General features: G+C 64.8%; 54 protein-coding genes and 2 tRNA genes (2 of these 56 only partly in view). 34 read left to right on the plus strand and 22 right to left on the minus strand.

Annotation, left to right across the window (positions count from 1 at the left end; all coding sequences use genetic code 11):
* Positions 1-344: the 5' portion of an outer membrane protein assembly factor BamE gene (locus GR167_RS03660; RefSeq protein WP_370741240.1), read on the minus strand. It extends 112 nt beyond the left edge of the window; the window shows 344 of its 456 coding nt (coding positions 1-344); the start codon lies at positions 342-344; its stop codon lies off the left edge, out of view.
* Between the two features lie 88 nt (positions 345-432).
* On the opposite strand from GR167_RS03660, the gene GR167_RS03665 reads away from it, so the two are divergent.
* The 11 genes from GR167_RS03665 to GR167_RS03715 all read left to right on the plus strand — a co-directional run bounded on the left by GR167_RS03665 (position 433) and on the right by GR167_RS03715 (position 9001).
* The gene (locus GR167_RS03665) at positions 433-981 is read left to right on the plus strand and encodes a YceD family protein (RefSeq protein ID WP_160972087.1); all 549 of its coding nucleotides are present in this window, start codon (positions 433-435) and stop codon (positions 979-981) included.
* A 146-nt stretch (positions 982-1127) separates the two neighbouring features.
* Positions 1128-1334, plus strand: coding sequence for a 50S ribosomal protein L32 (gene rpmF / locus GR167_RS03670; RefSeq protein WP_058263232.1), 207 nt, complete (start codon positions 1128-1130; stop codon positions 1332-1334).
* A 27-nt stretch (positions 1335-1361) separates the two neighbouring features.
* On the plus strand, positions 1362-2468 hold the full coding sequence (plsX, locus tag GR167_RS03675; RefSeq protein ID WP_160972088.1) for a phosphate acyltransferase PlsX: 1107 nt from the start codon (positions 1362-1364) through the stop codon (positions 2466-2468).
* On the plus strand, positions 2465-3439 hold the full coding sequence (locus GR167_RS03680; protein WP_160972089.1) for a beta-ketoacyl-ACP synthase III: 975 nt from the start codon (positions 2465-2467) through the stop codon (positions 3437-3439). The genes plsX and GR167_RS03680 overlap by 4 nt, the downstream gene beginning before the upstream one ends.
* 98 nt (positions 3440-3537) lie before the next feature.
* Positions 3538-3846, plus strand: a complete 309-nt coding sequence (ihfA, locus tag GR167_RS03685) for an integration host factor subunit alpha (RefSeq protein ID WP_160972090.1) — start codon at positions 3538-3540, stop codon at positions 3844-3846.
* A 6-nt stretch (positions 3847-3852) separates the two neighbouring features.
* On the plus strand, positions 3853-4638 hold the full coding sequence (locus GR167_RS03690) for a MerR family transcriptional regulator (protein ID WP_160972091.1): 786 nt from the start codon (positions 3853-3855) through the stop codon (positions 4636-4638).
* A 58-nt stretch (positions 4639-4696) separates the two neighbouring features.
* A tRNA-Pro gene (locus GR167_RS03695) sits at positions 4697-4773 on the plus strand.
* 230 nt (positions 4774-5003) lie between these two features.
* The gene (locus tag GR167_RS03700) at positions 5004-5810 is read left to right on the plus strand and encodes a crotonase/enoyl-CoA hydratase family protein (RefSeq protein ID WP_160972092.1); all 807 of its coding nucleotides are present in this window, start codon (positions 5004-5006) and stop codon (positions 5808-5810) included.
* 217 nt (positions 5811-6027) lie between these two features.
* Complete coding sequence (locus GR167_RS03705) at positions 6028-7104, plus strand: 2'-deoxycytidine 5'-triphosphate deaminase (RefSeq protein ID WP_160972633.1); 1077 nt, start codon at positions 6028-6030, stop codon at positions 7102-7104.
* A gap of 18 nt (positions 7105-7122) precedes the next feature.
* Positions 7123-7749, plus strand: coding sequence for a M23 family metallopeptidase (locus tag GR167_RS03710; RefSeq protein WP_160972093.1), 627 nt, complete (start codon positions 7123-7125; stop codon positions 7747-7749).
* 79 nt (positions 7750-7828) lie between these two features.
* Positions 7829-9001 (plus strand): MFS transporter, encoded by a 1173-nt coding sequence (locus GR167_RS03715; RefSeq protein ID WP_160972094.1) that lies wholly within the window; start codon positions 7829-7831, stop codon positions 8999-9001.
* On the opposite strand, the gene GR167_RS03720 is transcribed toward GR167_RS03715, so the two are convergent.
* The 10 genes from GR167_RS03720 to GR167_RS03765 all read right to left on the minus strand — a co-directional run bounded on the left by GR167_RS03720 (position 8952) and on the right by GR167_RS03765 (position 20335).
* Positions 8952-9131 carry a hypothetical protein gene (locus GR167_RS03720; protein ID WP_160972095.1) on the minus strand — a complete coding sequence of 60 codons (180 nt, stop codon included), beginning with the start codon at positions 9129-9131 and terminating at the stop codon, positions 8952-8954. The two genes, GR167_RS03715 and GR167_RS03720, sit on opposite strands and share 50 nt — an antisense overlap.
* 89 nt (positions 9132-9220) lie before the next feature.
* Positions 9221-9916, minus strand: a complete 696-nt coding sequence (gene scpB, locus GR167_RS03725; RefSeq protein WP_370741241.1) for an SMC-Scp complex subunit ScpB — start codon at positions 9914-9916, stop codon at positions 9221-9223.
* The gene (locus GR167_RS03730) at positions 9900-10712 is read right to left on the minus strand and encodes a segregation and condensation protein A (RefSeq protein ID WP_160972096.1); all 813 of its coding nucleotides are present in this window, start codon (positions 10710-10712) and stop codon (positions 9900-9902) included. Before GR167_RS03730 ends, scpB begins: the two co-directional genes overlap by 17 nt.
* Positions 10705-11733, minus strand: coding sequence for a beta-N-acetylhexosaminidase (gene nagZ, locus GR167_RS03735; protein ID WP_160972097.1), 1029 nt, complete (start codon positions 11731-11733; stop codon positions 10705-10707). The genes GR167_RS03730 and nagZ overlap by 8 nt, the downstream gene beginning before the upstream one ends.
* Positions 11709-12620, minus strand: a complete 912-nt coding sequence (locus GR167_RS03740; protein WP_160972098.1) for an SPOR domain-containing protein — start codon at positions 12618-12620, stop codon at positions 11709-11711. Before GR167_RS03740 ends, nagZ begins: the two co-directional genes overlap by 25 nt.
* Positions 12621-12688: 68 nt before the next feature.
* Entirely contained in the window at positions 12689-14434 is a 1746-nt protein-coding gene (argS, locus tag GR167_RS03745) for an arginine--tRNA ligase (RefSeq protein WP_160972099.1), read from the minus strand.
* 151 nt (positions 14435-14585) lie between these two features.
* On the minus strand, positions 14586-16652 hold the full coding sequence (locus GR167_RS03750) for a TonB-dependent receptor domain-containing protein (RefSeq protein WP_160972100.1): 2067 nt from the start codon (positions 16650-16652) through the stop codon (positions 14586-14588).
* A 91-nt stretch (positions 16653-16743) separates the two neighbouring features.
* Complete coding sequence (locus GR167_RS03755; protein ID WP_160972101.1) at positions 16744-17142, minus strand: hypothetical protein; 399 nt, start codon at positions 17140-17142, stop codon at positions 16744-16746.
* A 166-nt stretch (positions 17143-17308) separates the two neighbouring features.
* On the minus strand, positions 17309-19144 hold the full coding sequence (locus GR167_RS03760; protein ID WP_160972102.1) for a cation:proton antiporter: 1836 nt from the start codon (positions 19142-19144) through the stop codon (positions 17309-17311).
* Between the two features lie 3 nt (positions 19145-19147).
* Complete coding sequence (locus tag GR167_RS03765; protein WP_160972103.1) at positions 19148-20335, minus strand: deoxyguanosinetriphosphate triphosphohydrolase; 1188 nt, start codon at positions 20333-20335, stop codon at positions 19148-19150.
* Between the two features lie 80 nt (positions 20336-20415).
* Between GR167_RS03765 and GR167_RS03770 the strand changes: the two genes are divergently transcribed.
* On the plus strand, positions 20416-20739 hold the full coding sequence (locus GR167_RS03770; RefSeq protein WP_160972104.1) for a HesB/IscA family protein: 324 nt from the start codon (positions 20416-20418) through the stop codon (positions 20737-20739).
* A gap of 176 nt (positions 20740-20915) precedes the next feature.
* On the plus strand, positions 20916-21722 hold the full coding sequence (gene xth, locus GR167_RS03775; RefSeq protein WP_160972105.1) for an exodeoxyribonuclease III: 807 nt from the start codon (positions 20916-20918) through the stop codon (positions 21720-21722).
* A 19-nt stretch (positions 21723-21741) separates the two neighbouring features.
* On the opposite strand, the gene GR167_RS03780 is transcribed toward xth, so the two are convergent.
* Positions 21742-22563, minus strand: coding sequence for an AraC family transcriptional regulator (locus GR167_RS03780; protein ID WP_160972106.1), 822 nt, complete (start codon positions 22561-22563; stop codon positions 21742-21744).
* Positions 22564-22655: 92 nt separating this feature from the next.
* Here GR167_RS03780 and GR167_RS03785 point away from each other — a divergent pair, with 92 nt between their 5' ends.
* Positions 22656-24032 carry an SLC13 family permease gene (locus tag GR167_RS03785; protein ID WP_160972107.1) on the plus strand — a complete coding sequence of 459 codons (1377 nt, stop codon included), beginning with the start codon at positions 22656-22658 and terminating at the stop codon, positions 24030-24032.
* A gap of 41 nt (positions 24033-24073) precedes the next feature.
* Here GR167_RS03785 and GR167_RS03790 read toward each other — a convergent pair whose 3' ends face one another.
* Entirely contained in the window at positions 24074-25243 is a 1170-nt protein-coding gene (locus tag GR167_RS03790; RefSeq protein WP_160972108.1) for an FAD-dependent monooxygenase, read from the minus strand.
* Between the two features lie 74 nt (positions 25244-25317).
* A complete protein-coding gene (dksA, locus tag GR167_RS03795; RefSeq protein ID WP_160972109.1) occupies positions 25318-25740 on the minus strand; it encodes an RNA polymerase-binding protein DksA in 423 nt (140 codons plus the stop codon).
* Positions 25741-25920: 180 nt separating this feature from the next.
* Here dksA and GR167_RS03800 point away from each other — a divergent pair, with 180 nt between their 5' ends.
* The 5 genes from GR167_RS03800 (at position 25921) to GR167_RS03815 (ending at position 30479) form a co-directional block, all read left to right on the plus strand.
* Positions 25921-26760 carry an AAA family ATPase gene (locus GR167_RS03800; RefSeq protein WP_160972110.1) on the plus strand — a complete coding sequence of 280 codons (840 nt, stop codon included), beginning with the start codon at positions 25921-25923 and terminating at the stop codon, positions 26758-26760.
* Between the two features lie 231 nt (positions 26761-26991).
* Positions 26992-28368 carry a DUF2927 domain-containing protein gene (locus GR167_RS03805; protein WP_160972635.1) on the plus strand — a complete coding sequence of 459 codons (1377 nt, stop codon included), beginning with the start codon at positions 26992-26994 and terminating at the stop codon, positions 28366-28368.
* Positions 28365-28532 carry a hypothetical protein gene (locus GR167_RS20100; RefSeq protein WP_212769822.1) on the plus strand — a complete coding sequence of 56 codons (168 nt, stop codon included), beginning with the start codon at positions 28365-28367 and terminating at the stop codon, positions 28530-28532. The genes GR167_RS03805 and GR167_RS20100 overlap by 4 nt, the downstream gene beginning before the upstream one ends.
* A 3-nt stretch (positions 28533-28535) precedes the next feature.
* Positions 28536-29720, plus strand: a complete 1185-nt coding sequence (locus GR167_RS03810; protein WP_160972111.1) for a vWA domain-containing protein — start codon at positions 28536-28538, stop codon at positions 29718-29720.
* A 75-nt stretch (positions 29721-29795) separates the two neighbouring features.
* Positions 29796-30479 carry a M48 family metallopeptidase gene (locus GR167_RS03815; protein ID WP_160972112.1) on the plus strand — a complete coding sequence of 228 codons (684 nt, stop codon included), beginning with the start codon at positions 29796-29798 and terminating at the stop codon, positions 30477-30479.
* Between the two features lie 233 nt (positions 30480-30712).
* Here GR167_RS03815 and GR167_RS03820 read toward each other — a convergent pair whose 3' ends face one another.
* Genes GR167_RS03820 through GR167_RS03830 form a run of 3 tightly spaced genes read right to left on the minus strand, consistent with a single transcriptional unit; the run spans position 30713 to position 33131 of the window.
* Positions 30713-31255 carry an RSP_2648 family PIN domain-containing protein gene (locus GR167_RS03820; RefSeq protein ID WP_160972113.1) on the minus strand — a complete coding sequence of 181 codons (543 nt, stop codon included), beginning with the start codon at positions 31253-31255 and terminating at the stop codon, positions 30713-30715.
* Positions 31252-32448, minus strand: a complete 1197-nt coding sequence (locus GR167_RS03825) for an RSP_2647 family RNA methyltransferase (RefSeq protein ID WP_160972114.1) — start codon at positions 32446-32448, stop codon at positions 31252-31254. Before GR167_RS03825 ends, GR167_RS03820 begins: the two co-directional genes overlap by 4 nt.
* A 38-nt stretch (positions 32449-32486) precedes the next feature.
* Positions 32487-33131 carry a DUF6778 family protein gene (locus GR167_RS03830; protein WP_160972115.1) on the minus strand — a complete coding sequence of 215 codons (645 nt, stop codon included), beginning with the start codon at positions 33129-33131 and terminating at the stop codon, positions 32487-32489.
* A 283-nt stretch (positions 33132-33414) separates the two neighbouring features.
* Between GR167_RS03830 and edd the strand changes: the two genes are divergently transcribed.
* From edd to GR167_RS03865, 7 genes are all read left to right on the plus strand, one after another.
* The gene (gene edd, locus GR167_RS03835) at positions 33415-35223 is read left to right on the plus strand and encodes a phosphogluconate dehydratase (protein ID WP_160972116.1); all 1809 of its coding nucleotides are present in this window, start codon (positions 33415-33417) and stop codon (positions 35221-35223) included.
* A gap of 10 nt (positions 35224-35233) precedes the next feature.
* The gene (locus GR167_RS03840; protein ID WP_160972117.1) at positions 35234-35872 is read left to right on the plus strand and encodes a bifunctional 4-hydroxy-2-oxoglutarate aldolase/2-dehydro-3-deoxy-phosphogluconate aldolase; all 639 of its coding nucleotides are present in this window, start codon (positions 35234-35236) and stop codon (positions 35870-35872) included.
* 90 nt (positions 35873-35962) lie between these two features.
* Positions 35963-36688, plus strand: coding sequence for an ABC transporter ATP-binding protein (locus GR167_RS03845; RefSeq protein WP_212769823.1), 726 nt, complete (start codon positions 35963-35965; stop codon positions 36686-36688).
* Entirely contained in the window at positions 36682-39048 is a 2367-nt protein-coding gene (locus tag GR167_RS03850; RefSeq protein ID WP_160972118.1) for an ABC transporter permease, read from the plus strand. Before GR167_RS03845 ends, GR167_RS03850 begins: the two co-directional genes overlap by 7 nt.
* Before the next feature lie 4 nt (positions 39049-39052).
* On the plus strand, positions 39053-40285 hold the full coding sequence (locus tag GR167_RS03855; protein ID WP_160972119.1) for an efflux RND transporter periplasmic adaptor subunit: 1233 nt from the start codon (positions 39053-39055) through the stop codon (positions 40283-40285).
* 27 nt (positions 40286-40312) lie between these two features.
* Positions 40313-40855, plus strand: coding sequence for a flavin reductase family protein (locus GR167_RS03860; protein ID WP_160972120.1), 543 nt, complete (start codon positions 40313-40315; stop codon positions 40853-40855).
* Between the two features lie 105 nt (positions 40856-40960).
* Positions 40961-41959, plus strand: a complete 999-nt coding sequence (locus GR167_RS03865) for an LLM class flavin-dependent oxidoreductase (RefSeq protein ID WP_160972121.1) — start codon at positions 40961-40963, stop codon at positions 41957-41959.
* 34 nt (positions 41960-41993) lie between these two features.
* Here GR167_RS03865 and GR167_RS03870 read toward each other — a convergent pair whose 3' ends face one another.
* Together GR167_RS03870 and GR167_RS03875 are read right to left on the minus strand one after the other, a co-directional pair.
* Positions 41994-42311 (minus strand): excinuclease ABC subunit A, encoded by a 318-nt coding sequence (locus tag GR167_RS03870; RefSeq protein WP_306419546.1) that lies wholly within the window; start codon positions 42309-42311, stop codon positions 41994-41996.
* Positions 42311-42526 carry a hypothetical protein gene (locus GR167_RS03875; RefSeq protein WP_160972123.1) on the minus strand — a complete coding sequence of 72 codons (216 nt, stop codon included), beginning with the start codon at positions 42524-42526 and terminating at the stop codon, positions 42311-42313. Before GR167_RS03875 ends, GR167_RS03870 begins: the two co-directional genes overlap by 1 nt.
* A gap of 204 nt (positions 42527-42730) precedes the next feature.
* Here GR167_RS03875 and GR167_RS03880 point away from each other — a divergent pair, with 204 nt between their 5' ends.
* A complete protein-coding gene (locus tag GR167_RS03880; protein ID WP_160972124.1) occupies positions 42731-43471 on the plus strand; it encodes a VIT1/CCC1 transporter family protein in 741 nt (246 codons plus the stop codon).
* Between the two features lie 190 nt (positions 43472-43661).
* Positions 43662-44261 (plus strand): GNAT family N-acetyltransferase, encoded by a 600-nt coding sequence (locus GR167_RS03885; RefSeq protein ID WP_160972125.1) that lies wholly within the window; start codon positions 43662-43664, stop codon positions 44259-44261.
* A gap of 60 nt (positions 44262-44321) precedes the next feature.
* Here the strand turns inward: GR167_RS03885 and GR167_RS03890 are convergent, their stop codons facing one another.
* From GR167_RS03890 to GR167_RS03900, 3 genes are read right to left on the minus strand one after another with little or no spacing between them, the layout of a single operon-like run.
* Positions 44322-45140, minus strand: coding sequence for a metal ABC transporter permease (locus GR167_RS03890; protein ID WP_160972126.1), 819 nt, complete (start codon positions 45138-45140; stop codon positions 44322-44324).
* Positions 45137-45895 carry an ATP-binding cassette domain-containing protein gene (locus tag GR167_RS03895; RefSeq protein ID WP_160972127.1) on the minus strand — a complete coding sequence of 253 codons (759 nt, stop codon included), beginning with the start codon at positions 45893-45895 and terminating at the stop codon, positions 45137-45139. Before GR167_RS03895 ends, GR167_RS03890 begins: the two co-directional genes overlap by 4 nt.
* Positions 45892-46380, minus strand: coding sequence for a transcriptional repressor (locus GR167_RS03900; protein ID WP_160972128.1), 489 nt, complete (start codon positions 46378-46380; stop codon positions 45892-45894). Before GR167_RS03900 ends, GR167_RS03895 begins: the two co-directional genes overlap by 4 nt.
* Before the next feature lie 99 nt (positions 46381-46479).
* Between GR167_RS03900 and GR167_RS03905 the strand changes: the two genes are divergently transcribed.
* The 6 genes from GR167_RS03905 to GR167_RS03930 all read left to right on the plus strand — a co-directional run.
* The gene (locus tag GR167_RS03905; protein WP_160972129.1) at positions 46480-47511 is read left to right on the plus strand and encodes a zinc ABC transporter substrate-binding protein; all 1032 of its coding nucleotides are present in this window, start codon (positions 46480-46482) and stop codon (positions 47509-47511) included.
* Between the two features lie 251 nt (positions 47512-47762).
* Positions 47763-49550, plus strand: a complete 1788-nt coding sequence (locus tag GR167_RS03910; protein WP_235915833.1) for an autotransporter assembly complex protein TamA — start codon at positions 47763-47765, stop codon at positions 49548-49550.
* A complete protein-coding gene (locus GR167_RS03915) occupies positions 49550-52801 on the plus strand; it encodes a translocation/assembly module TamB domain-containing protein (protein ID WP_160972131.1) in 3252 nt (1083 codons plus the stop codon). The genes GR167_RS03910 and GR167_RS03915 overlap by 1 nt, the downstream gene beginning before the upstream one ends.
* Before the next feature lie 315 nt (positions 52802-53116).
* A tRNA-Phe gene (locus GR167_RS03920) sits at positions 53117-53191 on the plus strand.
* A gap of 250 nt (positions 53192-53441) precedes the next feature.
* Positions 53442-54725 (plus strand): DNA cytosine methyltransferase, encoded by a 1284-nt coding sequence (locus GR167_RS03925; protein WP_160972132.1) that lies wholly within the window; start codon positions 53442-53444, stop codon positions 54723-54725.
* Positions 54722-56587: the 5' portion of an ATP-binding protein gene (locus GR167_RS03930; protein WP_160972133.1), read on the plus strand. 300 nt of this gene lie beyond the right edge of the window; 1866 of the gene's 2166 nt are visible here — the first part of the coding sequence; it begins with the start codon at positions 54722-54724; its stop codon lies beyond the right edge, outside the window. Before GR167_RS03925 ends, GR167_RS03930 begins: the two co-directional genes overlap by 4 nt.

Here is a 56587-nt window from a genome sequence, read left to right on the forward strand (position 1 = left end):
CGGCCGTCCTCCAGGGTGAAGCGTTCGACATTGCTGACCACGCCGCGCTTGTCGAAGCTGACCGCCACCACCTGGCGATCAATCACTTCGGGGCGCTGCGCGCCGAAATGGCGCACCCGGCTTTGCACGTAATAATAGCCGCTGTCGTTCAGCACCCCGGTCGCGCCCGGCGCGCCGATGGATTCGGCGACGCTGTCGCGGGTGTCGACGCCGACGACGATCCCGGCCAGATCTTCGTCAGTGGGGACATATCCGTGGTTGCGATACATCGCGGTGCATCCGGCCATCGCCAACATCACCAGTCCGGCGGCGGCGGTTCTGATCGTCTTTCGCATGCGTGACATTGCTGTCCTCTTGCCTTGGCCCTCTGCGCCTCTTATCCCGCTTACAGAAGGAATGCTTCCGGTTCAAGCAGAGGAAACCCGCCCGATCATGACAAGCCTGCCCAGCCACCCCCTGCGCGTCGCCGACCTGCCCACCACCCGCCCGACCCGGTTCGAACTGGTGCCGGACGAGGCCGCGCTTGCCGCCATCGCCCGGGAACTGGGGCTGGTCGAGCTGCGCAAGCTGCGTTTCAAGGGCGAGATTCGCGCCGAGGGGCGCGAGGATTGGCTGCTGAGTGCCGATCTGGGCGCGACGGTGGTGCAATCCTGCGTGGTCACTCTGGCCCCGGTGACCACGAGGATCGACGAAAAGATCACCCGGCGCTTTGTCGCGCAACTGCCCGAGGACGCGAGCGACGAAGACGAGGTGGAAATGCCCGAGGACGACACGCTGGAACCTTTGGGCAACGTGATCGACCCGGCCGCCATGATGATCGAATCCCTGTCGCTGGCGCTGCCGCTCTACCCGCGCGCCGAGGGCGCGGAACTGTCCGAGGCCCAGTTCACCGAACCGGGCAAAAAGGCGATGACCGACGAGGAAACCAAACCCTTTGCCGGGCTTGCCGCGCTGCGCGACAAGCTGGAAAAGAAAGACTGAAAAAAACACTTGCGCCTAAGCGGATTCGCAGTATTTTCCGGCGCTCATTCGAATTTTGGGTTGGACATGTCGGCACGGACCGAATATGAGCCACGAACCCACGTGAAACCGGGCCGCCTGCGCCCATAGGAAATTGAGGTTGTGACATGGCTGTCCAGCAGAACAAAGTATCCAAGTCGCGCCGTAACAACCGCCGCGCACATGACGCGCTGGTCGCGGCAAACCCCAACGAATGCCCGAACTGCGGCGAGCTGAAGCGCCCGCACCACGTTTGCGCATCCTGCGGCCACTACGCCGATCGTGAAGTCGTCGCCCTGGTTGACGAAATCGACCTGGACGAAGACGCGGCGTAACGCAAAACTCGGGGACCGGCGTCCGCAATGACCGCTTTGCAGGATCAATCCACGGCGGGTGCAGGGCGCACCATCATCTCCGTTGACGCCATGGGTGGCGACCGAGGACCGGCGGCAGTTGTCGCCGGTATTTCTCGTTCGGCCAAGAAGAACCCCGATATCGGCTTCATCCTGCACGGCCCCAAGGCCGAGCTGGAAAAGCTGGTCGCGCGCAAGAAGGCGCTTACCGGTCGGGTCGAGATTCGCGACGCCGAAGGCGTGGTCACGATGGAGGACAAACCGTCCCACGTGATGCGCCACGGCAAGGACACCTCGATGTGGTCGGCGCTGGAAGCGGTGCGTTCGGGCGACGCGGATGTCTGCGTGTCCTGCGGCAACACCGGCGCGCTGATGGCGCTGTCGATGGTGCGGCTGCGCAAGCTGCCCGGCGTCAACCGTCCTGCCATCGCAGTGCTGTGGCCGTCGCGCAATCCCCAAGGGTTCAACGTGATGCTGGATGTCGGCGCCGATGTGCGCGCCGATGAACGTGACCTGCTGCAATACGCGCTGATGGGGGCATCCTATGCCCGCAACGGCCTGGGGCTGGACAGGCCCCGCATCGGGCTGCTGAATGTCGGCACCGAGGAACACAAGGGCCGGGCCGAACTGAAGCTGGCCCATGACCTGATCAAGTCCAATGCCGACAATGCCGGATTCGATTTCGTCGGCTTCGTCGAGGGCGGCGATATTCCCGGCGACACCTGCGACGTGATCGTCACCGACGGTTTCACCGGCAATGTCGCGCTGAAGACCGGCGAAGGCACCGCCAGCCTGATCGGCGACCTGCTGAAGGAAGCCTTCCAGTATTCGCCCCTGTCGCGGCTGGCCTCGGTACTGGCCGTCACCTCGATGCAGCGCCTGAAGAAGCGGATCGACCCGCGCCGGGTCAATGGCGGGGTGTTCCTGGGACTGAACGGAACGGTGGTCAAATCGCACGGATCGGCCGATGCGACCGGTGTCGCGGCGGCAGTGAAGCTGGCCTTCCAGCTATCGCAATCGGGCTTTTCCCACAAACTGGCGGCACGGGTTGCATCTGCCCAGGAGCAGGTTCAAGATGGGTCCGCTGAGCAGTCCGAGAACGGTGAGAAAGAATGACAATACGCGCTGTTGTAAAAGGCGTTGGCCACTATCTGCCGGAACGTATCGTTCCCAACAGCGAGTTTGAAGAAACCCTCGACACCTCCGACGAATGGATCCGCACCCGTTCCGGGATCGAGCGGCGCCATTTCGCCGCCGAGGGGGAAACCACCTCGGATCTGGCGGTCAAGGCGGCGCGTGCGGCGCTGGACAATGCCGGGCTCGACCCCGACGACATCGACACGGTTCTGGTCGCCACCTCGACCCCGGACCTGACCTTCCCGTCCGTCGGCACCATGGTGCAGGAAAAGCTGGGCATGACCCGGGGCTTCGGCTTCGACGTGCAGGCGGTCTGCGCCGGATTCATCTTCGCGCTGACCAATGCCAATGCGCTGATCCTCGCCGGTCAGGCCAAGCGGGTGCTGGTGATCGGCGCGGAAACCTTCAGCCGGATCATGGACTGGACCGACCGGTCGACCTGCGTTCTGTTCGGCGACGGCGCCGGCGCGCTGGTACTGGAAGCCGAGGAGGCAGAAGGCACCAGTGACGATCGCGGCATCCTGGCCTCGGACCTGAATTCCGACGGACGCTTCCGCGACATGCTCTATGTCGATGGCGGCGTGTCCACTACCGGCACCTCGGGCAAGCTGCGGATGCAGGGCAACCCGCTGTTCCGCCAGGCGGTGGAAAAGCTGACCGCCACCGCCGAAGCGGCGCTGGAAAAGGCCGGGCTGAACGACGACGACGTCGACTGGATCGTGCCGCACCAGGCCAATATCCGCATCATCCAGGGCACCGCCAAGAAGATGGGCCTGTCGATGGACAACGTCATCGTGACCGTCCAGGACCACGGCAACACCTCGGCCGCATCGATTCCCCTGGCGATGTCGGTGGGCGTCGAACAGGGCAAGATCAAGAAGGGCGACCTGCTGGTTGCCGAAGCAATCGGCGGCGGGCTGGCCTGGGGCGCGGTGGTTCTGCGCTGGTAAGGTAAAAAGGGCCGTTTCAGCCCCTTCTTGCAAGCCATTGATATTGACTCGGAAAATACCTTACCTCATGTTTGACCAAACAATGGGGGGCTCCTGTGATGACTGGAAAGACTCTAACCCGGATGGATCTGAGCGAAGCGATCTTCCGCGAAGTCGGATTGTCGCGCAACGATTCCGCCCAACTGGTTGAAAGCGTGCTGAACCACATGTCCGACGCCCTGGTCGAGGGTGAGCAGGTCAAGATTTCGTCCTTCGGCACCTTCTCGGTCCGCGAAAAGGCCGCCCGCGTGGGCCGCAACCCCAAGACCGGGGAAGAGGTGCCGATCAACCCCCGCCGCGTCCTGACCTTCCGCCCGTCGCACCTGATGAAGGAACGGGTCGCCGCAGGAAACGCCAAAAAGGGATAAGCTCGGATGGCGAAATCGCCCGACGCTTTCCGCACCATCAGCGAAGTTGCCGAATGGCTGGACCGTCCGGCCCATGTGCTGCGCTTCTGGGAAAGCAAGTTCACTCAGATCAAACCGGTCAAGCGGGCCGGTGGCCGGCGCTATTACCGACCGCAGGACATGCTGCTGCTGGGTGGCATCAAGAAACTGCTGCATGACGACGGCATGACCATCAAGGGCGTCCAGAAACTGCTGCGCGAAAATGGCGTGCAGCATGTCGCCGCGCTGTCGCAGCCGCTGGACGGCGGCGAAACGATCGAGGCCGCCCCTGCCCCGCAGCCGGAAACGGCACCGATGGCGACGCCGGAAGCGGAGCCCACCGACAACCTCGTCGCCTTCAAGCGGCCGGACCCTGAACCTGCCCCGGCCAAGGCTCCGGCAAAGCCGAAACCCGCCGCCGAGCCGGAACAGGCCTCGCTGTTCGAATTCCCCCCTGCCGCGGAACCCGCCGCGGCGGAGCCGGTTGAGGATGCCAACGCAGAGGCCCCCGAAGCGGAAACCGCGCCGGAAGCGGCAGCGGAACCTGCACCCGAACCGGAAGCCGCGCCCGAGGAACAGGTTTCGGCCGAATCCGAGGAACAGCCCGCCGCAGAACAAGCGCCCGAAACGCCCGCCGCCGAGGCCCCTGCCCCCGGCATCCTGTCGCGCATCATGACCCGCCAGGCCAAGCTGCCCGGCGCCGATCTGGCCCCGATTCTGCAGCGGGTCCGGTCCCATGCCGATGCGCTTGGAAAAGCATCCCGCGACCGGTGAAGAAAATCGCGATTGCCCCTTGCCCCCGCCCTGAAAATCGCTATGAAGACCAAACCGTCGGGCTATAGCGCAGCCTGGTAGCGCGTCCGTCTGGGGGACGGAAGGTCGCAGGTTCGAGTCCTGCTAGCCCGACCAATTCTCCCCTCTATCACCCTTCATGAAAATCGCCTGCCAGCCCATCCCACGCCGGGAAGGGAACCCGTTCGTCCCGGTTCGTGCAGCCGCGTTCGCGACGCAACGTTTCTTGGCAAATCCGTCCATGCGGTCAATTTTCGCCTCTCCCCCCGCTTGATTCCACCCGCACTGTCGCGGATGGTCGGGCAACGGCGCCGCCCCGGCAGCGCCCCGAATGCACGGAGGAGAGCATGAGTAAAACCGTCGAAGATTTCGCCCTGGAAAACCTGGTGGTGACCATGGATGCCGATGGCATCACCACGGTCACGCTGAACCGCGCGGCCAAGCGCAACGCGCTGAACGCCGAAACCGTCGAGGAACTGATCGAGGTCTTTTCCAGCCTGCCCCGCATGGGCGCCCGCGCCGTGGTGCTGCGCGCCGAGGGCACCCATTTCTGCGCCGGGCTGGACCTGGTGGAACACCATCAGGAAGACCGCCGACCGGAAGAATTCATGCATCTGTGCCTGCGCTGGCACGAGGCCTTCAACAAGATGGAATATGGCGGGGTTCCGATCATCGCCGCGCTGAAGGGCGCCGTCGTAGGCGGCGGTCTGGAACTGGCGTCGTCCGCCCATATCCGGATCGCGGATCAAAGCACCTATTTCGCCCTGCCCGAAGGCCAGCGGGGCCTGTTCACCGGCGGCGGCGCGACGATCCGGGTGGCCGATCTGGTCGGCAAGGCGCGGATGATCGACATGATGCTGACCGGACGCATCTATGCCAAGGAAGAAGCGGTGCAGGTGGGGCTGGCGCAATACCTGGTCGAGGACAGCGAGGCCAAGGCCTATGAACTCGCCCGCGCGGCGGCGCAGAACCCGCCGCTGTCCAACTTCGCGATCTGCTCTGCCATCAGCCATATGCAGAACATGTCGGCGCTCGACGCGGCCTATGCCGAATCCGTGGTGGCGGGCATCGTGAACACCCAACCCGCCTCGCGCGGACGGCTGGAGGCGTTTGCCAACAAGACCGCGGCGCGGGTCAAGCCGGGCCAAGAGTAAGACCGAGGGGGCGAAATCTGACGCAGATTTCGCCCCGTTTTCCGTGCCGGAAAACGGCCCCGGCACCACGATCGCGACCGAATAACGAAATTCCGCAGGAATTTCGGGGCGTTTTCAGCGCCTGAAAACGTCTGGCGCGCAAGTTTCTGAGCTTTCCCTATTCCGCTCCCCGCCCCGGCTTTGCTAAGACAGGTCAATTGCAAAGGGGATGATCTTCATGACCGGCGTTTTGCCCAGCCAGGAATTGCAGCGGATGATCGCGGAGGGCCAGATCGCGGCCAGCCCCGATATCATTCCCGAACAGATCCAGCCCGCCAGCCTCGATCTGCGCCTCGGCACCCGCGCCTGGCGCGTGCGCGCCTCGTTCCTCGCCGGGCACGGCCGCACCGTGCAGGAACGGCTGGAAGAATTCGAAATGCACCAGATCGACCTCACCCAGGGGGCGGTTCTGGAAAAGGGCTGCGTCTATGTCGTGCCGCTGATGGAGCTCCTGGACCTGCCCGAGGGTATCCAGGCGGTGGCGAACGCCAAAAGCTCCACCGGGCGGCTGGACCTGCTGACCCGCACCATCACCGACGGGGGCGAGGAATTCGACCGCATCCAGCCCGGCTACAAAGGCCCGCTTTACGCCGAGATCTGCCCGCGCTCCTTCTCCGTTCTGGTGCGCCCCGGTATGCGGCTGAACCAGATCCGCTTCCGCGCCGGTCAGGCGGTGCTGAGCGATGACGAGTTGCGCGCCCTGCACGCTGAAACCCCGCTGGTCGACGGCGAGGCGGTGATCGATGAGGGCCTCGGCTTCTCGGTCGATCTGAAACCCGCCGAGGGCACGCTGGTCGGCTATCGTGCGAAACCCCATACCGGGGTGATCGACCTGGACCGGATCGGCGAATACGACCCGGCGGAATACTGGGAAGAGGTGCGGACGCAAAACGGCCAGATCATCCTCGACCCCGGCGCCTTCTACATCCTGGTCAGCCGCGAAGCGGTGCATATCCCGCCCGAATACGCCGCCGAAATGGCACCCTACCTGGCGATGGTGGGCGAATTCCGCGTCCATTACGCGGGCTTCTTCGACCCCGGTTTCGGCCATGCGGCGGCGGGCGGCGCAGGATCGCGCGGCGTGCTGGAGGTACGCTGCCACGAAGCACCCTTCGTGCTGGAACATGGGCAAGTGGTGGGCCGCCTGGTCTATGAAAAGATGGCCGAGGTTCCGCAGCAGCTCTACGGGTCCGGCATCGCCTCGAATTACCAGGGTCAGGGGCTGAAACTGTCGAAACATTTCCGCGCCCCCTGAGCGGAAACGGGAGAGGCCATGAAGTATCACAGCGCCGCGACGATTGCCTGCCTCTCCCTACTGGCCCTGTCGGGCTGCTCCACGCCCCCCGACGGCTCTTCGGCCCCCTACAGCGCCTATACGACGGCGCGGATCGACGTGATCATGCCGCCCAACGCGCCCCCCGTGGGGCAGCAGTTCCGCCGCATCCCGGACAGCCGCGATACCGGCGGTCAGGGCGGCAATCACCTAGGCATGGACGTGCTGGCGCCGCGCGGCACCCCGGTCGTGGCTGCTGCAAGCGGTGTCGTGACCGCCTCCTTTTACGAACCGGCCTATGGCAACCGGGTGGAAATCAGCCACGGAACCGATGCCCAAGGACGCCAGATCATCACACGGTCGGTGCATCTGGATGCACGGACGGTCGCCAAGGGCGATCACGTCAGCCGCGGCCAGCAGATCGGCCGCGTGGGATCGACCGGGGCGCTGGCGGGGGCTCTCAACCACCTGCATTTCGAGGTCCACCGCACGGATGCCCAATCGGCCGAAGCGGTCGATCCGCATCTCTACTGGGCCGACGGTGTTGGCCGGGTGACCTGTTTCGACGCCGCCCGCGCCCTGCCCGACACGCCGGTGCGGCTGACCTATCCGCTGCGCTGCCACTGATCCATTCCGCAGCGTCACCCGCCGCCCCGTCAGGTTCCGCTTTCCCAAGCCCCCGCGAAGGCGCTATCGCTGGGGCAAGATGCTGACACGCCCCATCCCCCTTCTGACCGCCACCATCGGCGTTGTCGGCGCCAATTCGCTGGTGCTGCCGCCCATTGCGACCGTCGTGGCGCAGGATCTGGGCGCGCAGCCCGGCGACATCATCCAGGCGATGGGCGCCTATGGCGCGGGCACCGCTTTGTCGGCGCTGGTGCTGGCCCCGCGCGCCGATCTGATCGGCGCCGACAAGGCGCTGCGGCAGGCCTGCCTGCTGCTGATCCTGTCGCTGATCCTGTCGGCGTTGGCCCCGGTTGTCGCGGTGCTGCTGATCGCCCATGCCATCGCCGGGCTGGGCGCGGGCATGGCCCTGCCCGCGATCTATTCGCTGGCCGCGCAGGTGGGACCTGTGGGGCGGGAAAAGCAGACCATCGGCACGGTGCTGACCGGCTGGACGCTCAGCCTTGTGGGCGGCGTGGTGCTGGCCGCGTCGCTGGCAGATATCGCCGGATGGCGCAGCGTCTACACGCTGATGGCGGGGGTGACCGGTGCGATCTGGCTTCTGCTGGGGCGCTGCGACATGCGGGTGACGATGACCGCAACCGCCCCCACCTCGCCGCTGACCGGGCTGCGGGTGCCGGGCATCACACGGGGGCTGTTTTCCAACGCGATGCTGATGCTGGGTTTCTTCGGCGCCTACAGCTTCATGGGGCCGCATGTGGTCGACACGCTGGAAATGACCACCTCGGCCGCCGGGTTGGTCACTTTCGCCTATGGCAGCGGTTTCGGGCTGGCGGTGTTTCTGGACCGGTTCGTCGACCGGATGCCCGCGCGACGAGCGACGCTGCTGGGTTTTGCCGGGCTGTTGGTGTCCTATACCGCTATGGCGCTGAGCGCGTCGCAGTTCGGGCTGCTGCTGGCCGCCGCCTTCCTTTGGGGGATCTTCCAGCATTTCGGGCTGAACGCGGTGGTGGCGCGGCTGACGGCGCTGGACCCGAAACAGCGCGGCGCGATCATGGGGCTGAATTCGGCTTCGACCTATCTGTGCGTGCTGGGCGGCGCGATGGTGTTCCGCTTCCCGTTCGAAGCGGCGGGGCTGTCCGCCTGCCTGGGCGTCTCGGCGCTCTGCGCCGCGCTGGCCTGTATCGAGGCGATCCTGCCCTGCCCTACTTGTTCAGACGGCGCGCCATCCGGGCGGCCTGACGCGCGCGCCTGACGCCCTGCTGCGCCTGCTTGCCCTGTGCACCACCGCCGGCCAGCTTGTTCACACCCGCATTGACGCCCTTGTTGACGAATTTGCGGACGACCTGGCGGATGATCATGTTGATCAGTTGGTTGGCGTTCATGGGGCTCTCCTGCGCTCGTTTCCCGAGGATATAGGCGAAAATTGTGCCAATTTAAGGGCATCCCGCTGACGGGCGGTAACCTGTCCGGCTCAATCCTCGAACATCTCGCCCTGGCCCATTTCTTCGCCGCCCTCTTCTTCTTCCTCGCCCTCGACCACCGTCGGCATCGCGCCGGGCGGCGGGCGGTTGTCCAGCAGACCGGCGGCGCGCAATTCCTTCAGTCCCGGCAGATCGCGGGCGTTTTCCAGCCCGAACTGATCGAGGAATTCCTGCGTCACCACGAAGGTCACCGGCCGCCCCGGCGTCATCCGGCGACGGCCAAACCGGATCCATTCCATTTCCAGCAGCTGGTCCACCGTGCCCCGACTGACCGACACGCCGCGAATTTCCTCGATCTCGGCGCGGGTGACCGGTTGGTGATAGGCGATGATCGCCAGCGTTTCGATGGCGGCGCGCGACAGCTTGCGCACCTCGACGGTTTCCTTCTGCATCAGGAAGCCGAGGTCGGCAGCGGTGCGGATCGCCCAGGCATCGCCCACCTTGACCACATGCACGCCGCGCCCCTCGTAGCGCTTGCGCAGATGCACCAAAGCCTCGGCGGCATCGCAGCCATGCGGCATCCGGTCTTCCAGCTCCTTCACGCTCAGCGGTTCGGCCGAGGCAAACAGCATCGCTTCGACCATGCGTTCCTGTTCGCCCATCGGCGGCGCTTCGAACAGGCTTTCTTCCTGTTCCACGACCTGCTCTTCCGGACGGTCCGACATTTCCTCAACCATTGCGCTCATCTTCCCTTCTGCGCAGTTCGATCGGTTCGAACGTGCCGCCCTGCCGCAGGTACACCTTGCCTTCCTTGGCCAGCTCCAGCGACGCCGCGAAGGTTGCGGCGGCGGCCGAGCGGCGCTTGACCGGATCGGTTTCCCAACCGGCCGGAATATAGCTGCTGATATCGGTCCAGGTGCCGGCGAACCCGATCAGCCCGCGCATCCGTTCCAGCGCCTGTTCCATCGTGTAAACCGAATCCCGGTCCATCACGAAGGGGCGGAATTCGTCGCGGGTACGGATACGCGCATAGCCCTGCATAAGGTCCAACAGCGTCGCCGTGTAGGTCACCCGCTTGACCCGCTCGACCCCTTCGGGCAGCCCGCGCACGAAGAAATCCTTGCCCTTCTGATCGCGCGCCATCAGTTGCGCCGCAGCATCGCGCATCGCCTGCAGCCGTTCCAGCTGGAACGCCAGGTGAGCGGCCAGTTCTTCGCCCGAAGGCCCTTCCTCGGTCGGATCGGGCGGCAGCAGCAGCCGCGATTTCAGGAAGGCCAGCCAGGCCGCCATCACCAGGTAATCGGCGGCCAGTTCGATCCTCAGCGCCTTGGCCTTCTCGACGAAGGCCAGGTATTGTTCCGCCAGTTGCAGGATGGAAATCTTGCGCAGGTCGACCTTCTGGGTGCGCGACAGCATCAGCAACAGGTCAAGCGGCCCCTCGAACCCGTCGACATCGACGATCAGGGCCTCCGCCGCCATTCGTTCGGCGACGCTCTGTTCTTCCTGCTTGTCTTCTTCGAAGTCGAATTCGTCCTCAGCCATGCCCGCGCCCGTTCAACAGCGCGTCCAGCTTGGCCCTGAGGGCGAGAATGTCAACCTCGGTGGGGTCGTGGCGGGCCAGGATGGCGCGTTCGGCCCGCACCTGCCCGGCGTCGGACAGAAGCCCCGAGGCCTCGGCCACCTTGCGTTTTTCGTCGAGGCTACCGTTGCAATGCAGAACCACGTCGCAGCCCGCCGCGATCGCGTCACGCGACAGATCGGCCAGATCGCCGCTCAGCGCCTTCATCGAAATATCGTCGGTCATGATCAGCCCGTCGAAGCCGATCTCGTCGCGGATCAGGTCCATCATCACCGGCGACAAGGTGGCGGGGCGGGTGTCGATCCGGTCGTAAACCAGATGCGCGGTCATCCCCATCGGCAGGTCGTTCAACGCCCGGAACGGGGCGAAATCGCTGCGGATCAGATCATCGCGCGGGGCGGACACCACCGGCAGGTCCAAGTGGCTGTCCGCGACCGCGCGTCCATGGCCGGGAATGTGCTTGACCACCGGCAGCACGCCGCCATCCAGCAGACCATCCGCCACCGCGCGGCCCAGTTTCGCCACGGTGCCCGCATCAAACCCGTAGCAGCGGTTTTGCAAAAACGGATGGGTGTCGGGGGTCGCCACGTCGACCAGGGGCGCGCAATTGCTGTCCACCCCCACCGCGCGCAGTTCATCCGCGATGATGCGGTAGCGCAGATACATCGCCTCCGCCGCATCCTCCCCGGCCGCCTGCGAGTGATCCAGAGGCGGCAACCATTCGGTGCCCAGGGGCGGGCGCAGCCGCTGCACCCGGCCGCCTTCCTGGTCGATGGTGATCGGCGCCTCGCGCCCCACCGCATCGCGCAGGTCGGCGCACAGCGCACGGATCTGATCGGCGCTTTCGATATTGCGGGCGAACAGGATGAAACCGAACGGGTCGGCATCGCGGAAGAACCGCTTTTCCTCCGCGCTCAGCCGCAGCCCCAGCGGATCGAGGATGGTTGCGCCGAAATTGCTCACTTGGTGGTGACCGGGATGCATTCGGCCTTTTCGGCCACCAGCGCCGAACAGAACCGGCGCGCTTCGCTGAGATCGGCAAAGCCATGCGCCCGCAGCCGGTAGAAGGTGCGCCCGCCGCTTTCGGCCTTCTGGATCACCCGTTGCTTGTCTTCCATGAATTCGCCGAAGCGGGCCGCCATGCGGTCCCATTCCTTGCGCGCCACCTCGGCGCTGTCATAGGCGCCGAGCTGGGCCAGGCGGGTGCCGGGGGCAAGCGTCGCCGGATCGACATCGATGCCCAAAGCCGCCGCCGTCGCCGCCGGATCGACCGACGCCACCTGCCGCCCGCCCGCCGGACGCAGCTTGGGCCGCAGCGAGGTGGCCAGACCGGCCCTGGGAGCGGCAGCAACCGCTGCGGGTTCGGGGGTGTCTTCAGGCTCGGCCGCAGCGTCCTGCGGTTCCGCGACAGCGCTCAACGGCTTGGCACCGTCGGTCAGGTCCTTGACCAGCGCCTCGACGGAAGTTTTCACCACCTGTTCGGGGGATGCATCGTCGGGCGCGGTCAGCTTGATCAGGTTCAGCTTGGCGGTCGGGCTGTCCTCATCGGTCAGGTCCACCGGGCGCGGCGCAAGGATCAGCCGGTCGGCGGGCTTTTCCGCCACACCGATCGCCGCGACCTTGTTCACCGCCAACCCCTGGTTTTCCGCCGGCGCGCCGCCCGGGTCCTCGGGCATCACCCGCATCGGGCCTTCTGCGGCGCGCACCACCGGCACACCGCTGACGTCGCGCATTACCAGCTTGTAGCCCCAGACGCCGACGCCCACGACCAGCGCCAGCGATACTGCGGCCCCGGCCCAGTTGGTGATCGTCGCGATGGATTTGCCCTTTGCGGGCGCTGCTTCGCGCCCGTCTGCCTGTATATCCGCCATACTCGCCTCTCGTGCCGGCGGGGCGTCCCCCGTCGTTTAGCTGCTCATCACGATCCGGCGGTGGTGCGTTAGCGCATCTCTTCCACCGGAGTTACGCCCAGAATACCAAGACCGGCGGAAATAACAACGGCCACGGCACGGGCCAGCGCGATTTTCGCCTGGCTGGCCGCTTCGTCGTCATCCTGCAGGAAGCGCAGCGACATGTCTTCGTTGCCGCGGTTCCACAGCGAATGGAAATCGCTGGCCAGCTCATAAAGGTAGAAGGCGACCCGGTGCGGCTCATTGTGGCGCGCGGCGATTTCCACCAGGCGCGGCCATTCCGACAGCTTCTTGGCGACGTTCAGTTCCGCCTCGTGGCTCAGGTTCGACAGGTCGGCCGCCGCCAGGGTGGCGTCGTCATGCGCGATGCCCGCCTCGGCCGCCTTGCGCAGCACCGAACAGATCCGGGCATTGGCGTATTGCACGTAGAAGACCGGGTTGTCCTTGGACTGTTCCAGCACCTTGTCGAAATCGAAATCCAAGGGCGCGTCGTTCTTGCGGGTCAGCATGTGGAACCGGGTCACGTCGGCACCCACCTGTTCGACCACGTCGCGCAGGGTGACGAAGGTCCCTGCCCGTTTCGACATCTTGAACGGTTCGCCGTTCTTGTAGAGCTTCACCAGCTGGATCAGCTTGATGTCGAGCGGCACACGGTTTTCCGACAACGCCGCGACGGCGGCCTTCATCCGCTTGACGTAACCGCCGTGATCGGCGCCGAACACGTCGATCAGCATGTCGAAGCCGCGTTCCACCTTGGTCCAGTGATAGGCGATATCGGGGGCGAAATAGGTCCAGGCGCCGTCCGATTTCTTCACCGGGCGGTCGACGTCGTCGCCATATTCGGTCGATTTGAACAGGGTCTGTTCGCGTTCTTCCCAATCCTCGGGCAGCTTGCCCTTTGGCGGCTCCAGCACGCCTTCATAGATCAGGCCGAGGTTTTCCAACCGCTCCAGCGCCGCCTCGATCTGGCCGGTGCCGTAAAGCGATTTCTCCGAGTAGTAGACATCCATCGTGACGCCCAGGCTGGCCAGGTCTTCGCGGATCATCGCCATCATTTCCTCGGTGGCGAAATCGCGGATCTCGACCAGCCATTCGGCCTCGGGCTTGTCCAGCAGGGTCGGCCCATACTTTTCCTTCAGCGCCTCGCCGACCGGGATCAGGTAGTCGCCCGGGTAAAGCCCCTCGGCAATCTCGGGTTCCAGCCCGTTGGCTTCGCGGTAGCGTTCAAAGGCCGAGCGCGCCAGCACGTCGACCTGCGCGCCGCCGTCGTTGATGTAATATTCGCGGGTGACGTCGTAGCCCGCATAATCCAGCAGCGCGGCCAGCGCGTCGCCGAACACCGCACCACGGGTATGGCCCACATGCATCGGGCCGGTCGGGTTGGCCGAGACGAATTCGACGTTGACCTTCTTGCCCTGCCCCAGAACGGACCGGCCATAGGTAGTGCCATCGGTCAGCGCAGTCTTGACGATGCCCTGCCACAGCGACGGATCGAGCCGCAGGTTCAGGAAACCGGGGCCTGCCACCTCGGCGCTGGTGATGCGCGGATCGGCGGCCAGCTTCTCGGCCAGCTTCTCGGCGATGTCGCGCGGCTTCATCTTGGCGGGCTTGGCCAGAACCATCGCGGCGTTGGTCGCCATGTCCCCATGCGCGGCATCACGTGGCGGTTCCACTGCCACATTGGCGAAATCCAGCCCTTCGGGCAGATCGCCCGCCTGGGTCATCTGGTCCAGCATGTCCAGCACCAGCGCGCGGATATCGGAGAACAGGTTCATCGGTCTACATCCTTTCAGCTTGGCCGGGGTTTAACACGGCAAGGCGAAAGGTCAACGGGACAGTTGCGCAAGGCCCCTGCCGCCCGCGACCGGGAAAGGCGAAGGCGCGCCACCTTTCGGCGGCGCGCCCTCTTTTGGCATCAAGTGGCGATCAGAACCGGGCTTCCAGTTTTACATAGAAGGTCCGGCCCGGTTCGTTCACCTGGACCAGGGTCGGGTCATAGCTGTTCGACCGGCTCAGGTGGTTGGCGTAGGTTTCGTCCATGACGTTGTCCACGCCCGCCAGCAGGACCGCGTTCTTCGACACTTCGTAGCTGCTGAACAGGTCCAGCGTGACATAGCCCGGCGTCACGCCCGGATCGCGGGACGGATCGATCCGATCCTGTTCCATCGCCCAGTTCACCCGGCCCCCGGCGCGCCATGCATCCTGACCGTAGGACATGGTGATCTTGCCCTGCAGCGGCGGGATCTGCGCCAGCGGGCGGTCGTCGGTGCGGTTCTGGCCGTAGGTCCAGGTCATGTCGCCCAGAACCTGCCAGCCGCCATTTTCCCACGCCCCGGACAGTTCGACGCCCTTCAGGTCGGCGCTGACATTGCGATAGGTGGTCACGCCCGGCACCGAGAACGCATCGCGCAGGATGTAATCGTCGACCCGGTCGACATAGGCGGTGGCGTTGAAGCTCCAGTTGGCGCGCACGGTTTCATAGCCGATATCGACCTGGGTGTGCTTCTCGGGATCGATGTCGGGGTTGCCGACCCAGTTGGCGCGGGCCATCGCCCGTTCGTTGGCATCCGCGGTACGCACCGAGCGCGACACGCCGAAGAACACGGTCGAGGCGGCGTCGAGTTCATATTCCAGCCGGGCCAGGCCGCTGAAATTATGTTCCTCGCGCGCCTCGTCGAAGGTGGTGCCGTATTGCGCGGTGTAGTAATCGTTGGCCGACATCGTCGCCATCATCGAACTGGGCACCACATCCGCCATGCCGGCGGTTGCGCGGACATAATCGTAACGCGCGCCGAGCTTCAGCACGGTGCGGTCGTTCAGATCGGTTTCGGTTTCACCGTAAAGCCCGGTCTGCGCGATGGTCACGTCGGGCCAGGTCAGCGCCACCTGGCGCGACGGATCATAGGCTTCGATCAGCGCGATCGGGCCCATGAACCCCTCTGCGAAGCGGTTGTTCGACAGGTGATCGACGCCGATCTTCGCGCGGGTGCGGCCGAAATCCAGCTGCGCCTCGATCTTGCCGCCCCAGGTGTCCGAGGTGGTCGGCGCGATCATCCCCATCATCGCCGACGGGTCGCGCAGCGAATAGTTGTCCATCACGTGATCGACATTGCTCTGATAGAGGTTGCCCTCGATCCGGCGCAGCGCGCCCTGGTTCAGGTCGATGCCGCCGCGCAGACGGATCGTGTTGGTTTCCGACAGCGGGCTGTCCATCCCGGCCCCGGCGAACAGCACGTCCTCGGCCCGGTCGCGTTCCAGATCCAGCGCCAGGTCCAGCCCGTTGCGGTCATAGCCGAAGGTCAGGCCGGCGGTTTTCTGGGTATAGGCGCTGCGGATCTCGTTGCCATCGCCATCTTCGTAATTGTCGGCGGTGCGGACTTCGCCCGAACCTTCGACATAGAATCCGTGGCCCAGGTCATAGCTGAACGAACCACCCATTTCGCGGGTGTTCGAATTCGAGCTGAGACCGGTGCGAATTTCCGCCTCCCAGCGTTTGCCGTCCTCGAATTCGGGGGCTTCGCGTTCCAGGATCACGGTGCCGCCGCTGCCGCCCGGCCCGTAGGTCACGCTGGCATAGCCACGCTCGACGATGATCTTGTCGGCGCTGGCGACGTTGGCGATGGTGGCGGGCGGGTCCATCCGGTTCGGACAGCCGCCGAAGGTGAAGGAGCCGGCATCGATGATGTTGAGCTGGTTCTGCGACTGGCCGCGGATCACCAGTTCCAGCCCGTGACCGCCCATGCGGCCCGCCGTGACGCCGGGAACCGTGGACAGCAGCGCGCCGCCATCGGCGGCGGGGGTGCTCATCTGCCCCGTCGGGGTGAATTCATAGGACGAGGCGCCCGCCACGGGTCGATCGGTCTTCACGACGATTTCGCCGAGATCGGCATCGATGGCCAGGGGGGTGTCAGCGTCCTGCGCAAGCGCGACGGTGGAAAGGCTGCCAAGCAGCAGGGCGGTCGCGCTCAGGCGGACCGGGAAATGGGTATACATGTTCTGTCCCTAAGATTTGTCTTGTCGATTGGATGGGCCAATGGTCCGGCGGTTGCCGGCCATGCGATGCCCAGGTTTTCAGATCAGAAAATCAGAGAGAGGCAGGGGGCGCCCGGATCGCGTTCGGGCGCTGGTGCCGAAGGTCGTCGGGAAGGTCGAAGGCGGTGGACCGGCCGATTTCGCTCGGCTTCCGGTCCAGCGCGACGGGAAGGCATTCCGGGGCCTCGGTGAACGCCGCGAGCCCGATGATGCAGAACGGGCACTTGGTGACGACTTCCTCGCCGGAACCTTCGGTGATCGTCCCGTCGGTCGGGTCATAGGTGACCGTGCGCATGCCGCCCGCGCCGCAGATGACGATCTGAATGCCGTCGCCGGACGCCGCGGCCTGAACCGGGAAGAATGCCAGGGAAACCTGCAGGGTCAGCAGGAACGACAGGAAAAGCGTGCCGAGGCCGCGCCTTGTCTTCCCTATTGCCCTTCGTTCTCCCATGCGGGCTTAGTTCCGGAAAGCGGGCTGTTTGGCAAGCATTAAAAGCGCACGGTTTCCGATTTTATCCGATCGGAATGCGGGACGCGGCGGGGTTAGGGGGCCCTGCCCCCTCTGCGCCTGCGGCGCATTCACCCCCGAGGTATTTGAGCCAAGATGAAAGCCCGGCTCAGGCCTGGCCCTGCGGCTTGGGCTTGGCGGGGGCGAAGTAGAGCAATTGCACGCCGTCGCCGCCTTTGAGGCTGCTGTCTTCGCGTGGGAAGCGCAACTCGCCATTTGGATAGATCGCCACGATCAGCACCGCGTCGGGCCGGTCGTCGCGCCAGGTGTCCAGCCCGTATTCCTCGCTCAGCGTGGTGGTGCGGAAGTCCCATCCGGCACGGGCCAGCGCCTGCAATTCGTCATAGTGGCGGCCCTGCGCGAAAACGCGACCGCCCAGGGTGGCGGGCAGCGCATGGCGGGCTTGGCTTTCCTTGGCCCGCGCCAGCTGGAACACGTTGTCGCGGCCGTATTCCGGTGCCAGGTCGGTGGTGACCAGCGTGTTGTAAGCATCGTTGTCGGTCAGCGCCACGAGCCGCGCATATTGCGCCAGTTCGATATTGTGTTCGGCCGCCTCCGACAGGATGTCGCCGAAGAAGGTGGGCAGGCCCAGCTGGCGCGCCGCGCGCAGCCGGCCGCGGTTGGGATCGGCCAGCAGCACCTGAACGCCCGCCTTGTGCAGCGCCTCGGCCAGCGCCGTGGACCATTTTGAGCCGCCCACCAGCAGCACGCCGGGCGTGTCGGCCCCGGCCAGGCCAAGCGCCTGCGCCAGCGGTTTCAGGGTGAAGCCGTGCAAAACCACGGTCACCGCGACCAAAGCGAAGGCCAGCGGCGCCACCAGCGCGCCGTCCTCGATGCCCATCGCCGCCAGCCGTTCACCGAACAGCCCCGCAACCGCGACCAGGACCACGCCGCGCGGGCCGGTCAGCGCGATCAGCAGCTTTTCGCGCCACGGCAGCCCGGTGCCGATCAGCGAGATCAGCACCGTCAGCGGCCGCGCCAGCCCGATCACCAGCCCCACGAACAGCGCCGCGCGCCAGGTCAACTGCCCCAGCATGTCGAAATCGAGCGAGGCGGCGAGCAGGATGAAGACGCCGGAGACCAGCAAAACGGTCGCGTGTTCCTTGAAACGCCGGATTTCGGCGTAGGACGGCAATTCGGCATTGGCGATCACCACCCCCATGAGGGTCACCGCCAGCAACCCGCTTTCGTGCAGCATGGTGTCGGACAGGGCGAAGGCGGCGATCAGGGTCACGAACAGCACCGGCACCTTCATGTATTCCGGCACCAGCCCGCGCTTGAACGCCGCCGCCAACCCGTATCCCGCCGCAGCACCCAGCACCGTGGCAAAGGCAATGCCAAGGATCAGCTCCTGCGCGGCGTGACCGGCAGAGGCGGCGGTTTGCCGGACCATGACCACTTCGAAGGCCAGCACGGCGGCCAGCGCGCCGATGGGATCGTTGATGATCGCTTCCCATTGCAGCAGGGCGGCGGGGCGGCGAGACAGTTTCGCCTGGCGCAGCAAGGGCGCGATCACGGTAGGGCCGGTGACGATCATGATGCCGCCGAACACGGCCGCAGTTTCCCAGCCGAGCCCGGCGCCATAGCGCAGCGCCAGCGCCGAAGACAGCCAGCCCAAGGGCGCGCCGATGAAGACCAGCCGCCGCACCCCCTTGGCCGCGTCGCGCAGCTTGTGCAGGTTCAGGGTCAGCCCGCCCTCGAACAGGATGATCGCCACGGCCAGCGACACGATGGGCGCCACCAGCGGCCCGATATCGCGCGCCGGGTCCAGCAGGCCCGTGACCGGCCCGGCCAGCACCCCGGCCAGCAGCATCAGCACGATGGCGGGCAATTGCATCCGCCATGCGATGAATTGCGCGCCCACGCCCAGGACGCCGACGAGCGCGATGGCGGTGATCGGGGTCAGCCCCGCCTCGGCCCCCGTGATCGCCCCGGCAATTGCCATACCCTACCCGCCCCGTTGCGGCGGCGTGGCACGGCGCCCGGCGGGGATCGCGCTGCGCCCGGTCAGCCGTTCGTATTCCTGCAGCGCGTAACGGTCGGTCATGCCCGCGATGTAATCGGACACGATCCGCGCCAGCGCCGTTTCATCCTGCGCCTCTTCCACCGACTTGCGCCATTGCTTGGGCAGCAGCGTGGGATCGTCCATCAGCATCGGGAACAGTTGCTGGATCAGTTCGGTCACGTAGCTGCGGATTTCCACCACTTCCGGCGCCCGGTACATGCGGTGGAACAGGAATTCGCGGATCACCTTGAGCTGCGCCCACAGATCGGGCGAAAACTGCACCATCATGCGCCCGGCGTCACGGATATCCTGCGCCGATCCCGGGTTCAGATCGGCCAGGTTGCGGCGCGACACGTCGATCACGTCCTCGACCAGCACGCCGAAGAAGCGGCGCAAAGCCTCGTGCCGGCGGCGGTAGTAATTCAGCCCGGGATATTTGCGGTCGACCTCGGCGAAACAATCCTTGAGGATCGGCATCTCGGCCAGCTCATCGGTCGAAAACAACTCGGCCCGCAACCCGTCATGCAAGTCGTGATTGTTATAGGCGATGTCGTCGGACAGGGCGGCCACCTGCGCCTCGGCGCTGGCATGGGTGTGCAGTTCCAGGTCGAAAGCGGCATTGCATTCGGCCAGCGCCCAGGGGATGTCGCCGGTCACCGGGCCGTTATGCTTGGCGATCCCTTCCAGCGTTTCCCAGGTCAGGTTCAGCCCGTCCCATTCGGCGTAATGCCGTTCCAGTGCGGTGACGATGCGGATCGCCTGCGCGTTGTGATCGAAACCGCCATAGGGCGCCATCAGCTCGGCCAGAGCATCCTCGCCGGTATGACCGAAGGGCGTGTGGCCCAGATCGTGCGCCAGCGCCACCGCCTCGGTCAGTTCGGGGTTCAGCCCCAGCGTGCCGCAGATCGTGCGGGCCACCTGCGCCACCTCGATCGAATGGGTCAGCCGGGTGCGGAAATAATCGCCTTCGTGTTCGATGAACACTTGCGTCTTGTGCTTCAGCCGCCGGAAGCTGCTGGCGTGGATGATACGGTCTCGATCCCTTTGAAAACATGACCGGAATGCGCTTTCTTCTTCCGGGTAGAGCCTGCCGCGGCTGGCCTTGGGGTCGGATGCGTAGGGGGCTGTCATAGGGAAAACGGGTCCTTGTCGCCTGTGCCTGCCGAACTTATATTCTTCATGTAACGCGACGATACAGTTTGGAGCCCCAAATGCAACTTCCCCCCAAGGTGACCCAACGCGCCTTTGAACGGCTGGCCGAAATCGGCGCCGCCGACCAGGGTCAGGCCCTGCGCGTCGCGGTGGAAGGCGGCGGTTGTTCCGGGTTCCAATACGATATCCGGCTGGACGCGCCCGCCGAGGACGACCTGGTGCTGGAAGGCGCCGGTGAAAAGGTCGTGGTGGACGCCGTGTCGCTGCCTTTCCTGACCGGTGCGACCATCGATTTCAGCGAGGAACTGATCGGCGCGCGTTTCGTGATCGAAAATCCCAACGCGACCTCGTCTTGCGGCTGCGGGACGTCGTTTTCGATGTAAGCCCGCTTTCATCGCTCCTTAAAATCCCAGATCATCTTGATGCGGCGGGCCCGGCCTGCCGCCGCCGCGACGGCGATCAGCGGGAAGTTTCCTCCGCCGCTCGCCGAAACCGCGCCTCACCGCTTGCACCCGCTGCCCGCTTACGGGCATAGAGGCGGGGCAGAAGGAGGCCGGCTATGAAGATCGCAACGTTCAACATCAACGGGATCAAGGCGCGGGTGAACGCGCTGAGCGACTGGCTCGACGAAGCCCAGCCCGACGTGGCGCTGCTGCAGGAAATCAAGTCGGTCGACGAAGCCTTCCCGCGCGAGATTTTCGAGGACAAGGGCTATAACGTCGAAACCCACGGCCAGAAAAGCTTCAACGGCGTGGCGATCCTGTCGAAACTGCCGCTGGAAGACGTGCGGCGGGGCCTGCCGGGTGACGACAGCGACGAACAGGCGCGCTGGATCGAGGCGACGGTGGTGGGCAAGCAGGCGGTCCGCCTCTGCGGGCTCTACCTGCCCAACGGCAACCCGGTGGAATTGCAGGACGACGGCACCCCGGTGCCGGACGGCAAATACGATTACAAGCTGCGCTGGATGGACCGGCTCTATGCCCGCGCGCAGGAACTTCTGGCCGATGAAATGCCGGCGCTGATGGCGGGCGATTACAACATCATCCCGCAGGCCGAGGACGCCCGCCGCCCCGAGGCGTGGTTGGAAGATGCGCTGTTCCGGCCCGAAAGCCGCGCCGCGTTCCGCCGCATCCTCAACCTTGGCTTCACCGAGGCGTTCCGCGCCCGCACCCGGGGGCCCGGTCACTATTCCTTCTGGGATTACCAGGCCGGAAGCTGGAACCGCGACGACGGCATCCGCATCGACCATTTCCTGCTGACCCCGCAATGCGCCGACCTGCTGCTGGATTGCCAGATCGACAAGGACGTGCGCGGACGGGAAAAACCGTCGGACCACGTGCCGGTCTGGGTCGAGCTGGACGCCTGAGGCGCCGCCGCCCCGCCGGTCAGTTCCGTTTGCGCCATTCCGATGGCGTCATCCCGAAATGGCGCCGGAAGGCGGCGACGAAGGCGCTTGGGCTGGAATAGCCCAGCCGGGCTGCCAGGACCGTGCTGCCCTGCCCCATCTGCAATCCCTCAAGCGCCAGCATGAAGCGCATGCGGTCGCGCCAGTCGCGCCAGCTCAGCCCGGTTTCGGCCGGGAACAGGCGGCTCAGGGTGCGTTCGCTCGACCCCGCCAGTTCAGCCAGCCGCGCCAGCCCCTGCGCGTCCTCGGGATGGGCCAGCAGGTGATCCATCACCGCCACCAGCCGCGGGTCGCGCCCGCCGGGCAACCGCAGGTCGGGGCGTTCCAGTTGCGTCATCTCGTCCAGCGCCACCCAGCCAAGGCGGCGGCGCTGCGCCGGGGAAAGCCGTTCGCCCGCCCCCGGCGCCAGCCTGCGCGCGATGCCGCGCAGAAGCGGCGTGGCGCGCACCACCGTCGGCCGGTCGGGCAGACCGCTGCGGGCGGCATAGCGCGGGTGGAGATAGAAATTCTGCAGTTCGATCGCGCTGCCCACCGTCAACTGGTGACGCAGACCGGAGGGGATCCAGATGCCGTGACGATCCGGGATGAACCAAGTGTCATCACCGACCTCGAGCCGCATCACCCCGTCGAAACACAACGCCAGCTGGGCCCGCGGGTGTGCGTGCGGCTGCACGGAAACGCCCGCCTCGCGCTGGCCCGCCCAGGCCAGCAGCGGCTGACGGGCATCGCCCAGATCGCCCAGCGGCATCGGCGGATGCATCTTCTTACGCTGCTTTGGCGGAAATTCGACATCTTTTGTCATTTTGTCGTTCTCGCACATCTCGGCGCCGGCCGCTAGGCCTGCCCGTGGATTTTCAGGCCCCGCGCCTGCGCAACTCGGGAGAACGCAAAGACATGTCCTATTTCCGTCAGGCCGTTGTCGGTCTCGTCCTGCTTCTGTCCGCCTGGATCGCCCTGGCGATGCCTGCCGGGATGGATCAGGATCAGGCGCTGACCTTCGGTATCGTGCTGATCACGCTCAGCCTTTGGGCCACCGGGTTGGTGCCGGGCTATGTCGCCTCGACCTTCTTCTTCGCCGCTCTTCTGCTGGGCGGCTTCGCGACGCCCGACATCGTCTTTTCAGGCTTCACCTCGACCGCGATGTGGCTGATCGTGGCGGGTTTCGTAATCGGGTCGGCGATCACGATTTCGGGCCTGGGCGCGCGGATGGGCAGCCTGGCGCGGCCGCATCTGTCGAAAAGCTACCCGATGCTGATCGGCGGGCTAATGGTGCTGGGCATGGCTATGGGGTTCGTGATGCCGTCTTCGATGGGGCGCGCGGCGGTGCTGGTGCCGGTGGGCATGGCGCTGGCCGATGCCTTCGGGTTCGAAAAGGGATCGCGCGGGCGCACCGGCGTGGCGGTGATCATCGCGTTTGGCACCAACATGCCCAGCTTTGCCATCCTGCCCTCGAACATCCCCAACGTGGTGCTGTCGGGCATGGCCGAGCGGCTGCTGGACATGCATTTCAGCTATGCCGATTACCTGCTGCTGCATTACCCGGTGCTGGGGATCGTCAAGTCGGCGATCATCGTGGCGCTGGTGCTGGTCTTCTTCCCCGCCCGGATCGAAACCCGCGACTACAAGCCCTCCGAGGGTCAGAAGACATCGGCCCGGCGCCAATTCGCTCTGCTGGCGGTGCTGCTGGTGACGCTGGGCTTCTGGGCGACAGACCAGATCCACGGCATCAACGCCGCCTGGATCGGGCTGGCGACCTCGCTGGTGCTGATGGTGCCGCAATTCGGTTTCGTGCCGCCGCCCGCGTTCAAATCCTCGGTCGATTTCAGCATGCTGCTGTTCGTGTCGGGCGCTTTGGCGCTTGGCGCGGTGGTCAACTCCACCGGGCTGGGCGAAATCGTCGCCCGCGAAGTGACGGCGCTGCTGCCGCTGACCGAGGGGCGGGATTTCCTGAACTTCGCGTCGCTGTCGCTGCTGGGCGCGGCCACCTCGATCTTCACCACCATGCCGGGGGTGCCGGCGGTGCTGACGCCGCTGGCCGGGGAACTGTCGCAAGCTACCGGGTTTTCGCAGCACGCGGTGCTGATGACGCAGGTGATCGGCTTCTCGACGGTGATCTTCCCCTATCAGGTCGGGCCGCTGATCGTCGCCATGGGGCTGGCGGGCGAATCCACCCGGCCGCTGTTGCGGATGACGCTGGCGCTCAGCCTGGTGACCCTGCTGGTGCTGATCCCGCTCGACTATCTTTGGTGGAAACTGCTTGGGGTGATCTGACCCCACCGCACAAGGGCTGAGGGCGGGACACCGCCCTCGGCTCATCGTGGCGCGGTTTCGTCGTGGCCGTAGATCCAGTCGAACTGGTGCAGCATGGCCGAGGGCGCCATCACCCCGCCGATCCTCAGCGCGGTATGGGCGGCGAAGCGTAGCGGCCCGCTGCGCAGGTGGTATTTCCAGGCATTGCCGGTGGCGGCGTTGATCACCCGGCGGGCGCGCGCCGCGCGGCGGGCCTGATACCCGGCCAATCCGGCGGCGATACTGTCGGTCGCAGACAGCTCATCGGCCAGCGCCCAGGCGTCTTCCAGCGCCATCGAGGCGCCCTGCGCCAGGAACGGCAGCGTCGGATGCGCCGCATCGCCCAGAAGCGCGCAATTGCCGCCCTGCCAGATGCGGGCGACGGGATGGCGGAACAGCCCCCACAGGTGCACTTCCTCGACGCGGGCCAGCATATCCTGCACCTCACCGCCGAAATCGGCGAAGGCGGCGCGCAGGTTGGCGGGATCGTCGCGGAAATTCCAGCCCTCTTCGGTCCAGTTTTTACGTTCCTGCACCGCCACCAGGTTCAGCGCCGATCCGCCGCGCAGCGGATAGCTGACCATGTGACGCCCCGGCCCCATATGGACCCAGGCTTCGGCCGTGCGGCAATCGGTGTTGGGGATGGTGGCGCGCCAGGCGGTCTGCCCGGTGAAGCGCGGCGCGTCGGCGCCGTTGAGTTCCGGGCGCAGGCGCGAATGCAACCCGTCGGCCCCGATGATGACATCGGCCTCGATCACCGTGCCGTTGCCGACATGGGCGCGCGGGCGCTCGCCCGGCTCGACCCGGGTGACCTGCTGCAACAGCCGCAGCTTGACGCCCGCATCGCGCGCGCCGCGCGCCAGCAACCCGATCAGGTCAGCGCGGTGCACAAAATAGTAATGGCGATTCTCCAGCCGCCCGAGGTCGAGGCGCAGCACCTCGCCCTTGCGGTAATCGCGCAGGCTGATCGCATCGGCCCGCACCGCACCTGCGGCCAGCTCATCGCCCAGCCCAAGCGCGTCGAGCACCGCAAAGCCGTTCGGGCTGACCTGCAGCCCCGCGCCGACTTCGGTGATCGCCTCGGCCTGTTCCAGCAGCGTGACGGAGGCCCCGCGCAGCGCCAGGGCCCGCGCCGCCGCCAGCCCGCCGATGCCGCCGCCGATCACCAGAATGTTCAGTCCAATCACGCTCATCCGTTTGCCCGATAAGAAAAAACGCCGGGACCGGGGCCCCGACGTCCTATGCTTTTACGCCCGACACCGCGCGATCAGTCGTCGCGATGTACTTTTTCTCGCCGTTCGTGGCGTTCCTGGGCTTCCAGGCTCATCGTGGCGATGGGCCGCGCGTCCAGCCGTTTCAGGCTGATCGGTTCGCCGGTCACCTCGCAATAACCGTATTCGCCTTCGTCGATGCGGCGCAGGGCGGCGTCGATCTTGGCGACCAGCTTGCGCTGGCGGTCGCGGGTGCGCAGTTCCAGCGCGCGGTCGGTTTCCTCGCTGGCGCGGTCTGCGACGTCGGGGATATTGCGCGTGGTTTCCTGCAGGCCCTCGATCGTGTCGCGGCTGTCGTCAACGATCTCGGCCTTCCAGGCCAGAAGCTTACGCCGGAAATATTCCAGCTGCTTCTCATTCATGAATGGTTCGTCTTCCGCCGGACGGTAATCATCGGAAATAAAGGTTTCCGCCTTCATCTCTTTTCCCTCATCAAGGCCATGGTCTGTCAATCCAGAATCCTTTGACATATGGCTGCCTCCCGGCGCCCGTCTATCCCACTGGGGGGGGAATGTCACTACCTATAACGCCACAGATTGCGGGTGGTTTAACTTCGCGATACTGTGCCGCGAAACTGTGCATTATAGGGTGGAGAGCAGATGAAATTCCAAGGCACCGACGCCTATGTGGCGACCGATGACCTGACCGTTGCGGTCAACGCGGCGGTGACGCTGGAACGGCCCTTGCTGGTCAAGGGCGAACCGGGCACCGGCAAGACCGAACTCGCCAAGCAGGTGGCCAGCGCCCTCGGCCTGCGAATGATCGAATGGAACATCAAGTCGACCACCAAGGCGCAGCAGGGCCTGTATGAATATGACGCGGTCAGCCGTCTGCGCGACAGCCAGCTGGGCGATGAGCGCGTCCACGACGTGAAGAATTACATCAAGCAGGGCAAGCTGTGGCAGGCATTCGAATCGGACGAAAAGATCGTGCTGCTGATCGACGAGATCGACAAGGCCGATATCGAGTTCCCCAACGACTTGCTGCAGGAACTCGACAAGATGGAGTTCCACGTCTACGAGACCGGCGAAACGATCCGCGCCAAGAACCGCCCGATCATCATCATCACCTCGAATAACGAAAAGGAACTGCCCGACGCCTTCCTGCGTCGCTGTTTCTTCCATTACATCCGCTTCCCCGATGCCGACACGATGCGCCAGATCGTCGAGGTGCATCACCCCGGCATCAAGGAACAGCTGCTGACCACCGCGCTGACCCAGTTCTATGAAATCCGCGACATGGCGGGGCTGAAGAAGAAGCCCTCGACCAGCGAGGTTCTGGACTGGCTGAAGCTGCTGCTGGCCGAGGATCTGGACGCCGAAGACCTCAAGCGCGACGGCGCCAACGCGCTGCCGAAACTGCACGGGGCGTTGTTGAAGAACGAACAGGACGTGCACCTGTTCGAACGGCTGGCCTTCATGGCGCGCAGCCAGCGCTGATCGCCACCGAATTAGGCGCCCCCGGGAAACGGCCTGTTTCCGGGGGCAGCCGCCCCGCCGGTCACACTCGCGCCCCATTTCGGCGCTAGGCTGCAAGCCCCGGCACGACCGCCCCCCTGTTTCACGTCGGAATTCTGACGCGGGCGTCAGGCATTTTGCCATTTTGAAAGACGAAAGTATGGTATCAGTATATTTTTCATTGATCCGAACCGGGGGCGTCACAGGATGAATTTGACCCGTTTGCTGCTGCCTTTGTGCTTTACGCTTGGCGCCTGCATGTCCACCGCCCCGACCGAGATGCCGACGCGGGCGGCCTCCACCGATGCGGCGCCGATGCTGCCGCCGATGAAAACCTTTGCCCAAACCCGCCCCGACGCGCCAAAGGCATCGAATGCCGATATCGCGCGCGATTTCCTCGATCTGGCCTTCAAGCTGGAATCGGGGCGCGAATTGCCGGTGCTGACCCGGTTCGAGGGCCCGATCACCCTGCGCGTCACCGGCAAGGCGCCGATCAGCCTGGGCATCGACCTGGAAACCCTGCTGAGCCGGCTGCGCCGCGAGGCCGGGATCGATATCCGCATGACCCGCTCGAAAGCCGCCTCGATCACCATCGAGGCGGTCAGCCATGATCAGATTCGCAAGCAACTGCCGCAGGCCGCCTGTTTCGTGGTCCCCAACGTGTCGAGCCTGGCCGAATATGCCGGTGCCCGCCACGCCGTGCGCACCGACTGGTCGCGGCTGGCCAGCCGCGAAAGGCTGGCCATCTTCGTGCCCGCCGACGCGCCGCCGCAGGAATTGCGCGATTGCCTGCATGAAGAACTGGCGCAGGCGCTTGGGCCGCTGAACGACCTCTACCGGCTGTCAGACAGCGTGTTCAACGACGACAATGTCCATACGGTGCTGACCGGCTACGACATGCTGATCCTGCGGGCGTTCTATTCGCCGCAGTTGCATTCGGGCATGCGCCGCGATGAAGTGGCGGCGCGGCTGCCCAATATCCTGGCCGCGCTGAACCCGGCCGGTGCGCGCCGCACGCCGCAATATCTGCCGGAAACCACGCGGGCCTGGATCGACGCGATCCAGGACGCGCTTGGCCCCGGCAGCACCCCCACCGCGCGCAGGCTGGCCGCACAGCGGGCGCTCAGCATCGCCCGCGCCGAGGGCTGGACCGATCACCGCCGCGCCTTTTCCCATTACGCGATTGGCCGGCTGACCCAGAATTACGACGCCGAGGTTGCCCTGGCGCATTTCCGTGCCGCCGAACGCTATTACGCCCAGACCCCCGGTACCGGGCTGCACCGGGCCCAGGTGGCGCAGCAACTGGCGGCCTATGCGATCAGCGAAGGCCGCGGGCAGGCGGCGCTCGACATCATCGACCCGCATCTGAACACCGCCACCCAGCATGAAAACGCGGCCCTGCTGTCGACCCTGCTGCTGCTGCGCGCCGAGGCGCTTGATCTGCTGGGCCGGACCAATGAGGCGCGGCTGGTCAGGCTGGACAGTCTGGGCTGGGCGCGCTACGGGTTCGGGGCGGACTGGGCGGTGCGGGCCAAGCTGAAGGAAATCACCGCATTAAGCCCGCTGAAGAGGAGCAACGGGCAAATATGATCGTCATCGCAGGGGCAGTAATCGGGGCGCTTTTCGGGGCCTTCCTTGCCAAGAAGCGGAATGGCAAAGGGCTGGACATGCTGCAATACGCGGCCGGCTACGCCATCTTGTTCATGATCGCCGCCCTGTTCATCACCCTCTTCATCCATCGCGCCGCGGTGTAACCGATGTTCCTGCCCTTCTTCGAAAACCTGAGGAAAGGCGGCGTTCCGGTCAGCTTGCGCGAATATCTCAGCTTTCTCGAGGGGATGAAGGCGGGGCTGGTCACCTATGACGTCGACGGGTTCTATTACCTCGCCCGCGTGGCGATGGTGAAGGACGAACGCAATCTCGACAAGTTCGACCGCGCCTTCGCCGCCACCTTCCAGGGGTTGGAAAACATCCAGCTGGGCGATGTTCTGGAGGCGGTCGACATTCCCGCCGACTGGCTGGAAAAGCTGGCCGAAAAGCACCTGAGCGCCGAAGAAATGGCCGAGATCGAGGCCCTGGGCGGCTTCGACAAGCTGATGGAGACACTGAAGAAGCGGCTCGAGGAACAAAAGGGCCGCCACCAGGGCGGCAACAAATGGGTGGGCACCGCCGGCACCTCGCCCTTCGGCGCCTATGGCTACAACCCCGAAGGGGTGCGGATCGGCCAGAAGGAAAGCCGCCACCAGCGCGCGGTCAAGGTCTGGGACAAGCGCGAATTCAAGAATCTCGACGGCGACGTCGAACTGGGCACCCGCAACATCAAGGTGGCGCTGAAACGGCTGCGCCGCTGGGCCCGCGACGGGGCGCATGACGAACTGGACCTCGACAACACGATCCGCGCGACGGCCGAGCACGGATACCTCGACGTGAAAACCCGCCCCGAGCGGCGCAACGCGGTGAAGGTGTTGCTGTTCCTTGACGTGGGCGGTTCGATGGACCCGCATATCAAGGTGCTGGAAGAACTGTTTTCGGCCGCCAAGTCCGAATTCAAGCATATGGAGCATTTCTACTTCCACAATTGCCTCTACGAAGGTGTCTGGAAGGACAATCGCCGCCGCTGGGACGCGCAGACGCCGACCTGGGACGTGCTTCATACCTACGGGCCCGATTACAAATGTATCTTCGTCGGCGATGCGTCGATGTCACCCTATGAGATCGCCTATCCGGGCGGCGCGAACGAGCATTGGAACGCCGAAACAGGCGAAACCTGGCTGCAGCGCGCCCGCGACCAATGGCCGTCGCATATCTGGATCAATCCGGTGCCCGAGAAGTACTGGAACTATACCCAGTCGATTTCGATGATCTCGGATATTTTCGAGGGCCGGATGGTGCCGATGACCCTGGAAGGGATCGAACGCGGCATGAAGGACCTGACCCGCTGAGGCAGTCGCTTTCTGCGTCAGAATACACCAGTCCGGCCGGTTGCCCTTTCCCCCGCCCTGCCCCATATCTCTGACATGCTGCGCTTTACCCCGATCCTTCTGGCCCTGCTCTATGGCATCGCGATGTACCGGCTTTCCGCCTGGCGCACCGCGCGGGAACTCGATGCCAAATCCACCGAGCTGGCCGATCCCGAACTGAAGCGGGTGACCGACCGGCTGGCCGCTGCGCTGGAACTGCCGCGCATCCGGGTGAACCTTTACGAGATCGCGCCGGTGAACGGGCTGGCCGCCCCCGACGGGCGGATCTTCATCACCCGCGGCTTTTACGAAAAGTTCCGCCAGGGCGCCGTCACGGCCGAGGAAATGGCCAGCGTCATCGCGCATGAGCTGGGCCATGTCGCCCTGGGCCATTCGCGCCGCCGGATGATCGACTTTTCCGGCCAGAACGCGCTGCGCACCGCACTGGCGATGGTCTTTTCGCGGATCGTGCCGGGGATCGGCGGCTATATCGCCAACGGGCTGATGACCCTGCTGGCGGCACGGCTGTCGCGGGCGGACGAATACGAGGCGGATGAATACGCCGCCGCATTGATGACCAAGGCGGGGTTCGGCACCGCGCCGCAGATTTCGCTGTTTCGCAAACTCGAGGCGCTGACCCAGTCGAACGCCGGCGCCGCGCCCGCCTGGCTGCTGAGCCACCCGAAGACGCCCGAGAGGATCAAGGCGATCGAGAAGCTGGACGCGCGCTGGCAGGCCTAGCGCCGCCCTTTAAAAACTGCGGCTTATCGCTGTTTCGAACCATCTCAAAAGCATCCCCCGGATCGCCCGCGATCCGGTTCGCACCCGGCCCCGCCCCCAGGGCGGGCGCGAATTGATGATACCATTTCACGAATTGCAACGTGGACGCGTTACAGAACTGGCGGCGCAGATTTCACCGCGCCCACCCTCGGTGCCGGGCGCGAACCTCTGTTGCTCTGCTAAGCGACCAACACTTACCCCGCCAGCGCCTTGCCCAACCTCGGCAGCTTCGCCTTCTTCATCAGCTTGCGGACTTCCCAGGGCTCACCCGACAGCCGCTCGGCCTCCCGCCGCACCTGTTCCACCACGCCCGCCACCAGATCGGGCTGCGCCTGCCAGATGCCGTGCAGGAACCCGTCCGGGTCCTGCCGCGCCAAGCCTTCCTCGGCCAGGATATTACGCGGGAAATCCTGCGCGTTCAGCGTCAGGATCAAATCCGCGCTGCCCGCGATGGCGGCGGCCAACACATGGGCATCAGCCGGATCGGGCAGCCACAAACGGTCTTCCAGCGACGGTTTCCAGCGCACCTCGGCCTTGGGCCAGGCGGCGCGCAGCATCGCGATCTCGCCGCGCGCCTGCGCCTCGCCGCCGGGGCCCAGCTTGCGCGCGGCGCGCGCCCATTCTTCCAGGATGCGTTCCGACCAGAGCGGCGTGAACACGCCCGCCCGGGCCACGCCCAGCAGCACCTCGCGCATCACCGTGGGGTAGATCACGCAGGTGTCGAGAAGGACCTTCATAGCCGGAAGAACAGCGATTTCAGGTAACCGCTTTCGGCCAGTTGCGGCATCAAGGGATGGTCGGGACCGGCGAAACCGGTATGGATCAGCTGCGCCTGCCGCCCGGCGCGGCCGATGCCGCGGGTGCAGGCGCCGCGGAACTTGGCCAGATCGGCAGCGTGGGAACACGAACACAGCACCAGGTAACCGTCCTCGGCCACCAGGGGGGCTGCCAGCCGCGCGACGCGTTCATAGGCGCGCAGACCCGCTTCCAGTGCCTGTTTCGAGGGCGCGAAGGCGGGCGGATCGCAGATCACCACGTCGAACTTGGCCCCTTCCTCGCCCAGGGCGGTCAGCACGTCGAACGCGTCGCCCTTGCGGGTCTCAAAACGGTCGGAGACGCCCATCGCCTCGGCCCCCGAGGCCGCCAGAGCCAGCGCCGCCTCGGACCCGTCCACGGCCAGCCCGCTGACGGCACCGCCCGCCAGCGCGGCGAGGGAAAACCCGCCGACATGGCTGAACACGTCCAGAACCCGCGCGCCCTGCGACAGCCGGGCGGCGAAGGCGTGGTTGGGGCGCTGGTCGAAGAACAGCCCGGTCTTCTGCCCACCGGTCAGGTCGGCCATGTAGGTGGCCCCGTTCATTGGCACCGGCACCGGCGCCTCGGGCGCGGTGCCACGCACCACCGATGTCTCATTGTCCAGCCCTTCCAGCTGACGCGCGCGGCCGCTGGCGTTCTTGATCACCGATCCGACCCCGGTCACCGCGACCAAGGCCTCGGTCAGCGCCTCGAATGCCACATCGGCCCAGGCTGCGTTGGGCTGCACCACCGCGGTGTCGCCGAAGCGGTCGATCACCACGCCGGGCAAGCCATCGGCCTCGGCATGGACCAGCCGGTAGAACGGCGCGTCGAACAGACGCTCGCGCAGGCTCAGCGCCTTGGACAGGCGTTTTTCGAACCATGCGCGGTCGATCACCGCGTCCAGATCGCGGTCGATCATCCGGCAGGTGATCCGCGATTCGGGATTGACCGCGACCAGCCCCAGCGGGTTCCGTTCGCCGTCTTCCAGCACGGCGATGGTGCCCGGCGCGATCTTGCGGGTGCGGCGGTCGACGACCAGTTCATTGTCATAGACCCAGGGAAACCCGTGCCGGATGGCGCGGGCATTGGCCTTGGGTTTGAGGCGGATAACGGGATAAGAGGGCGCTGTCATAGCGCCCTCTTATCCTTGTTTTTCGGCTTGGGGAAGGGTCAGCCTTGCGGCGCGGTTTCCAGGCCGGCCACCAGTTCGGTCACGCCTTCCGGGGCGGACCCGGGCGCGGCCAGTTCCTGGGCGATCACATTGGTCAGGTGATGGGTGATCCGCAGCTTCTGGGTCAGCCCCTGCTGTTCCGCCGCGATCGCCTTGGATCCGCCGTAGCCGCGCAGGTCGGCCTTGACCTCATAGGTCGGCACGATCACTTCGCCGGTCACCGGGTTGCGCACGGTCATGTTGAAATGGATCGAATGCACGCCGCCGATCGTGTAACGGGTCTTTTCGGTCAGCGCGTGGAACCGCAGCAGGTCGATATCGACCACCACCGGCAGCGCGCCTTCCTGGTTCTGCTGCTGCACCTGGGTCAGGCTGTCCTGGAAAATCCGCGCCACCTGTTCGTGGCGATCGCCGATCGCATCACCGCGCCAGACGATATCGCCCATCGGGTAATACAGGTTCGCCTCGGACACCCGCAGCGACCGCGACACCTTGATGTTGTAATCGGCCACGGCCACGACCGGCGCGGCGGGCAACATCTGCGGCGTTTCAAGCGGCATGTTCCGCGATGCGGTATCTACCGAAGCACAGGCCGAAACGCCCAGACCGATTGCCAGCATGATCGCAGTACGAAATTTCTTCATCGTTCCATCTCCTTAGGCCAGTCCCCCAGGCCCTTGTGGTATGGCTGCAATCTCCTGTCGAAATCGGGCAGATTTTAGGCAAATTTCAAGCACTCCCGGGATCATTCCACGGCAATTCCCGGCGCGGGGACGGCGGATCGCTTTGCCTGAAAAAGCATCGCCGCCGCGCCCCCGGCGCGCAGAAGCGCGGCGCCGGGCGGCCCCATCCGGTACCGTTCGGGGGCGCTACTTGTGCCGTTATCGCTAACTCCGTATAGAATCCCCGGAGACCGGAGAGATAGCCATGCCGCAGCTGAACGATACGATTTCACGGGTCACCGACCGCATCCGTGAAAGAAGCCTGGAGAGCCGCACGACCTATCTGGGCCGCATGCAACAGGCGGCCGAGGAAGGCCCGCGGCGGGCGCATCTGACCTGCGGCAACCAGGCCCATGCCTATGCTGCAATGGGATCGGACCAGGCGGCGCTGATCGCGGCGCGCGCGCCGAACCTCGGGATCGTGACCGCCTATAACGACATGCTGTCGGCGCATCAGCCTTTTGAGCGCTTCCCCGCGCTGATCCGCGACGCGGCGCGCGACGAGGGCGCCACCGCGCAGGTGGCAGGCGGCGTGCCGGCGATGTGCGACGGGGTCACGCAGGGCCAGGTCGGCATGGAACTGTCGCTATTTTCGCGCGACGTGATCGCGCTCGCCGCCGGGGTGGCCTTGTCGCACAACACCTTCGACGCGGCGCTTTACCTGGGCGTCTGCGACAAGATCGTGCCGGGACTGATCATCGCGGCGGCCACTTTCGGCTATCTGCCGGGCATCTTCCTTCCCGCCGGGCCGATGACCAGCGGCTTGCCCAACGATGAAAAGGCCAAGGTGCGCCAGAGGTTCGCCGCCGGGGAAATCGGCCGGGACAAACTGATGGAGGCCGAAATGGCCTCTTACCACGGGCCGGGCACCTGCACCTTCTACGGCACCGCCAATTCCAACCAGATGCTGATGGAATTCATGGGGCTGCACCTGCCCGGCGCCAGTTTCGTCAATCCAAACACGCCCTTGCGCGATGCGCTGACCGTCGCCGGAACCAAACGGGCGCTGGAAATCACCAATCTGGGCAACGACTATCGCCCCGTGTCGCAGGTGCTGGACGAACGCGCCTTCGTCAACGGGATCGTCGGTCTGATGGCGACCGGCGGGTCGACCAACCTGGTGCTGCACCTGCCCGCGATGGCACGGGCGGCGGGCATCAGCCTGAGCCTCGAGGATTTCAACGAGATCAGCGAAGTCACGCCTTTGCTGGCCAAGGTCTATCCCAACGGGCTGGCCGACGTGAACCATTTCCACGCCGCAGGCGGGCTTGGCTACATGATCGGGCAATTGCTGTCCGCCGGGCTGCTGCACGAGGACGTGATGACCGTCGCAGGCGACGGGTTGGAACGCTACACCCAGGACCCCAAGCTGAAGGATGGCCGCGTCGTCTATGAACCCGGGCCGCGCGACAGCCTGAACGACAAGATCCTGCGCCCCGCCTCCGGTCCCTTCCAGCCCACCGGCGGGTTGCAGCAGCTTCAGGGTAATCTGGGCATCGGCATCATGAAGGTTTCCGCCGTCGCCCCCGAACGCCACGTGATCGAAGCCCCGGCGCGGGTGTTCCATACCCAGGACGCTGTGAAAGACGCATTCAAGGCGGGCGAATTCACCTCCGACACCGTGGTCGTGGTGCGCTTCCAGGGCCCCAGGGCAAACGGGATGCCGGAACTGCACGGGCTGACCCCGACCCTGTCGGTGCTGCAGGATCGCGGGCTGAAGGTGGCGCTGGTCACCGACGGGCGGATGTCGGGCGCGTCGGGCAAGGTACCCGCCGCCATCCATGTCAGCCCCGAGGCAAGCGCGGGCGGCCCGCTGGCGCGGGTGCGTGACGGCGATCTGATCCGCGTCGACGCAGTGGCGGGCACGCTGGAAAACCTCACTGAGGGCTTTGCCGATCGCCCCGCCGTGCAGCCCGATCTCAGCGACAACAGCCACGGCATCGGCCGCGAATTGTTCGAAACCTTCCGCGAAAACGTGGGCCTCGCCACCGACGGCGCGGCCGTGATTGTCTAGGAACATGCCAATGACACCCCAGGACGCCAGCAGTTACACCGAATCCCTGTGCCACCGCGCCCCGGTCATCCCGGTTCTGGTGGTCGACGACATCGACGCCGCCATCCCGCTGGCCCAGGCGCTGGTGACCGGCGGCTTGCCGGTACTCGAAGTGACCCTGCGCACGCCGGTGGCGATGTCGGTGATCCGGGAAATGTCGCAGGTCCCGGGCGGGATCGTCGGCGCCGGCACCGTCCTGACGCCGGAAGACGCCGAAAACGCCAAGGCGGCGGGGGCGCAATTCGCCGTTTCACCCGGCGCCACCGACCGGCTGCTGGGCGCCTGCGAAGAAATCGGCCTGCCGATCCTGCCCGGTGCCGCCACCGCGTCAGAGGCGATGGCCCTGCTGGAACGCGGCTATACCACGCAAAAATTCTTCCCTGCCGAAGTCGCGGGCGGGGCGGCGATGCTGAAATCGCTGTCCTCGCCGCTGCCGCAGATCCTGTTCTGCCCGACCGGCGGGATCAGCCATGAAAACGCGCATGACTACCTGGCGCTGCCCAACGTGGCCTGCGTCGGCGGCAGCTGGGTCGCGCCCAAGGACCTGCTGCGGGCGGGCGATTGGGGCCGGATTTTGGAACTGGCGAAAGAGGCCGCGCGGCTGCACTGACCCGGCCAAGCCCGGATAATTTGTCGTTTTTACTCTGGTCCTGCGCGGCAATTCGGCTAACCTGTAAGGGAATTGAATCCGCGTGAGATTTTGCCCGAGACCGGTTCCATACCCCGCCCCGCCTTTGCCGCGAAAGGACTGACCAAGGTCTATGGCGAAGGCAGCGCCGCCGTGCATGCCCTGCGCGGCGTGGACCTGACCATTCCCGAAGGCGAATTCGTGGTGCTGCTGGGCCCGTCGGGCAGCGGCAAGTCGACGCTTCTCAACATCCTCGGCGGGCTTGACCGGCCAAGCGCGGGCAGCGTCAGTTTCGAAGACAGCTCGCTGACCGATATGGACGACGCCGAACTGACCCGATACCGGCGCGATCACGTGGGCTTCGTGTTCCAGTTCTACAACCTGATGCCCAGCCTGAACGCACGCGAAAACGTCGAACTGGTGACCGAAATCGCCCGCGACCCGATGGACGCCTCCGAAGCCTTGGCGCTGGTCGGTCTGGATCAGCGCGAAACCCATTTCCCGTCGGAAATGTCGGGCGGCGAACAGCAGCGGGTGGCGATCGCCCGCGCGGTGGCGAAACGGCCCACCGTGCTGTTCTGCGACGAACCCACCGGCGCGCTGGACAGCACCACCGGCCGGGCGGTGCTGAAGGTGCTGACGGATGTGAACGAACGGCTGGGCACCACCGTCATCATCGTCACCCACGCCGCCAGCACCGCGCAGCTGGCCGACCGGGTGATCCATTTCGCCGACGGCACGATCCGCGACGTGGTGCTGAACGACACCAAGCTGACCGCGGAAGACATCGAATGGTAAGCCCGCTGGATCGCAAGCTGTTCCGCGACCTGGCCCGGATCAAGGGCCAGGCGGCGGCGATCGGCGTGGTGATCGCGCTTGGCGTGATGATGCTGGTGATGATGACCGGGCTGGTCAACACGCTGGATGAAACCCGGCGCGCCTATTACGACCGTTACCGGCTGGCCGATGTCTTCGCCCCGGTGACCCGCGCGCCGGAACGGATGGCCGACCGGATCGCCGCCCTGCCCGGCGTCGCCGCGGTGCAAAGCCGGGTGGCAGGCGCGGCGCTGATCGACATGGCCAAGGGCGAATTGCCGGTGCGCGCGCAGGCGCTGTCGCTGCCCGATATCGGCTTGCCGCGGCTGAACGACATCTTCCTGACCTCGGGCCGGTTGCCCGAACCGGGGCGCAGCGACGAAATCGTGCTGCTGGAAGGGTTTGCCAAGGCGCGCGGGCTGAAATCGGGGGACAAGATCACCGCCACGATGAACGGGGCCAAGCGGCAATTCCGCATCACCGGCTTCGCGCAATCGCCGGAATTCCTCTACAGCACCGCGCCGGGGGAAATCGTGCCCGACGACGCCCGTTTCGCAGTGTTCTGGATGCGCCGCGCGGCGCTAGGTGCGGCCTATGACATGGAGGGCGCCTTTTCCGAGGTTTTGGTCGCGCTGACCCGGGGTACCAACCCGCAATCGGTGATCAGCGCCGCCGACCTGCTGCTGGCGCCTTACGGGGCGGCGGGCGCTTATGACCTGAAGGATTTGTTTTCCAACCGTTTCATCAGCGAGGAAATCCGCGGGTTGCGGGTGTCCACCGCCTCGATCCCGCCGATCTTCCTCGGGGTGGCGGCCTTCCTGCTTTATATCGTGATATCGCGGATGGTGCGGGCAGAACGGGAACAGATCGGGCTGCTCAAGGCCTTCGGCTACACTTCGTGGGAGGTCAGTTTCCACTACCTGAAACTGGTGCTGGTGATCGCCGTTCTGGGCGCCATCGTCGGATCCATCGCCGGGGTCGCGGCGGGGTCGTCTCTGGCGGTGGTTTACCAGCTTTATTACAAGTTTCCGTTCCTTGTCTTCACCATCGACCCGCGCAGTTTCGTGATCGGGTTCGGCACCTCGATCCTGACCGCCTCGGTCGGCAGCCTGTTCGTTTTGCGCGGCGTGTTCAAGCTGACCCCGGCGGTGGCGATGCGCCCGCCCACCCCGCCGGATTATTCCCGCGCCTTCGACCTGGCGGGCGCGATGAAGCGCTGGCTGGATCAGCCCGCCCGCATGGTGCTGCGCCGGATCAGCCGCTATCCGGGGCGGATGCTGGGCGCCTCGGTGGGCATCGCCTGCGGGCTGGGCCTGTCGGCAGCGACCCTGACCATGATGGCGGGGTTCGACACCACCATCGATCTCAGCTTCACGGTGCTGGACCGGTCGGACATGACCGTGGTCTTCACCGACAAGCAGCCGCCCAAGGCGCTGCTGGAACTGGGCCGGATGCCGGGCGTTTTGCACGTCGAACCGATCCGTGTCGCCTCGGCGGTGCTGCGCAACGGCACCTACAGCTATCGCGGCTCGATCGAGGGGCGGCCGGAACTGCCGGTGCTGAACCGGGTGATCGACACCGATTTCCGCCAGGTCCCGATGCGGCGCGAGGGGCTGATCCTGTCGCAGACCCTGGCCGATATCCTGCATGTCACCCCCGGCGACTGGATCGAGGCCGAGATTCGCGAAGGCCGCCGCCCGGTGCTGCGCCTGCCGGTGATCGGCACCGCGCAGACCCTGACCGGGGCCCCGGCCTATATGGAACTGGGCGCGCTGAGCCGCGCGCTGCAGGAACCCGAGCAGGTGTCGGGCGCCTACCTGACCATCGACGCCAACCGGACCGAACAGATTTTCGAACGGATCAAGGGCATGCCCCGGATCGCCGGGGCGACGCTGAAGGAAGACGCGCGCAACGCGCTGGTCGAGATCATGAATACCGGCCCAGCCTCGGTCCGTTTCGTGATGCTGGCGGTGGCGGCGGTGATCACCTTCGGCATTGTCTACAACGCCGCGCGGATCGCGCTGGCCGAACGGATGCGCGACCTGGCCAGCCTGCGGGTGATGGGTTTCACCAGCGGCGAGACATCCTTCGTGCTGCTGGGCGAACTGGGCGCGGTCACGCTGGTGGCGCTGCCGCTGGGATCGGCTTTGGGCTACGGTTTGACCTATCTCATGGTGAAGGGTTTCAGCACAGATATCTACCAGATACCGGCCGTTTTCAGCCCCTCCAGCCACGGCACCGCGGTTCTTGCGGTGCTGGTGTCGGCGGCGATTTCGGGCTGGCTGGTGAAACGCGACCTGGACCGGGCCGACCTGGTCGAGGCACTGAAAACGCGGGAGTGAACGAATGGCAGCGAAGAAACACACGCGCCAGATCATCAGCCTGACCGTCGCCCTGGCCCTGGCCGGGGCGCTGGCCTATGCGTTCTGGCCGCGCGCCGCGCTGGTCGATCTGGGCAGCGTGACCGAAGGCCCGATGCAGGTGACCATCGACGAGGAGGGCCGCACCCAGGTGCACAACCCCTATACCGTGTCGACCCCGGTGACCGGGCGTCTGCTGCGGGTCGAGGTCGAACCGGGCGACGAGGTGACGGCACAAAAAACCGTGGTGGCGCGGATGCTGCCCACGACGCCCACGGTGCTGGATGCGCGGTCGCGCGAACAGGCCCGCGCCAATGTCACCGCCGCCGAAGCCGCCCTGCGCGTGGCCGAGGCCGCGCTGAACACCGCCCGCGCCGATCGCGACCTGGCCGAAGCCACCCTGGCGCGGACCCAGAAACTGTTCGACAGCGGCATCGCCGCCCGCGCCGCGCTGGACAATGACGCGCGCAGCGCCCGGGCGGCCGAAGCGGCGCTCGACACCGCGCGGGCGGCGATTTCGATGCGGGTGGCGGAACTGGATAACGCCCAGGCCGCGCTGCGCAATTTCGACGGGATGGGGCCGGATGGGGCTTCGACAAACGGCGCCGACCAAATCCACCCGATCCACGCGCCGATTTCGGGCCGTATCCTTGAGGTGCTGCAACGGTCGGAAACCACGCTGGCCGCCGGGACGCCGATCCTGGAAATCGGCGATATCCGCAACGATCTGGAAGTGCTGTCGGAAATGCTGTCGACCGACGCGGTGCAGATCGCGCCAGGCGATGCCGTGATCATCGACCAATGGGGCGGTGATGCGCCGCTGAACGGGGTGGTGTCGCGGATCGAACCAACGGGGTTCACCAAGGTCTCCGCCCTCGGGGTCGAGGAACAGCGGGTGCGGGTGACGATCCGCTTCAGCGACCCGCCCGAGGCCCGTGCCGGGCTGGGCCACGGGTTCCGGGTCGAGGCGCGGGTGATCACCTGGGCCTCGGACAAGGCGCTGATCGTGCCCGCTGGCGCGCTGTTCCGGCAGGGCGAGGATTGGGCGATCTTCGTGGTCGAGGATGGCGTGGCCCGCGCCCGCACGGTCGCGGTCGAGGCCAATAACGGGCTGCAGGCGGCGATCACCGACGGTGTCGCGGCGGGCGACATGATCGTGCTTTACCCGCCCGCCGGGCTGGAAGACGGCCAGAAGGTGGCGCAGCGGGCGGCGTATTGAGATAGGCCGGGGCGAAGGAGGAGACCGATGGAGACGTTGCCGCTTTCCCGTGCCTTCACCCTGATCGAACCCGGGCCGGTGGTGCTGGTGACGACCCATGACGGGACAAGGCCCAACATCATGACCATCACCTGGACGATGGTGCGCGGCTTCGACGCCGAATTCGCGCTGACCACGGGGCCGTGGAACCATTCCTGGCGCGCACTGAAGGACAGTGGTGAATGCGTGCTGGCCATCCCCACCGCCGACATGATCGACACGGTGGTCGGCATCGGGATGTGTTCGGGGGCCGATACCGACAAGTTCGCGCGCTTCGGCCTCACGCCGCTGCCCGCGCGCCATGTCGCGGCGCCGCTGATCGGCGAATGCCTGGCCAATATCGAATGCCGCGTCGAGGAAATCGTCGAGCGACTGAACCTGGTGCTGCTGCAGGGGGTCGCGGCGCATATCGACAGCGCCCGGACCGAAAGAAGGCTGCTCCATGCCGTCGGCGACGGGACCTTCACCGCTGATGGCGAACGCTTCGACCGCAGCGCGGCGATGCGCGCCAAGCTGCCCCCGGGGCTGTAGGCGCCACCGGACGCGAAGACACTTGGCCGCCTGTCGGCAACACCGCCGATTTGACCTTGTTCCGGAGGCGGGGTCTGCATAGCTTCCCTCCCTACGGAGGCCGCCATGGAAAAATTCTCACTGCTCGACTTGTCGCCCATTCCGGACGAAAAAACCGCGGCCGACGCCCTGTCCAATTCCGCCGAACTGGCAATCGCCGCCGAAAAGGCCGGGTATTTCCGCTACTGGGTCGCCGAACACCACAACATGACCGGCATCGCCAGTTCGGCAACCGCCGTTCTGATTGGCTATCTGGCGTCGGTCACCAAGACCATGCGTATCGGGTCCGGCGGCATCATGCTGCCCAACCACGCGCCCTTGATGGTCGCGGAACAGTTCGGGACGCTGGCATCGATCTATGCCAACCGGATCGACCTTGGGCTTGGCCGCGCGCCCGGGACCGACATGGCGACGGCGCGGGCGCTGCGGCGCTACATGACGCAGAACGACACCTTTCCGGACGACGTCCGGGAACTCATCGGTTACCTGGGGGACATGCCCGATGACGCCCCGGTCCGCGCGATCCCCGGCATGGGAACGAACGTGCCGGTCTGGATTCTCGGTTCCAGCCTCTACGGCGCGCAGCTGGCGGCCTATCTGGGGCTGCCCTACGCCTTTGCCTCGCATTTCGCGCCGGATATGCTGGAAGAGGCCCTGTATGTCTACCGCGTCAATTTCCGGCCGTCGGAAACCCTTTCACGTCCCTACGCGATGATCGCGGCCGGTGTGTGTGCTGCCGAAACCGATGCCGAGGCGGAATTCCTGCGCTCGTCGCAACTGCTGTCCTTTGCGAACATCATCACCAACAACCGGGGCAAGCTGCCTTACCCGACCGACGATCTTGATTCGAAGGTCCCGGCACAGGTCATGGCGCGGGCAAAGCATATGCTGTCGGTTTCCGCGACCGGTTCGCCTGCGACGATCGAAACGCAGCTGCGGGCGATCATCGACAAATACCGGCCCGACGAGTTGATGGTGACGGGCATGATCCACGATCACGCGGCGCGGGTCAGGTCGTTCGACATCGCCGCCGGCGTTCTGAGCGGGCTGCAGGAGCCCGTTTAAGCCGGGTGAAGCGGAGGATAACGCGGCGGGCAGGTCAGTCCAGGATTGCGGCAACGGCGCCGATCAGGTCGAGCACTTCCTTGGTGTCGCGATCGACCCGATAGACGTAATCGCCAAGCCGGTAATAGGTCCGGCCGGGGTCCAGCCCGTAGCGGCCCGGGTCCCGGATCAACACGTAATCGCCGAGAAGGCGGTCACCACGCCTGTACATCTTCTTGGCCTGTCCCGGCGGCAGGCAGCCGTTATGTTTCTTGGCAAGGCCGGGCGGGCAACCTTTCGGCCCGCCTGCCAGCACTGCAACGGGAGAGAGGGATAGCAGGGCAGCCATCGCGATCAGGATCGGTTTGCGCATCATGCAGCTCCTTCGGGTCTCGACCTGAGATGTGGTGCAAAGGCAGGCGCTTGCCAAGCCCCGCAGCACCGGGCGGGCAGAACTCCGCCGCCCTGCCCCGCCACGATGCGCAGCCCGTTGCCGATGCTCACCAGCAGGAACAGGATCGCCGCGACGCAAACGATGATCGGCCCGGTCGGCGTGTCCAGCATCAGCGCGGCGGGCGGCACGACCATGCCCCACCCGCCCGCGGGACAGGAAGACGGCCAGAAGGTGACGCAGCGGGCGACGTATGGAGGGAAGTTCCGAACATCCGGGATAAATTCGAGACAAATCCCAATCCTGTCGCACACCCGCATCCCCCGTCGATGGCAAAACGAACTGACGCATCGGGATTTCTGCGATAGCCCCTGCCGGGCGTTCATGGAATACTCACAGGCATGCGTTTGCCGCTCAGAACAAAGGAAAATCCCGTGGAACTTCCCTATCAGTCAGCCCATGAAGAATTGCATTTCGTCAACCGAGCAGGATGGTTACGCGCTGCCGTGCTTGGTGCAAATGATGGTATCGTTTCGGTGTCCTCGCTCATTGTCGGGGTTGCCGCGGCCGATCCCAACCCGTCTGCCATTCTGTTGGCCGGTGGTGCAGGTCTGGCGGCCGGCGCCATGTCGATGGCTGCGGGGGAATACGTTTCTGTCAGTTCTCAATCCGACATCGAACGCGCAGATATCGAGCGGGAACAACAGGCGCTGCTCGATACGCCCGAGGAAGAAGAAGCCGAACTCGCTTCGATCTACGAAGCGCGCGGGCTTTCCAAATCGACAGCGGCGCTGGTTGCGCGGGAACTCACGGAAAAGGATGCGCTTGGCGCTCATGTCCGTGACGAACTCGGCCTGTCGGAAGTCCACACGGCGAATCCCCTGCAGGCGGCGCTGGCGTCCGGGGTGACATTCTCGATCGCGGCGGCAATCCCGGTGGTCGCGGCAGTTCTGGCCCCTGAGACACAGGTCATTCCTACGGTCGTCGGCACTACACTGGTCAGCCTTGCGGCACTTGGCGCCATCGGTGCACGTGCCGGCGCCGCCCCCCTGCTGCCGGCGACGCTCAGGGTGCTGTTCTGGGGCGCCGCGGCAATGGCAATCACTGCAGGCGTCGGCCATCTGTTTGGGGTCAACGTCTAGGGAACAGCCGGGGTCGAACCTGGAAATCGGTTCGTTCCAAAGCCGCGCCGCCGGGTTCTGCCCCTGAACCCGGCGCGTCTTGCATCAGCGCACCGTGCAGCAAACCTGGCCACGCTTTCGCAAGAAAGCCGTCTATGAGGGTTTATCATTTCAGATCAGAGGCTAAGGTGAGAAAACATCAGCCCAATTGATGCAGGACCTCTTTGTGAGCGGGATTACTTTCAGATCAGCCACGGCGCAGGACAGTGCCGACCTTGCATTGCTTGGAGATATGGCAACGCGCCGATTGTATTCTTATCTCTGGTCTCAGACGGCAGCCCCAGGACAATCGGCTTTTGAATTCGGACGTTCCATCATCCGCAACAACCCAGAGCATCTTTCCTGGTTCGGAAACTGGCGCGTGGCTGAACGGGATGGCGTCCTTGCCGGGGCGCTGAATTCCTATCTGATGCCGGCTCCGTCCCCGAGCGATGCTGCCGTGCCCGATGTCCTGAAAGGGTTGAACGACCTCAAGGCGATGATTGCCGGAACCTGGTACATCGCTGCGGCGGCGCTTCATCCCGAATGTCAGGGACAGGGCTATGGCGAGGCTTTACTCGATGAGGCCGAGGCGCTGGCCCGCGCCGCAGGCAATACCCGACTGACGCTGATGGTCGGCAGCTTCAACCAACCGGCAAGGCGGCTTTATCTGCGCTGTCGCTTTACGGAACAGGCCGAACGCCCATTCACCGCATTTCCCGGCTCGGACACGCCCGGAACGTGGATTCTGATGGCAAAGGATTTGTGCTAAGCAAGGGATGGGGCACCAACCGTGCCCGTCCTTTTCAAACCATCCGCAGCGGAAAACGGGTCATTTCCCGCCGCCCTGCCCCGCCATGATGCGCAGGCTGTTGCCGATGCTCACCAGCAGGAACAGGATCGCCGCGACGCAAACGATGGTCGGCCCGGTCGGCGTGTCCAGAATGAGCGCGCCCTGCAGCCCGCCCAGCACCGACACCGCGCCGATCAGGGTCGAGATCAGCGCCATCGCTTCGGGCGTGCGGGCGAAGGGGCGCGCGGCGGCGGGCGGCACGATCAGCATCGCCGCGATCAGCAGCACGCCCACCACCTTGATCGCCACCGCCACCACGACCGCCAGGGCCAGGGTCAGCACCATCTGTTCGCGCCGGGGATCGATACCGTCGGCATAGGCCAGATCCGGGTTCAACGTCGCGGTCAGCAAGGCCGACCAGCGCCAACCGACCAGCGCCACGACCAGGATCGCACCGCCCCAGATCACCGCCAGGTCGGTCCGGCCCACCGCCAGGATATCGCCGAACAGATAGGCCATCAGGTCCAGCCGCACGCCTTGCAAGAACGACACCGCCACCAGCCCGAAGGCCAGCGCCGAATGCGCCATCACGCCCAGCAGTGTGTCCATCGTATAGCCGCGCCCGCTCAGCACGCTGACCGTGGTCGCCATCGCCAGGGCCACCGCCAGGGCGCCCGCGAAGACCGAGATGTTGAAGCTCAGCGCCAGCGCCACGCCGAGGATCGAGGCATGCGCCGTCGCGTCGCCGAAATAGGCCATCCGCCGCCACACCACGAAACAGCCCAGCGGCGCGGCCGCCACCGTCACGCCCAGCCCTGCCAGGGCCGCGCGGTTCATGAAATTGTCCAGGATATTCATTCAGCGGCCTCGCTGGGATGGTCGTGATCATGATCGTGACCGCAGCCCTCTTCGTGGCTGTGGTCGTGCCGGTAGAGCGCCAGCGCCCCGCCCGTCCCGGTGCCGAACAGCGCCCGGTATTCCGGCGCCGAGGCGACCTTTTCCGGCGTCCCGTGGCAACAGACATGGCGGTTGAGGCAAATCACCCGGTCGCTGGCGGCCATTACCACGTGCAATTCGTGGCTGACCATCAGCACGGCGCAGCCCATTTCCGCCCGCACCTCTTCGATCCGGCGGTAAAACGCGGCCGAACCGGGCTGGTCCAGCCCCTGCGTCGCCTCGTCCAGGATCAGCAGGTCGGGGTCGTCCAGCAGCGCCCGGGCCAGCAGCACGCGCTGGAACTGGCCGCCCGACAGCCGGGTCATCTGACGGTCCGCCAGATCGTGCAGACCGGCCTTTTCCAGCGCGTGGTCGATTTCCTCGCGCGACACCCGCCGCGGCAGGTTGAGAAACCGCGTCACCGTCATCGGTAGCGTCGGGTCGATATGCAGCTTCTGCGGCACATAACCGATGCGCAGCCCCGCCGCCCGCTCGATCCGCCCCGCCGCCGGTTTCAGTGCGCCGATGATCGCCTTCATCAGCGTCGACTTGCCCGATCCGTTAGGGCCCACCACGGTGACGATTTCGCCCCGGTCGATGTGAAAATCCACATCCGTCAGCGCAAGAACCGCGCCCTGCCGCACGCTCAGCCCGGCGATGTTGATCAGCCGCGTCATGCGTCGCCCGCCTTCTTCTTGCGGCAGACCGGGCACAGGCCCTCGGCCTCGACCACGGTCTGTTCGATCTTGAACCCGGCCTGCGCCGCCGCCGCACCCAGATCGCCCTTGGCCGGTTCCGCCGAAGCTTCGACCACCGCGCCGCATTCGCGGCAGATCAGGAAGGCGGGGGTATGGTTTTCGCCCGGATGGGTGCAGGCGATGAAAGCGTTGAGCCGTTCGACCTTGTGGGCGAACCCGTGCTTGACCAAGAAATCCAGCGCCCGGTAGGCAACGGGGGGCTGCGACCCCAATCCTTCGGCGCGCAGCGTGTCGAGGATTTCGTAAGCCCCCATCGCGCGGTGTTCCGACAGCAGGATTTCCAGCACCCGCCGCCGCACCGGCGTCAACTGCAGACCACGCGCCTGGCAAGAGGCCGCAACGGCGGCGACACCATCGGCGATGCAATGGTCGTGATCGTGTTTTTCAAATCCGACAGAGGTCATGCATCTTCCCGAATGAACCGTTTTTTCGACTTGTAATGTTATAGTATTCCCCATACAAGCCGCAATGTTATGTTATACAATAACAGTCACGGAGCCGAAATGATGAAACCCGCCCTCGCCCTTCCCCTGATCGTCCTTGCACAGGCGGCCCATGCCGAGGTGCCCAAGGTCGTCACCGACATCGCCCCGATCCAATCGCTGGCCGCGCAGGTGATGGGCGATCTGGGCAGCCCCTCGATGATCGTCGAACCGGGCGCGTCGCCGCATGGCTATTCCATGCGCCCGTCGCAGGCGAAGGCGCTGGATCAGGCCGATGTGGTGTTCTGGGTCGGTCACCCGCTGGCCCCGTGGCTGGAAGCGCCGCTGGAGCGGCTGGCCGGGAAGGCGGTATCGATCGAACTTCTCGAAGTCGACGGCACGGTCGAACGGCAGTTCCGCGAAACCGCCGTTTTCGCAGCGGAGGACGGTCATGAGGAGCACGACGCTCACGATCACGACAAGGCCGACGAACACGATCACGATCATGACGCCCACGATGGCCACGCCGAGGCCGAAACTGATCACGACGCGCAGGGCGAAGACGTTCATGGGCACGAAGGTCACGATCACGACCATAACGGCCTCGATCCGCACGCCTGGCTCGACCCGCAAAACGGCAAGGTCTGGCTCGGCGCGATGGCCGCGGCCCTGGCCGAAGCCGACCCGGAACACGCCGACATCTACCGCAGCAACGCCAAGGCGGCGCAGGACGACCTGGATCAGCAGATCGGTCGCATCCAGGCGGTTCTGGAACCGGTCGCGGACAAACCCTTCGTGGTGTTCCACGACGCCTATCAGTATTTCGAAGCACGGTTCGGCCTGCGCGCCAGCGGCGCGATTTCGCTGAGCGACGCTACGGCGCCCAGCCCGGCCCGGATCATGGAAATCCGCGACGAAATCCACGAACACGGCGTCGTCTGCGTGTTTTCCGAACCGCAATTCAACCCCGGCCTGGTCGCCACCGTTTTCGAAGGCAGCGACGCGCGCACCGCGGTGATCGACCCGCTGGGCACCAAGCTGGAAACCGGCCCGGCGCTTTACGGCACCCTGCTGGACGAACTGGCCGGCACCATGGCGGAGTGCCTGAAATAACACCCGGCCGGTAACAGGCTGACCTTCAAAGGGCCCGCTTCGCATCCGAAGCGGGCCTTTTATTGGGCCTCCCCGACCGCCGCCGCCTGCCCAACGCCCGGTCTGCGCGACGTCAATCGGCATATTCCTGCCCGAATTCACGGCCTTTTTTGCCCGGACCGGCCCGAACCGACCGGAACCGGATGGAGCTTTGGGCGTTGAGCGCCTATTCTGGCAGTCGAATAGCTCTTGCCAGATTGACCACGATTCCATTGCGACACTTCTCCGCCCTTCTGCTTTGCGCGGCCCTTGCCGCGCCCGCCCCGGCCTCCGCGCTGGACCAGCTGGATTTTTCGTTGCAGGGGGTGGAAAACAAGACCCTTCTCAAGCGGCTGCGCGGCGCTTCCATGCTGCGCACCGCCGAACGCGAAAAGGTCAGCGATCCACAGGACCTGTTTTCCACCGCGCTGGCCGATTACCGGCGGCTGGTCGAAACGCTTTACGCCCTGGGATATTATTCCGGCATCGTGCATATCCGCATCGACGGGCGCGAAGCGGCGCTGATACCGGTGCTCAGCCCGCCGCGTGAAATCTCGAAGATCGAGGTCAGCATCGACCCCGGCGAACCCTTCCGCTTCGGCACCGTGGACATCGCACCGCTGGCGCCCGGCACCCAGTTGCCGCCGGAATTCCGCAGCGGCGAACGCGCCCGCGCCGAGGTCGTCATCGACGCCGCCCAGGGCGCGGTCAGCGACTGGCGCGATGCCGGCCATGCCAAGGCCGAGGTCGCGTCGCAGGACCTGCTGGCCGATCACGCCGATTACAGGCTGGACGCGCGGATCGGCCTTGCGCCCGGGCCGCAGGTGCGGTTCGGCGATCTGATCCTGTCGGGCAAGACCAAGGTGCGCCCCGAACGCATCCGCCGCATCGCCGGGCTGCCCGAGGGCGAAGTGTTTTCCCCCGACGCGCTGGACAAGGCCGCCAGCCGGTTGCGCCGCACCGGCACGTTCCGGTCGGTCGCGCTGACCGAGGCCGAAAAACTGGGCCCCGACAACCGGATGGATATCGGGCTGGCAGTGGTGGATGAAAAACCCCGCCGCTTCGGCGCCGGGATCGAGATGTCGAATTTCGAGGGGCTGAGCGTGTCGGGATTCTGGCTGCATCGCAACCTTCTGGGCGGGGCCGAACGGCTGCGGATCGAGGGCGCGGTGTCCGGCATCGAGGGCGATAGCGGCGGCGTCGATTACAGCCTCGGTGCGCGGATCGAACAACCCGCCATGTTCGGCGCCGACACCGTGGGCTATGCCTACCTCGACATGTCCAGCCTGGACGAACGCGATTTCACCGCCGACACCGTGACCGTGGGGATCGGCGCGACGCGGATCTTTTCCGACCACCTGCAGGGCAGCGTGGAATTCGCCCTGTCCTACAGCGAAACCGACGACGTGTTCGGCCCCCGCGATTTCACCTTCGCCACCCTGCCGGTATCGCTGCAATGGGACAAGCGCGACGACATTCTGAACGCCACGAAGGGCCATTACGTCGATGCGCGGCTGACGCCCTTTGCCGGGCTGAACGGCGAAGCTTCCGGCGCGCAATTGAAATTCGACAGCCGGGTCTATCGCAGCCTCGGCGCCGAGGGGCGGCTGGTGCTGGCCGGGCGGTTCCAGCTGGGATCGGTGGTCGGCCCGTCCCTGTCGGAAACCGCCCCGACCTACCTGTTCTATTCAGGCGGCGGCGGCACCGTGCGCGGCCAGCCCTATCAGTCGCTGGCGGTGGATGTCGGCACCGGCCGCACCGGCGGGCGCAGCTTTGCCGGGCTGTCGGCCGAGGTGCGGACCAAGGTGACCGAAAAGATCAGCATCGTCGGCTTCGCCGATGCGGGCTATATCGGCAGCGAAAGCTTCCCCGACGGGTCGGGCGAATGGCATTCGGGGGCCGGGATTGGCGTGCGTTACGACACCTCGGTCGGACCGATCCGGCTGGATGTCGCCACCCCGGTCAGCGGCGATACCGGCGCGGGCGTGCAAGTGTATATCGGGATCGGGCAGGCTTTCTGATGCGTAAATTGATCCTTCCCCTTGTGCTGATCGCCCCCCTGCCCGTGCTGGCGCAGGAAGCGCAGGACGACCGCGGCTACCTTGAAGCCCTGCTGGAAGATTCGCTGTCCAGCCCCGGCGCGCAGGTCGACATCACCGGCTTCAAGGGCGCGCTGAGTTCCACCGCCACCATCGAAAAGCTGACCATCGCCGATGCCGACGGCATCTGGATCACGCTCGACACCCTGTCGCTGGACTGGAACCGCGGCGCGCTGCTGCGCGGTGATCTGCAGGTGAACGAATTGTCGGCGGGCACCATCACCTTCGACCGCCTGCCGCTGCCGGCGGAAACAACCCCGCCCACCGCCGAGGCGCCCGGTTTCGCCCTGCCGGAGCTGCCGGTATCGGTGCATCTGGGCAAGCTGTCGGTGGGCAAGGCGACGCTGGGCCCGGCGCTTTTGGGCGAGGAATTGACGCTGTCGCTGGACGGGTCGGCAGAACTGGTCTCCGGCGCAGGGTCGGCGGCCCTGTCGGTCAGGCGGCTGGACGTGACCGAAAGCGCATTGGAATTCGCGGCAAGTTATACCAATGAAACCAAACAGTTATCGCTCAATCTTGACCTTCACGAACCGGCAGGCGGGATCGTCGCCACCCAGTTGGCCCTGCCCGGCACACCTGCGATCGACCTGACCGTCAAGGGCGACGGCCCGATCGAGGATTTTGCCGCCGACCTGACCCTTGCCACCGACGGGCAGGACCGGCTGCGCGGCAACCTGGCGCTGACCGCCAAGCCGCGCGACGACAGCCCCGAGGCGGTAAGCGACCTGGTCTTCGCGGCCGAACTCGGCGGCGACCTGGCGCCGCTGTTCGCCCCCGATTACCGCGCCTTCTTCGGCCCCGATATCCGGCTCAAGGCGGATGGCAAGCGGCTGGCCGAGGGCGATCTGCATCTCGACGCGCTGACGCTGAACGCCGATGCGCTGTCGCTGCAGGGCACCGCCCGCATCGCCGCCGACGGCTGGCCCGACCTGTTGCACCTCGACGGGCAGATCCGCCCACAGCGGGGCGACAGCGTATTGCTGCCGCTGAGCGGCCCGGCGACCCGGTTGCGCGGGGCGGATATCGCGCTCAACTACGACGCCGCGCAGGGCGATGGCTGGCAGCTCGTGGCGCGGCTCGACGGGCTTGAGCGCCCCGACATGCGGCTCGCCTCGGCCCGGGTGACCGGCGCAGGCCGGTTGCAGCGCGGCGACGGCACCAGCCTTGGCCAGGTGAACGGCCAGATCGAGCTGAGCGCGCTCGGCATCGGGCTGGACGATCCGCAACTGCAAGCGGCCGTCGGGCCGGAGCTGCGCGGCAAGCTCGACTTCGACTGGGCCGAAAACGCCCCGCTGAGCCTGACCGGGATCGAGCTGAGCGGCGCGGATTACAAGGCCTCGGGCGATCTGAGCATTGCCGGGCTGACCGACGGGATGAACATCCGGCTCGCCCCCGACCTGCGGGTCAGCGCGCAGGACCTGTCGCGGTTTTCCGCAATCGCCGGGCGCGACCTGGGCGGGTCGGCAGGCGTCGGCGTCAAGGGCGATCTGCGCCCGCTGGCGGGCAGTTTCAACCTGACCATCGACGGCGACACCCGCGATCTGGCCCTGTCGCAGCCGCAGGTCGATCCGCTGCTTGCGGGCCAGGGCACGCTGCACCTGATCGCCCGCCGCGATGCGGATGGCAGCGCAATCGACGACCTGCGGATCGCCACCGATCACGCCGAAATCACCGGCACCGCGCAGATGCGCACCGGCGCGGGATCGGCCGAAATCAGCACCCGGATCGCCGATCTGGCGCGCGTCATCGACGGCATCGGCGGCGCGGCGATGGCCGATATCAGGGCCGATCTGAGCGACGGGCAGTGGCAGATCGACGCCAATGCCATCGGGCCGGGCGGCGCGAATATTGCCGCGCAGGGCACGGCGGCCGAGGATGCCAGCACCATGAATATCGGCATCACCGGCACTGCCCCCTTGGCGCTGGCCAACCGTATTCTGCGGCCGCAGCAATTGTCCGGGCTGGCGCGGATCGACCTTCGGCTGGACGGCGCCCCGTCGCTGGCCGCGCTGTCGGGCGAAATCAGCAGCAGCGGTGCGCGGCTGGCGCTGCCGACCCAGCGGCTGGCGCTGGAGGATATCTCCGGCGCGATCCGCCTGAACGGGGGGAGTGCTACGGTCGACATGTCGGCGGGCGTGTCCTCGGGCGGGCGAGTCACCCTCAGCGGTCCGGTCTCGCTCTCCCCCGGTTACAGCGCCGATCTGACCGCAGACCTGGCCGCGATCCACCTCACCGACCCGACGCTTTACGACACCACGCTGGACGGACGTATCGGCGTGTCCGGGCCGCTGACCGGCGGTGCCCGGATCAGCGGCACCGTGACGCTTGGCGAAACCGAATTGCGGGTGCCCAGCACCTCGGGGCCGAGCTATGCCGACCTGCCCGGGCTGAAGCACCGCAACGAACCCGCCGAGGTGCGCCAGGTGCGCAGCTGGGCCGGGCTGATCGAAACCTCAGGCAATGGCAGCTCCGGGCCTTCCTACGGGCTCGACCTGACGATCCGGGCCCCGGCGCGGATCTTCGTGCGCGGTCGCGGGCTGGACGCGGAACTGGGCGGCGGGCTGCGACTGCTGGGCAGCACCGACAGCGTGGTGCCGCAGGGCCGCTTCGACCTGATCCGCGGGCGGCTGGATATTCTTGGCAAGCGGCTGACCCTGACCGAGGGGCTGATTCAGCTGCAGGGCGCCTTCGACCCCTATATCCGCTTTGCCGCCGATACCGAGGCCGACGATACCAGCGTGACCATCGCCATCGACGGCCCGGCCAGCAGCCCGGGCCTGAACTTCACCTCCAGCCCGGACCTGCCGCAGGACGAAATCCTGGCGCTGGTGCTGTTCGGGCACGGCATGTCGTCGATTTCGCCGTTACAGGCGCTGCGGCTGGGCGCCGCGATCCGTACCCTGGCGGGCGGCGGCAGCGGCGGGCTGACCGGCGGGTTACGGCGGGGGCTGGCGCTGGATGACCTGGACCTGAGCACCAGCGAGGAAGGCGCGGCCCAGGCGCGGATCGGCAAATATATCAGCGACAATATCTATACCGAGGTCACCGTGGACACGGCCGGAGAAAGCCAGATCAACCTGAACCTGCAGATCAGCCCCAGCCTCACCGCGCGCGGCCGGATGAGTTCGGACGGGGAAACCGGCCTGGGCGTGTTCTTCGAGAAGGATTATTGAGCGCGGACACGCGCTGTGCAGGCTGGGCTGCCGCTCGCTCCCGATCTCCGAGCCGTACTCGCGGTTCTGCCCCCCAGGTCGCGGGTACCGCCGCCTCCCGCATCCGTACATCCAGCGGCAAACCGACTGCCCCGCCCCTCGCCTTTCGGGTCGCGCGAACGGCTTTTTCCCGGCCGGACTTCCCCCTGACCGGCCCCGCCCTGCTCGCGCTTTTAAAAAATGTCACATGGGCCGGATTTTTTTGCAAAATCCCTCTGGACACCCCCCCGTAGCTCGCCTAGAACGCCTCCACCCGAACGCAAGACGTTCACCCGTGCCCGGGTAGCTCAGGGGTAGAGCAGTGGATTGAAAATCCTCGTGTCGGTGGTTCGATTCCGCCCCCGGGCACCATTATTTTTAAATTTTTCAATTGCTTAACCTGTGCGGCTTCGTGCGCGCACTTGCATTGCTAGGCTTGGGTATCACTGGGGTATCAATTTGCAGGAAGTTCTCCACTCGGCGCGACAGTACTTCACCATAAGTGGGAATGAACTGAAATCTACAGTGGCACTTGACAAAGGCAAAGAGTATCAAATCAGTGGTCGTTGACGCCTTCGGGAAGGAAAACGCTACCGAGAAATGAAAAAATACCAGGCCTTGCATGTTCGATTTGACAAAAAAAAACGGCAATAAGCCAAATTTCATTGACTTGTTCGCGGGGGCTGGTGGCCTGTCCGAGGGTTTTGTGCGCGCAGGCTGTGAGCCCATCGCTCACGTCGAGGCTGATACTGCGGCAGCTTGCACTCTCCGTACTAGAGAAGCGTTCCACGTACTGAGGGGCCGAGGCGACCTCAGCGGATATTTTGCATATCTTTCGGGTCAGCTTAGCAGGGACGAATTCTATTCGTTGGCGTTTGGACCCCGCTCGAGTTCTGTCATCAACGCCGAAATTGGCGCTAAGAGCCTGTCTCACATTTTTAACCAATTGGATATCCAGATTGGCGATAGGAAACTGGACCTAATTGTAGGTGGTCCACCATGCCAAGCTTATTCACTTGTTGGGAGAGCGCGCTCTGAACAGAAGATGGTCGGCGACAAACGGAACTACTTGTTTGTCTACTACGCCGAATTCCTGAGGAGATATCGACCAAAGTTCTTTATCTTTGAAAACGTCGTCGGACTTCTGACCGCGCGCGAAGCCGATGGCACACGCTACTTTGATATGATGTGGTCGCTTTTCAAAGATCTCGGTTATACGGTCGAATATCAAGTCATCGCCGCTGATGAATACGGTATCCCTCAAAAGCGAAAAAGGATTATTCTCGTAGGCAGAAGAGGTAAGAAAGACGGTTTCTTCCCAGAGCTCGAAAAAATCCCGACTGACTTTTTGGTTGAGGATGCTATCGGCGACCTACCATCTTTGCGTGCCGGGAAAGGGGTGCCATCAGCCATTTTATTGGAAAATCCGCCTAGCCGTTGGCTGGCGGAATCCGGCTTGCTTTCAGCGGACAAGAGTACCACTTGGCACGAAGCACGCCCTCACAACCCGAGGGACCTCAAAATTTTCAAGAAAGTAGTCAACAGGTGGAACAAAAATGGTGAACGGCTGAGTTATAACGACCTGCCTGAGTCGCTAAAGACCCATAAGAACCGAAGCTCATTTCTTGATCGTTTCAAGGTTGTTGCGGCAGACTTGCCAGCGTCCCATACAGTGGTTGCACATATCGCCAAGGATGGGAACTACTACATCCATCCAGACAATGCGCAAAACAGATCCCTTACACCGCGCGAGGCGGCGCGACTGCAAACTTTCCCTGATGACTTTTATTTCGAGGGCGCAAGTGGAAAACCAAGCCGAACCTCGGCCTTCAAGCAAATCGGGAATGCCGTGCCGGTCCTGCTAGCTGAGAAGATTTCCCAGAAACTTGTGGAGAACTGGTCATGAGTGACGACGGTGTATTCTCTATTCGACCCGCAGGTCGCCACATCTTAACTATCGGTCGTGATCTGATCCAAGATCCTTATGCTGCCGTTGTTGAGCTGGTCAAGAATGCCTTCGATGCAGATTCCGAGTTCGTCGAGGTGGAGTTTAGGGCAGACACCGAGGCACAGGAATACAAAATCATCATTTCGGACGGTGGCCACGGAATGTCGAGGTCAGATGTCGTTGAACGGTGGATGGTCCCATCTACCGATGACAAGCTGAAGCGAAAGATTAGCCCCAATGGTCGAGTTCTCCAAGGCAGAAAAGGAGTCGGCCGGTTCGCGGCGTCTATTCTGGGAGACGATCTGCTGTTGGAAACCACCACGGAGAAAGGGGAGACGACCTCTGTATTTGTGGAATGGGCCACTTTCGAAGATGCAAGTTATTTGGATCAGGTAGAGTTACTAATTGATACTCAGAAAACCGATTCCAAACCCGGCACAGTACTAACGATTAAGGGTGGCAGTGCCGGGCTGGAAGAGTGGAATGACGCTCAGTTTCGCCGTTTGATGTATGAGTTGCGAAAGTTGACGCCTCCTACGGCCGCTGTCTCTGGGGTTGAACTGAAGCCAGAGAAATTTGATATCAGACTAAAAATTTCTGGCTTCGAAGGCGTTCATGACACGGAAGAAACCATCGATTCATTCCCGATCCTGGAATTCTACGATTACATGATTTCTGGATATGTGGACGAAAACGGCATCGGCGAACTCACCTACTCCACGCAGAAAATAGATAACGCAAGTGCGGAGCGGTTTTCCGTTGACTTTTCTGGATTTTTCGAAAAGTCGTGTGGTTCTCTTAACTTCGACATCCGGGTTTATGATCGCGACAAAAATGATATTGAACAAATTATTCGTAGAGGCCTGAAGGACAAAGATGGCAATTACCTTGGCAACCTAGCCGCTAAGCAACTGCTGAACTTCAACAACGGAATCGGCGTTTACAGGAACGGTTTTCGAATTCGACCGTTGGGCGATGCACAGTTTGACTGGCTTAGGCTAAACCATAAAAGAATCCAGAATCCTTCCAGAAAAATTGGCGGAAACCAAGTCATCGGATTTGTGCACATCGAGGCCGAAGAAAGGTCGGGACTGATTGAGAAAAGTGCTCGGGACGGCCTCAAGGAAAACGCTGCTTATGAACGATTGATCGAAGTAACGACCAAGGTCATTGAAGAACTGGAAACCCGCAGATTTGCGCTGCGAAGATCACTTGATCTAGGCAAACCGAAGTCCCGCGTCGAAAAGCAAATTCAGCAGTTGTTTTCGGATGACCACATTCGTGCGGACGTGGTTACGAGGCTGGAGCGCGCAGGCATAGGAGAGGCTGTCACCAAAGAAATATCTGACATTCTCGAAAGGGACATGGCCGCAAAGAACAAGGCGGCAGAGAGCATTAGGCAAACGGTTGCTGTCTATCAGGGTCAAGCTACTCTCGGAAAAATCGTGAACGTAGTCTTGCATGAAGGGCGGCGGCCACTGAACTTTTTCAAAAACCAGGTTCCGAACCTTGAATATTGGGCAGGGGTATTTAGTGATAGTCCAACGCCTCAGAACCTGGATCAGGTTCTTCCTATTGCAAAAGAACTGGGCCACAACGCGGATGTGTTCGCCCGTCTTTTTGAAAGACTTGACCCACTGGCGGCGGGCAAACGAGCGGAAGCTCGCCCATTCAAAATGTCGGAGGTTCTGAACGGCTCTCTACAAGTGTTCGAAAATACTCTGACAGAACTCGGAGTTGATGCTGTCGTTGAGGGGCCGGTTGATTTCGAGCTATTGGGTTGGAAGCAAGATTTCTACGCGATTTTTACCAACTTGATT

Origin of the sequence: Thalassovita mangrovi (assembly GCF_009857745.1) — a bacterium.
In the GTDB taxonomy this organism is placed as follows: domain Bacteria; phylum Pseudomonadota; class Alphaproteobacteria; order Rhodobacterales; family Rhodobacteraceae; genus Thalassobius; species Thalassobius mangrovi.

Excerpts from the sequence above, each read along its gene's own strand:
- scpB (WP_370741241.1), bottom strand. The coding sequence starts at position 9,916 with ATGAGCGCAATGGTTGAGGAAATGTCGGACCGTCCGGAAGAGCAGGTC.
- GR167_RS03790 (WP_160972108.1), bottom strand. The coding sequence starts at position 25,243 with ATGAGCGTGATTGGACTGAACATTCTGGTGATCGGCGGCGGCATCGGC.
- GR167_RS03900 (WP_160972128.1), bottom strand. The coding sequence starts at position 46,380 with ATGACCTCTGTCGGATTTGAAAAACACGATCACGACCATTGCATCGCC.
- GR167_RS03840 (WP_160972117.1), top strand. The coding sequence starts at position 35,234 with ATGACACCCCAGGACGCCAGCAGTTACACCGAATCCCTGTGCCACCGC.
- GR167_RS03890 (WP_160972126.1), bottom strand. The coding sequence starts at position 45,140 with ATGAATATCCTGGACAATTTCATGAACCGCGCGGCCCTGGCAGGGCTG.
- GR167_RS03925 (WP_160972132.1), top strand. The coding sequence starts at position 53,442 with ATGTTCGATTTGACAAAAAAAAACGGCAATAAGCCAAATTTCATTGAC.
- GR167_RS03765 (WP_160972103.1), bottom strand. The coding sequence starts at position 20,335 with ATGACAGCCCCCTACGCATCCGACCCCAAGGCCAGCCGCGGCAGGCTC.
- GR167_RS03680 (WP_160972089.1), top strand. The coding sequence starts at position 2,465 with ATGACAATACGCGCTGTTGTAAAAGGCGTTGGCCACTATCTGCCGGAA.
- GR167_RS03700 (WP_160972092.1), top strand. The coding sequence starts at position 5,004 with ATGAGTAAAACCGTCGAAGATTTCGCCCTGGAAAACCTGGTGGTGACC.
- GR167_RS03755 (WP_160972101.1), bottom strand. The coding sequence starts at position 17,142 with ATGGGAGAACGAAGGGCAATAGGGAAGACAAGGCGCGGCCTCGGCACG.
- nagZ (WP_160972097.1), bottom strand. The coding sequence starts at position 11,733 with ATGCATCCCGGTCACCACCAAGTGAGCAATTTCGGCGCAACCATCCTC.
- GR167_RS03740 (WP_160972098.1), bottom strand. The coding sequence starts at position 12,620 with ATGGCGGATATACAGGCAGACGGGCGCGAAGCAGCGCCCGCAAAGGGC.
- GR167_RS03830 (WP_160972115.1), bottom strand. The coding sequence starts at position 33,131 with ATGAAGAAATTTCGTACTGCGATCATGCTGGCAATCGGTCTGGGCGTT.
- GR167_RS03800 (WP_160972110.1), top strand. The coding sequence starts at position 25,921 with ATGAAATTCCAAGGCACCGACGCCTATGTGGCGACCGATGACCTGACC.
- GR167_RS03770 (WP_160972104.1), top strand. The coding sequence starts at position 20,416 with ATGCAACTTCCCCCCAAGGTGACCCAACGCGCCTTTGAACGGCTGGCC.
- dksA (WP_160972109.1), bottom strand. The coding sequence starts at position 25,740 with ATGAAGGCGGAAACCTTTATTTCCGATGATTACCGTCCGGCGGAAGAC.
- GR167_RS03750 (WP_160972100.1), bottom strand. The coding sequence starts at position 16,652 with ATGTATACCCATTTCCCGGTCCGCCTGAGCGCGACCGCCCTGCTGCTT.
- edd (WP_160972116.1), top strand. The coding sequence starts at position 33,415 with ATGCCGCAGCTGAACGATACGATTTCACGGGTCACCGACCGCATCCGT.
- GR167_RS03690 (WP_160972091.1), top strand. The coding sequence starts at position 3,853 with ATGGCGAAATCGCCCGACGCTTTCCGCACCATCAGCGAAGTTGCCGAA.
- GR167_RS03915 (WP_160972131.1), top strand. The coding sequence starts at position 49,550 with ATGCGTAAATTGATCCTTCCCCTTGTGCTGATCGCCCCCCTGCCCGTG.
- argS (WP_160972099.1), bottom strand. The coding sequence starts at position 14,434 with ATGAACCTGTTCTCCGATATCCGCGCGCTGGTGCTGGACATGCTGGAC.
- GR167_RS03865 (WP_160972121.1), top strand. The coding sequence starts at position 40,961 with ATGGAAAAATTCTCACTGCTCGACTTGTCGCCCATTCCGGACGAAAAA.
- GR167_RS03730 (WP_160972096.1), bottom strand. The coding sequence starts at position 10,712 with ATGGCTGAGGACGAATTCGACTTCGAAGAAGACAAGCAGGAAGAACAG.
- GR167_RS03780 (WP_160972106.1), bottom strand. The coding sequence starts at position 22,563 with ATGACAAAAGATGTCGAATTTCCGCCAAAGCAGCGTAAGAAGATGCAT.
- GR167_RS03860 (WP_160972120.1), top strand. The coding sequence starts at position 40,313 with ATGGAGACGTTGCCGCTTTCCCGTGCCTTCACCCTGATCGAACCCGGG.
- GR167_RS03665 (WP_160972087.1), top strand. The coding sequence starts at position 433 with ATGACAAGCCTGCCCAGCCACCCCCTGCGCGTCGCCGACCTGCCCACC.
- GR167_RS03815 (WP_160972112.1), top strand. The coding sequence starts at position 29,796 with ATGCTGCGCTTTACCCCGATCCTTCTGGCCCTGCTCTATGGCATCGCG.
- GR167_RS03720 (WP_160972095.1), bottom strand. The coding sequence starts at position 9,131 with ATGAACGCCAACCAACTGATCAACATGATCATCCGCCAGGTCGTCCGC.
- ihfA (WP_160972090.1), top strand. The coding sequence starts at position 3,538 with ATGACTGGAAAGACTCTAACCCGGATGGATCTGAGCGAAGCGATCTTC.
- xth (WP_160972105.1), top strand. The coding sequence starts at position 20,916 with ATGAAGATCGCAACGTTCAACATCAACGGGATCAAGGCGCGGGTGAAC.
- GR167_RS03710 (WP_160972093.1), top strand. The coding sequence starts at position 7,123 with ATGAAGTATCACAGCGCCGCGACGATTGCCTGCCTCTCCCTACTGGCC.
- GR167_RS03810 (WP_160972111.1), top strand. The coding sequence starts at position 28,536 with ATGTTCCTGCCCTTCTTCGAAAACCTGAGGAAAGGCGGCGTTCCGGTC.
- GR167_RS03715 (WP_160972094.1), top strand. The coding sequence starts at position 7,829 with ATGCTGACACGCCCCATCCCCCTTCTGACCGCCACCATCGGCGTTGTC.
- GR167_RS03785 (WP_160972107.1), top strand. The coding sequence starts at position 22,656 with ATGTCCTATTTCCGTCAGGCCGTTGTCGGTCTCGTCCTGCTTCTGTCC.
- rpmF (WP_058263232.1), top strand. The coding sequence starts at position 1,128 with ATGGCTGTCCAGCAGAACAAAGTATCCAAGTCGCGCCGTAACAACCGC.
- GR167_RS03825 (WP_160972114.1), bottom strand. The coding sequence starts at position 32,448 with ATGACAGCGCCCTCTTATCCCGTTATCCGCCTCAAACCCAAGGCCAAT.
- GR167_RS03760 (WP_160972102.1), bottom strand. The coding sequence starts at position 19,144 with ATGGCAATTGCCGGGGCGATCACGGGGGCCGAGGCGGGGCTGACCCCG.
- GR167_RS03905 (WP_160972129.1), top strand. The coding sequence starts at position 46,480 with ATGATGAAACCCGCCCTCGCCCTTCCCCTGATCGTCCTTGCACAGGCG.
- GR167_RS03880 (WP_160972124.1), top strand. The coding sequence starts at position 42,731 with ATGCGTTTGCCGCTCAGAACAAAGGAAAATCCCGTGGAACTTCCCTAT.
- GR167_RS03850 (WP_160972118.1), top strand. The coding sequence starts at position 36,682 with ATGGTAAGCCCGCTGGATCGCAAGCTGTTCCGCGACCTGGCCCGGATC.
- plsX (WP_160972088.1), top strand. The coding sequence starts at position 1,362 with ATGACCGCTTTGCAGGATCAATCCACGGCGGGTGCAGGGCGCACCATC.
- GR167_RS03870 (WP_306419546.1), bottom strand. The coding sequence starts at position 42,311 with ATGCGCAAACCGATCCTGATCGCGATGGCTGCCCTGCTATCCCTCTCT.
- GR167_RS20100 (WP_212769822.1), top strand. The coding sequence starts at position 28,365 with ATGATCGTCATCGCAGGGGCAGTAATCGGGGCGCTTTTCGGGGCCTTC.
- GR167_RS03895 (WP_160972127.1), bottom strand. The coding sequence starts at position 45,895 with ATGACGCGGCTGATCAACATCGCCGGGCTGAGCGTGCGGCAGGGCGCG.
- GR167_RS03855 (WP_160972119.1), top strand. The coding sequence starts at position 39,053 with ATGGCAGCGAAGAAACACACGCGCCAGATCATCAGCCTGACCGTCGCC.
- GR167_RS03705 (WP_160972633.1), top strand. The coding sequence starts at position 6,028 with ATGACCGGCGTTTTGCCCAGCCAGGAATTGCAGCGGATGATCGCGGAG.
- GR167_RS03885 (WP_160972125.1), top strand. The coding sequence starts at position 43,662 with ATGCAGGACCTCTTTGTGAGCGGGATTACTTTCAGATCAGCCACGGCG.
- GR167_RS03820 (WP_160972113.1), bottom strand. The coding sequence starts at position 31,255 with ATGAAGGTCCTTCTCGACACCTGCGTGATCTACCCCACGGTGATGCGC.
- GR167_RS03875 (WP_160972123.1), bottom strand. The coding sequence starts at position 42,526 with ATGGTCGTGCCGCCCGCCGCGCTGATGCTGGACACGCCGACCGGGCCG.